This window comes from Agrobacterium burrii (assembly GCF_017313405.1).
Taxonomy (GTDB): domain Bacteria; phylum Pseudomonadota; class Alphaproteobacteria; order Rhizobiales; family Rhizobiaceae; genus Agrobacterium; species Agrobacterium burrii.
This window is the reverse complement of sequence record NZ_JAFLNA010000014.1, coordinates 115,033-172,703: the sequence shown is the minus strand read 5'-3', so window position 1 is coordinate 172,703 and position 57,671 is coordinate 115,033. Positions and strand designations below refer to the sequence as shown.

Sequence of the window (57,671 nt, the reverse complement as noted above, 5' to 3'; positions counted from 1 at the left end):
CTATGCTTGGAGCCCAGATCAAGGCGCTGGTGGAACATATTGGCGGTCTCAGCATCCACCAGAGCCAGGTGGCGGTCGATGGCATCCTGCGTTTTGCCGCGGCCGCCTTTGCGGCCCCCGCAACGCGAGAAAGACGCGACAAGCGTTTCCTTTTCCAACGCGCATCTTCGAGCGCGCGACAAAGGCTGTCCGATCCCGACTTCGGTCCGGATGAGTTGGCGGCGGTCCTGGGGGTTTCCCGGTCGAAACTGTTCCGTCTGTTCGAACCGCATGGTGGCGTACAGCGCTGGATGCTCGTTGAACGGCTAAGAGGAAGCTTGCAGAGCATCATGCGATCGACGCCGGATCACAAGATCGCCGTCATCGCCCGTAACCACGGGTTTCGCAGCGAGGCGCACTTCAGCCGCGCGTTCCAGAAGCGATATCAGACCAGTCCGAGTTCCGTCCGAGCTCTCGCCAAGGATTCAGTGCGAATAGCCGCATATGAGACCTTGTTGAAGCAAGGCGGCGGAAACGGAGCAGCGATCGTCGAAGCCTGGCTCGCTTCCGCCCGCGTTTGATTCCGCCCAGCCGCATCAGCTCCTGACACGACGATTGCTCCCTGCCGGCCGAGCCGACCATCGCTGATCGGAATTCGTCATTCGGCACGCCGGGCACGATGACCCTACGTCTCATCTTGATGACTGAACGTCCCAATATGCGCGGCAACCTCGCTCGGGGCAGTGACAGTGCGAGCGACATCGCAGACAGATGTTTTCGGTTTTGGATTCAGGCCTTCTGGCTGGCCATGGGGGGCGGCAAGAATGAGCAATGGGGAGGCACGGATATGTCGGACGTGGCAGTTCAGACGCAGCAGATTACCGATACGGAGCACCCCGCGCACTGGCCGTCGTATCTTGGCAGGGCACTCAGCAAGGCATGGGCTCTGGTAACGCCGGCCGACCCGCGCGAACAAGAGCCGGACGGTCTGGAAGTGCTCGATATGCTCGGCGGCTGGGAAGGCTCCGACGCCAGGCGGCGCAGCATCAGCTAGCACCCTGCCAGTCAACTTGCCCGCAACGGCAGGCAGGCAAATGAAAATTCCATTGATCAGGATTGACCGGCCCAGGACGTTTTTCGCGTTCAGGGCGCAGGCAGATTGTCACCTCAAAGCCTGACGCTCTCAGGTCTTCGGACACATTGGCAACCACCGAAACCCCTCGATCTCGACCCATCCGCGACGCTTCAGCCTGCTGAACCCAGCAACACGGCTTCAAGGCCAATTTCAACATGAGATTCGAATGCGCATCAGTTCATTACCATTTCCAACGACAAGCCCTGCCGATGAAGCTTCCACTATGCGCCCGCCCCGCTTCGGGCGTCTGCGGCTCCAGACGTTGCGGGGTTCGACGACGCTGTGCGGGTTCGTCTCCGCCGGTGTTTACTCTGTGTTGGCGGTAACGGCGCTGGGTTTGGCTGCGCAGCCGGCTCTTGCGCAATGCGCTCCGACAGCGGGCGGCTTCGCCTGCTCCGGAGCCAATATAACGGGGCAAGACATCGACGCCGACGATACCACTGTCACGACGGCCCCTGGCTTCAGAGTCGATACGACGGCGCCGGGCGAACACGCCCTCTCCATTCAGGGGTTCGGCCATATCAGCTACATCGACGGCAATGGGGCGGCCCTCACGGCGGGCTCGGGTCAAATTGGTCTGAACATCCAGGCGAATGGCGATAACGGCGCAACTCCGGGCGCAATAACGGTCGTGACTGGTGGGGCCGTCACCGGCGGTGACTCAGGTATCGTGGCCATCAACTATGGCACCGGCACGACCTCCGTTACCGCGACAGGCCAGGTGACCGGGACCGATAGCAGCGGCATCTACACCGAGAATGCCATCACGGCGAGCGACCTGACGGTGAACGCCGCAGGCGTCACCGGCGGCGACACCGGGATTATCGCAGCCAACAACGGCACTGGTGCGACCAGCGTTACCGCAACGGGTCTGGTAACAGGGATCGGTCTCAATGGCATCTGGGTCCAAAACGCCAACACTGCAACCGACCTGACGGTAAGCGCCGCAGCCGTCAACGGCAATGTCGATGGTATTTATGCCCACAATGACGGCACAGGCGCGACCAGCGTAACAGCGACAGGCCAGGTGAGCGGGACCAATGGCAACGGCTTTAACGTCGAGAACGCCGCCACGGCGACCGATCTGACGGTGAACGCCGCAGGCGTCACCGGCGGCGACACCGGCATTAACGCCGCCAATAACGGCACTGGCGCGACCTCCGTCACCGCAACAGGTCAGGTGTCCGGCATCGGTCTCAACGGCATCTGGGTCCAGAACGCCACCACTGCAACCGACTTGACGGTAAGTGCCGCGGGCGTCACCGGCAATGCCGACGGTATTTACCTCTACAACGACGGTACAGGTGCGACGAGCGTTACCGCGACGGGCCAGGTAACCGGCACCAATGGCATCGGCATCAACGCCTGGAACGCCACCACGGCGACCGATCTGACTGTCAACGCTGCGCGTGCTACCGGCCGCGACACGGGCATTCTCGCCTCTAACGGCGGCACCGGCGCGACCAGCGTCATCGCGACGGGTCTGATCACCGGGATCGAAGGGAACGGCGTCCAGGCCTATAACGGCGCTACCGCAGGCGGCCTCAATGTGAATGTCGTGGATGTCACGGCCGGATTGACCGGCATCTACGCCTGGAACCAGGGCGCCGGCACCACCGACGTGACCGCGACAGGACGGATCATCGCGAAACAGGGCTACGGCATCTTCGCCTTCAATGACGGCGGCACGACAACCGACGTGACGGTAAATGCCGCAGGTGTCACCGGCGTTCCAGCCGGTATTTACGCCATCAATGGCGGCTCCGGGACGACCAGCATCACCGCAGCTGGCCTCGTGACCGGGGCTACCGGGATCAGCGCCGTGACCGGCCCCGCCTCAGCCGACCTGACGGTGAAGGCCGCAGACCTCACGGCCGACAGCTTCGGCATCAACATCTCCAACTACGGCCGGGGGGCGACAACGATCACCACGTCCGGTCAGGTGACGGGGGCCGACGACACCGGCATCTATGCCTATAATCACCTCGCGACAACCGACATGACGGTCAATTCCGCAGGCGTCGCCGGCAGGCTGTATGGCATCAAGACAAGCAATAACGGCACCGGAGCGACCACCATCACGACCAGTGGGCTTGTGGAAGGCGGGGTCAGCGCCATCTCGGTCCAGTCCGGCGGCCAACCGATCGCCATCGTCACCAACGGGTTGGTACGCAATACCTCACGCGATTCGACACGACTTGCGATCGAGGCTTTCGGCGGCCCGGTGGCGCTGACCAATGCCGGCGGCATGATTGGCACGGTCGACTTCGGCGTGGGCGCCAATATCATGACCAACAACGCGGCCTGGAACACGGCGGGCGGCGAAAACCACTTCGGCGGCGGCACGCTGACCAACAGTGTCAATGACACAATTATCGGCGGTGGCAATGGCGCCGTGCCGGTGCAGACCCTGTTTGACAACCTCGGCAGTTTTGTCAATCACGGCACGCTCACCATGGCCAATGGCGTGGCTGGCGATGTCGTCAGCCAGACCGGCGGCAATGCACGGTTCGAAGCAGGATCGGTTCTGGTGATCGACGTCAATGCCCTGGGACAAGCGGACAAATTCATCACAACCGGAAGCGCGACGCTGGCCGGCGGCACGGTCGCAATCCCTCACATGGGTGGCGTCTATCTGCCGGATCGCCAGTGGACAATCCTCACTGCAAGCGGCGGTGTCAGCGGCACCTTCGCCCCGGTGTCCGAAGGTCTGCCCTATATCGACATGTCGCTCGGCTACGACGCCAGCAACGTCTATCTCAGTGCCGTCCGCAATGGCGTCGCCTTCTGCCTCACTGGCTTCAGCGGCAACGAATGCGCGGGCGCCAACGGCGTCGAATCGCTCGGTCAGGGCAACACGCTCTACGACCTTGTCATTTCGCAGACGAGCGCCGAGGCTGCGGCCGACGTCTTCAATCAGGTCTCGGGCGAAATCCACGCTTCGGCCAAGGGCATGCTGCTTGAAGACAGCCGCTTTGTCCGCAATGCCGCGGGCGATCGCCTGCGTGCTGCGTTCGGCGGCATCGGCGCTGCGCGCGCACCGGTGCTGGCCTATGGCGAGGGTGGGGCCGAACTCGTCGCGGCGGATACCGAACGCTTTGCCGTCTGGGGCAATAGTTTCGGCTCGTGGGGCGGCACAGGCGGCGACGGCAATGCCGCCGCGTTCGACCGCTCCATCAGCGGATTTTTGCTGGGTGGTGATGTCCTGGTCGACGATGCATGGCGTGCAGGTCTTATGACCGGCTTCAGCCACTCGTCCTTCGATGTCGACAACCTCGCATCTTCCGGCAACGCCACCAGCTACTCTTTCGGTGCCTATGGCGGCGGCCAATGGGGCGCGGTGTCGTTACGCGCGGGTGCCGCCTACAGCTGGAACAGCATCGAGACCCGCCGCGCGGTGGCGATCCCTGGCCTGTCCGAAGTGCTGTCGGCCGACTATGACGGCGCCACGGCACAGATATTCGGCGAGGCCAGCTACCGCATCGACACGGCGGCAGCGACTTTCGAGCCTTTTGCCAGTCTCGCTTATGTCAATTTACGCACCGGCGGGTTCACCGAGACGGGTGGGGCGGCAGCCCTTTCACAGGCGGGTTCGAATGCCGATACCACCTTCACCGCGCTCGGTATCCGCGCCTCGGACGACTTCGCGCTCGGCAACATCAACGTGACTGCGCACGGCATGCTGGCCTGGCGTCATGCGTTCGGCGAAGTGACACCGTTGTCGACCGGAGCCTTTTCCGGCGGCAACACCTTCACCATCGCCGGCGTGCCGATCGCAAGGGATGCCGCGGTGCTCGAGGCCGGCCTCGACTTCGATATTGCGCCCATGGCAAAGCTCGGCGTCTCCTATACCGGGCAGTTCGGCTCGGGCGTTTCCGACAATGGCGCCAGGCTGGATCTCAACGTCAGGTTCTGAACCGCCCGCGCCCGCGATTTGCCGGCCGAGTACAAGGCCTGCCCATCGAAGCAAGCTGCGGCTTCCGCCAGGAAACCGCAGCTTGCCGTTCGCCGGCAGGTTCGTTTTCCGCTGCGCCGGAAACACCCGAAACTCAGCAGGATGGCCTGAGTAACGAACGGAATGCTGAACGCAGAAATCGACCGGCAATCAAATGCAGATCGTTTCCGACCTTGAAAGATTGCGCGAGAGGTTTGGCGGACAGGCAACGCTTTCTTGCGCATCAGGCCATTGGCCGACAATGAAAACGGCGTACCAGAGGAAACAGCCTGATCCTACGGGCCGCCCAAAAAGGCCAATCGGTTAAACACCGTGTACTGGGATTCCGAGACCATCAAAGCGGTAAAGACAAGCACGATGACCGGAGGAAGGAGGATGGCGTAGATCAAGGCCAGCCTTTCCCACGCCATGTGCATGAAAACCGCAACGATCAGCCCCGCCTTCAGGGCCATGAACAGAAGGATCAGAGCCCATCTGGCATAACTCTGGATGCCAAGGTAATCGACGAGGTAAGAGAAGCTGCTGAGGACGAAAAGTAGCCCCCAGACCACCAGATAAAGTCTTATCGAATGCTGTTGTCCCGAATGCGCCTGCTCTTGTGCCATGATGTCATCCTCACCGCAGATAGAAGCCTCACCACAGATAGAAGAATGCAAAAATGAATACCCAGACCAGATCCACGAAGTGCCAGTAAAGCCCGGTTATCTCTACGATCTCGTATTGGCCCTTACGGCTGGTGAAAAATCCTCGCCTTTCCTGATCGAAGTCCCCCCGCCATACCTTGCGCGCCATGATGAGAAGGAACAGCACGCCGATTGAAACATGGGTGCCGTGAAAGCCCGTGATCATGAAGAAAGACGAGCCGAATTGCGCGGCACCGAACGGGTTCTCCCAGGGGCGAACCCCTTCCCGGATCAGTTTGGTCCATTCGAATACCTGCATTGCCACGAATGTCGCGCCCAGCGCCGCCGTCGCAACCATCAGCGCGGCGGTTTTGCGGCGATCGCGGCGATATCCGAAGTTGACGGCCATGGCCATCGTGCCGCTGCTGCTGATGAGAACGAAGGTCATGATGGCGATCAGGATCAGCGGTACGTCCTTGCCCGCGATCGTCAGGGCGAAAACCTCGCTCGGATTGGGCCAGGCCACGGTGGTCGACATCCGCGCCGTCATATAGGCCACGAGAAAACAGCCGAAAATGAAGGTGTCGCTCAGGAGGAATATCCACATCATCGCCTTGCCCCACGAGACGTTTTTGAACGCCCGCTGGTCCGATGAGAGATCGGCGGCAACGCCGCGCAGTCCCGTCACCTGGCGGTGGGGATCATGTGCCGGTCTTTCCATGGATGTGGTCATCATCGAACCTCCTCAGCTGACCAGTTGACGGCAGAGATCGACGAAACTGTTCGCCCAGCCGGCAAACAGCGCAAAAAGGACGAGCCAGACGATAAACATGAAGTGCCAATAGATGGCGCAGAGACCCACGCTCAGACGAATTCTCGCTACAGGGCCGATCCGGGCGCGGATTGTGGTGCGTCCAAGCACGAGAAGCCCGCCCAATATATGCAGGCCATGCAATCCTGATATCATGTAGAAAAAGCTGTTCGAGGGGTTATCCGCCAGCACATAACCCGCAGACGCCAGCTGCCGCCACGCCAGAACCTGCCCGGCAACGAAGAGGACAGCCATGACGAAAGCCGCCGCAAGCGCCGTGTTCAGCATGTCGCGGCGGTCCCTCTGGGCTTCTGTTTTCGCCCATTGCAGCGCGACGCTGCTGGCGGCAAGGGCCGCAGTGTTCACCCATAACAGCCGCGGCATGGGAATACCCCACCAGTCCGCGCCGCCCATGCGGCCGAGATAGGCGCTGATGAGCAATGTGAACAATGCGCCGACGACGGCAAGAAAAATCCCGAGCCCGAGTTTTGCGATTGTTTCCGATGAGCCCCGCATCCCCGGCGCATCGCCTGCCAGACCCTGTTCCAGCCAGGGCTTCGAGGTGAGCCGCTGGCTTGCCATCCACCAGCCGATGATGCCGGCGATACCGGCCATGAAAATGAGAATGGCGCTCATGACAACGCCCTCTCGGACGGCCCGGCCACAGCCGGCTGGTTTTGCGGCAGGAAATCCTGCGCCGCTCCGGGCACGCTGTAATCATAGGGCCAGCGATAGACGACCGGCAGCTCCCTGCCCCAGTTTCCGTGAACCGGCGGCGTTTGCGGCGTCTGCCATTCCAGTGTCGTTGCCCGCCACGGATTACCGCCCGCCGGTTTGCCCCAGCGAAGGCTCCAGGCGAGATTGAACAGGAACAGCAGCTGCGCCGCACCGACGATCAGCGCCGCGACGGTGATGAACATGTTCAGCGTATGTGCCGATGGTGGAATGAATGCGGTTTCGCCCAGTTCGTAATAACGGCGCGGCACGCCCATCAGGCCGAGATAATGCATCGGGAAAAAGATGGCATAGGCGCCGAGAAAGGTAATCCAGAAGTGGATATGCCCCATCGCCGCATTGAGCATGCGACCGGTGACTTTCGGATACCAATGGTGGATCGCGCCGAAGACCACCATGATGGGTGCGACCCCCATGACCATATGGAAATGAGCGACGACGAACATCGTATCGGAAAGCGGCACATCAACGACGACATTGCCGAGGAAGAGACCCGTCAATCCGCCATTGAGGAATGTCACGATGAAGGCGAGCGCAAACAGCATCGGCAAATTCAGATGGATATCGCCGCGCCAGAGCGTCAGCACCCAATTATAGACCTTGATCGCCGTCGGCACGGCGATGATCAGCGTCGTGGTGGCGAAAAAGAACCCGAAATTCGGGTTCATGCCGCTGACATACATATGATGCGCCCAGACGACGAAGCTGAGCGCCGCGATGATGACGATCGCCCAGACCATCATCCGGTAACCGAAGATGTTCTTGCGGGCATGGGTGCTGATCAGATCCGAGACGATGCCGAAGGCGGGAAGTGCGACGATATAGACTTCCGGATGGCCGAAGAACCAGAACAGATGCTGGAACAGGATGGGACTGCCGCCCCCCTGCTTTGACTGTTCGCCCATCTCGACGATGGCGGGCATGAAGAAACTCGTGCCGAGCAGCCGGTCGAACAACATCATGACGGCGGCAACGAAGAGCGCCGGAAAGGCGAGCAGCGCCATGACGGTTGCGGTGAATATGCCCCATATCGTCAGGGGCATGCGCATCAGCGTCATGCCGCGCGTGCGCCCCTGCAGTACGGTGACGACATAATTCAGCCCGCCGAGCGTGAAGCCGATGATGAAAAGGATCAGCGAAGACAGCATCAGGATGATGCCCCAGTCGCGCCCGCCCGGCGTTCCCGACAGCAGAGCCTGCGGCGGATAGAGCGTCCAGCCGGCACCCGTCGGCCCGCCCGGCGCAAAGAAGCCGGCGACCAGCACCAGGACGGCGCAGAAATAGAGCCAGTAGCTCAACATGTTCGCATAGGGGAACACCATATCGCGGGCGCCGAGCATCAGGGGGATGAGATAATTGCCGAAACCGCCGAGAAACAGCGCGGTGAGCAGGTAGATCACCATGATCATGCCGTGCATGGTGATGAACTGATAATAATGCTCGGCGTCGATGAAGGAGAAGTAACCGGGAAAACCGAGTTGCAGGCGCATCAGCCAGGACAGCACCAGCGCGACCATGCCGATCGATACGGCGGTCAGGAAATACTGAATGGCGATGATCTTGGCATCCTGGCTGAAGACATATTTCGTCCACCAGCTTTTCGGATGATAAAGCTCCACATCCTCGACTTCAGCGGGTTGGATGACCTCTCCCGCGCCGGATCCAATCTCGACCATGCTGCATCCTCCCTGTTTCGTCCGGTGACGCTGACCTCACTGCCGATCACTCCGCCGATGCCACCGATTTTGCGAAGGTCGGCTGCTGTTGCAGCCAGGCCTGATAATCGGTCTCGTTATCGACGACGACGGTGCCGCGCATCTGCGGATGGCCGACGCCGCACAGTTCCGCGCAGAGAACCTCGAAGGTTCCCGTCCGTGTCGGCGTAAACCAGTAATAGGTGACCGTACCGGGGATCATGTCCATCTTGGCCCGGAATTCCGGCACGTAGAAATCATGCGCGACGTCGATCGAACGCAGCAGCATCTTGACCGGCCTGCCGGCGGGCAAATGCAACTCGCCGCCTTCAACGATGACATCGTCCATTCCGGCGGGATCCTGCCTGTTGAGGCCGAGCGGATTGTCGCCTGCGACATCGCGCGTGTTTACCCGCCCCAGCCGTCCGTCCGCTCCGGGCAGCCGGAAACTCCATTGCCATTGCTGGGCAAAGACTTCGACCTCGGCGGCGCCATCAGGGACCGTGACGAACTGTTTCCAGACGAAGAGGCCCGGCAGCAGCATTGCGGCCACCCCGATGCCGGTTCCCCCCGCCAGCCACCATTCCAGCCGCTTGTTTTCGGGCTGATACGCCGCCTGATTTCCGGCCCGGTGCCGGAAGCGGAGAACGCAATAGGCTATGAACAACACGACGGCTGCGAACACAAAACCGGTGATCCAGAAGGTGATGGTGATCGTATTGTCGATGTAGCTCCAGTTCGAAGCGATCGGCGTCCACCACCACGGGCTGAGCAGATGGAACGCGATCGATCCCACCACCAGCAGAACAAGAACCACGACGACAGCCATTGCCTCCTCCCAGACCCGGCCACGACTATTTCCACGCTCCAATTTGCTATTTGGAGTATTGCTTCAGATAGGCGATGAGATTGGTGATATCGGTATCGTCTTTCAGCCCGGCAAAAGCCATTTTCGTGCCCTTCACCTTCGCTTTGGGGTCAGGCAGATAATCGCGAAGCGACGTCTCGTTCCATACCAGGCCGGCCTTGCCCGCCTCCTGCATTGCCGGGGAATAGGCGAAGTTCGGATGCGTGCCGGCCGTCCTGCCAAACAGACCGTTCAGCGATGGCCCGACCTTGTTCTGGTCGGTTTCGGCTACATGGCAGATGGCGCATTTTTTGAAAACGATGGCCCCTGCGGCCGGGTCGCCTTCCTGGGCGCGCGCGTCAAGCGGAATGGTAATGACGAAAAGCAGACAGATCGGAAGAAAACGATACAACATGGCATCCTCACGCTCTCCATCGCCATCCCGGCCGGAACGGCTGCCACCAGGCAGGCCGCAACGACAGGGAAGTGATCTACAGGCAGATTTCCTTTGTGAATTCAGGGCATACGGCTTGGATAAACGGGAACGATCAGTTTTCGATAGAGATGCCAGGTCGCATGTCCGAGGACCGGCATGATGACCGCGAGGCCGACGAAGACAGGGATGGTGCCAACGACGAGCAGCGCCGCGACAATTAGTCCCCAAAGTGCAACCGGTACGGGATTGGCAAGTGTGGCGCGTATGCTCGCATCCACGGCCGCGACCGCGCCGACATCTCGATCCAGGAGCAGCGGGAAGGCCACCACCGTCGTCGCCAGCACAATGACGGCGAAAACGAAACCTGCCAGGTTCCCCCAGATGATGAGGGAGAGACCCTGCGGAGTCGTCAGGACGTCCGACAGAAACGTCGAGAGCGAGATCGGACCGGTTGCGTCGAAAGTCGAGGTATAGAGGTTTTGCGCAACAATCAGCCAGACGATGAAAAGCGCAAACAGCATAAGGCCGACAGCGATGATCGACGGCAACGCCGGAGAGTGACGAACCTCCAGCGCATGACGCCATGAGCTATCCAGCCCCTGCTCGCGCCGTCGACTGATTTCATAAAGACCGATGGCCGCGATCGGACCGATCAGCGCAAAACCGGACATCAAGGGATAGACCAGCGGCAACAGATTGGCGCCGGAACTCCACATGACCAGAAAGACACCCGCGATCGGATACATCAGACAGAGAAAGACATAATGGGACGGCTTCTCCTTGAAGTCAGCAAGTCCCAACCGCAATGCATCGACAATATCCGCGATACCAATCTTACGGACCTCCGGGCGCGCAAATTCACCGCGTGCACCGGCCATGACATGGAATGCCGTCATAGCACTTCTCCTCCTGCGCCATGATCCGGCTGGCAGTATAGGAACGCCCGGTGATCCTGTTATCCGCGCGTCAAACCGCAACCGGCTGACTTGTATTTTATCAAATCCTGCCACCCTTGTCGCCTATTCTTTAATTTGGGGAAATTAGATCCTCAGCGAGGCATCGCTCCACTACCGTTTCAAACATATGTCGCAGGATATCGCTCTGCCGGAACCGGCCATGGCGATTCTTCGAGAAGCTGGAGTGATCAGGCACCTTGCCGTTCAGTCCGAGGCGGCAGAACCAGCGATAGGCGAGGTTGAGATGGACCTCTTCACACAGCCGCCGCTCCGAACGAATCCCCATTGCGTAACCGACAATCAGCATCTGCATCATCAGTTCAGGATCGACCGAGGGACGGCCAGTGCTGCTATAGAAAGGCTTCAACTGCTTCCGAACTCTATCGAGTTCGAGATGACGGTCTATCCCGCGCAAAAGGTGCTCGGCGGGGACGTGATCATCAATGCAGAAGTCATAAAAGAGCTGCGCCGGAGCTGCCTGATATCCCATCATCGCTCAATCCTCCGCAAATCAATACGACGATTGAATCAGGGCTTTCCTGCATAAGCAATGCGAATTCCTTGGCAATCCGGCATCACCGAACGATCTTCAGCTCCATCGGGTCCGCTGTCATCCGTTCACACTTAAGTCCTACGCGCCCCAGAGAGGCCGAGATATCGACGCCGCAAAGGCATAGGTCGAGGTCGTGCCAATCTTTGCCAACAGACCAATTTACAAAAGGATTTTTGTCTCGCCATACGAGGCCATCCATTCCGACAAGCGTCGCCAACTCGCGCGGCGTCTCGTAAATTGTTTCGCCATCCACAACCGAGTTACACACATCAGCCTCCTGGAATGGCATTACGATATCTCGGCGGGCGGTTCGTGTCACTGCCGCTGAATTTCTACGAGGACAGATGAGATGCTCACCACCAATAGTTTTTCAACAGTATCGGCCGAAAGCAGACATCGCTCACGCCAAGCTCAGAGAGCAATGAAGGACATGTCGTGAGTACTTATGACCGGAGGGGCCAGTCACACATGCGGAAGACATTACGGCGTCTTGGTGGACCCAATTCGGAACGTCATAATGACAAGATCAACAGGTTGTTGCTTTCGAAACCGTGCTATTGCTTGACTTGTTATTTTCACTAGTTCAGAGGATTACCCAATCATCCGGTCCCTGGATTTCTTGTCTACGATCAGCCGAGCCAAGTTTACTTTCCCACCGGATTCGAAGATGATCGCAAACAACGACCCGGACGATCACGCGATCAGGACATTGCCGCGGTTAGAGCGGTATTCACCGCCATCGCTGATGAAATCGTGGGCGCGGAGGGCCAACTGCAGGCTATTGTCCTAGACCATGCAGGGCCTGACGTCTGGGGTGGCCTCATGGGTGTCACGCTCGCCGCTGAGTGGCGTGGCGACGAGGCGCAAGTTCCGCAGAGTTGGCTCACAGATAGAAATGCATGATCCGACGACAATCGCAATGATGGTCTGTTCGGACGGACACCGTAGGCGTCACCTGCGGATAACGCGAATGAGGATCAGGAATTGAACGTCATTACAGGAACAGGATTTGCCGCTGCTGCCCTGCTTTTTTCGAGCTCTGCCGCCTTTGCCGCGCCGACATATCTCAGCTGTGAATTCGCAACTTCGAAGGGAACCCCACAGGTGTTCAATTTCGCTCTCGACGAAGCCGCCGGGACATTTGGAGTTTATGTCCCGGCTTCTGGAAGCCAGAGAATGGAGAAAGGCACCTTTGCCGGTGGTAAGGCGAGCCTGAATGAAGGCCCGGTGGCATGGGAGATCGACATCGCCAAGGGTTCAGTCATTCGTGACAAGCGCATGGTTGGCGAGAAGGACAGCGGAACCTGCAAGACGATCTCGCACGCGCAGAGCGGCTTTGAAGAGTAATTGCCGCTCTGGACAAGAGGCCAGTATCGAGACCTCTGCACAGGGAGCTGACGGCCCGGCGCATCTATAGCGCCTTGGCGAAGCGCTCCAGTTTGCCCAGCGTTTGCTGACCCAGCTCCACGGCGCCGAAACCCTTCGCTTGCTGGAACTCGGCTTCCGTGCTGAACACCATGCCCAGCACAACTTTCGTCGCGCCATCCTGATCTTCGAAGGAAGCCCAGGCATCGGCATGTTTCGGCCCGTTTTCGCCCCACAGCAGCGTATAGGCGATCCTCTCTTCGGACCGGACCTCGACATAACGATGATGGTTCGGGAAGACTGTGCCGTCTGGGCCGATCATGTCAAAGACCCATTCGCCGCCGGTTCGCAGGTCAATTCTTTTCGTGCGGCAGGAGAACCCGTCAGGACCCCACCATTGCGGCAGCGTCTTCTCGTTCATCCAGGCTTTCCAGACGATGTCTCGCGGCACCTTTATCACTCGCTCCAGAACCATGGTTCGCCCGGCCACACTGGCGAGATTGTTGAGACCGGCGCTGAAACCCTGTTGATAACCATCCCGCATATCCTCTGCCAGCGAGGAAAGCTGTACCGTTACGGTCAAGCGGCTACGCTCTTCCGCAGCCTGAAAATCGGCAGTGACCAGCGCTGCCGACTGGGTTACGCCGCCGGAGGAAACCACCTCGTAATTCACGCTGCGGTGAGCCGGCTGCAACTCCAGCCAGCCGCATTCACAGCGAATATCCGGCTGGCCGGCGACCTTGCAGAGCGACACTTCGCGACCGCCCAGCCTGCTATCCGCCTCCAGGAATTCCACGGTGACCGCCGGCGTCGGAGAAGCCCACACCGCCCGGGCGGCGGGTGACAGCCAGACCTGCCAGAGCGCCGATAGCGGAACGGCAATTTCCCGTTCGAAGCTCAACGTCGCGAAACGGTCTTGTGTCAGATGCGGTTCAGCGCGTGCGCCTTCCTGACCCGGTTTCGTCGTCATTCGGAATCCTCCTTCATGGCCTGCATTGCAAATGCCTCCAACCGGTCAAGCCGGCTCTCCCACATGGCGCGCTGCTCATCGAGCCACGTGCGCACCGGCTCCAGCGCTTCCGGTACGATCGCACAGGTGCGCACTCGCCCATCCTTGGAGGTGATGATCAGCCCCGCCTCCTCCAGCACGGAAAGGTGCCGCATAACCGTGGGCAGACGCAGCCCCGTGGGAGCGGACAGCTCCATGACCGGTGCCGGGCCTCCGCCGAGCCGCGCCAGAATTGCCCGCCGCGTCGGATCGGCAAGAGCCTGGAAGATCAGTGATAACTCCGGATGATGCTTAGTCATGTTGCTAACTATCACGGTCCATCGTGGTGGCACAAGGAAAACTTAGCATATCAACTAAGTTTTCATGGGTGGAGTGATCCTGAGAATGAAACGGCGAGGCTTCGGCGGCTGATGATTTTTCCGTCGACCGCGAAATGGATCGTTTCAGGCTTGATAAATCTATGGACTATGCAACCACTCACACCGATAGGCGAGGATCGGCTCGGCAAATCCTTCCAGTCTGCAACTATCACCATGCACGAGGACATCAGTGCTCCCATATTCCTGAGCATTTTACAGATCTACTAACCCATAAGGGCGTCATCTGCGTTTCAGCTACCAAAGGGATAGTACATCGCCAACTTAGGAGCAGTGGCCACTCCGTATCGTGCCCTCCCTAGTCCTTACGACCAGCTTGCCGCCTGTTTTCACCTCGCCAAGAATGCTTCTTCAGGGGCGGACATTTGGCGGGAGAAAAAGCGTGAGGATGATCTTCCTGAACAGATATGGTTTCCCCGACCAGTCGGCGACAAGCCGGATGATCTCGTCGCTGGCCATTTCGATGGCGCAGCGCGGAATGAATGTGACTGTTGTTGCAAGTCGCGAAATACACAATCATCCCGGCAGCGTGTTGCCGGCAACCGAGACCGTTCGGGGTGTACAGATCCGACGGCTCGCGAGCGGCCGCTTCGGTCGGCACAGCCTCATGCGCCGGAGCATTGATTATCTTCTTTTTCAGGTGCTGGCATTCGCCTGGCTTCTGCGCAACGTTCGGGTGACGGATACGGTTATTGTCTGCACCGATCCTCCGCTCCTCTCCGTTACGAGCAGCATCGCGATCCGCCTCAAGGGCGCTCTCATGGTGAACTGGATCATGGATCTGTTTCCCGAGACGGCGATCGAGCTTGGATTTTTCAGGAAACGGGCACGGTGGCTTGCGCCATGGCTGACGCGGGCGCGCAACTGGTCTCTGCGGTCGCCCGGCATGGTTGTCTGCCCTACCGACAAGATGGCAGAATTCCTCTTTGCGCGAGGCCTTGCAAAGGATCGCGTCAGTGTCCTGCATCACTGGTCGGATGGGGAGGAAATCTATCCTGTCTTGCGCCAAGACAACAGCCTGCGGAAGGCGTGGGGACTACAGGATGTGTTTGTCGTTGGCTATTCGGGAAACTTCGGGCGGGCGCATGAGTTCGGCACGATGCTGGCGGCGGCGAAACGTCTCGAGCACCGGCCGGATATTCGGTTCCTCCTCATTGGCGGCGGACATCAGCACGCGGCTGTGAAGAGTGCCGTTCAGGATCTCGGTCTGCAGAACGTCATCTTCAAGCCGCTGCAACCCGTTGAGAACCTTGCTGAAAGCCTGAGCGTTGCGGATGTGCATCTGGTTTCGCTGCTGCCGGAGCTGGAACATTGCATCATTCCAAGCAAATTCTATGGCATCCTGGCGGCCGGGCGGCCGACGATCTTTGTCGGCGATGCGGATGGAGAGGTGCCGCGCGTTCTCAGAGCCAAGGGATGCGGCAGCAACGTCGAAATCGGCGAGACCGATAAGCTTTCCGGCATCATCGAAGAGCTTTGCGACGACCCGGATGCCTGCAAAGCAATGGGTGATGCGGCAAGGCGGCTGCTTTGTACCGATTATTCCCGAGAAAAGGCGGCGGATGCCTGGGCGGCGCTGATGGCCGGGCTACAGACTGTCGAGCCTTCCAGGCCCCCTATCGCTCAAGGTATCTCGCCATGAAAGACAAAGTCGTCGTCAGCCAGCTCGGCGCCCGCATGCATTATGCCGTGCCGAGGATATTCGCATCCGCCGGCCGCCTTGCGCATTTTTACACTGACATATGCGCCACGAAGGGCTGGCCCCGGATCGTCAATTCATTTCCAGCCACCCTTTATCCCGCACCTGTCAAACGGCTGGCCGGCCGGATGCCCAAAGGCGTGCCGACAGCGCTGACGACGGTGTTTTCCGGCTTTGGCCTCCGTTCCGTGCTGCGCCACATGCGCACGAAAGACGTTGTCGAGGAAACCTCCCACGCGATCTGGGCCGGGTCGGTTTTTTCCGAAATGGTTGCCCGGCGCGGCTTCCATGGCGCAGCCGGGCTATACGCCTTCAGCGGCGACGCACTGGAACAGATGCGGGCGGCAAAACAGCAGGGCCTGTGGACCGCAGTGGAGCAGATGATCGCGCCGCGCGATGTCGTCGAAAGGCTTTTGGATCAGGAAATGACGCGGTTTCCGGCATGGGCCGGGCCTGTGCGGGATAATCCGCATGCGCGTCTATTCGCCGATCGGGAGAAAGCCGAGTGGCGTCTGGCGGATGTCATCGTCTGTCCGTCGGAATTTGTCCGCAGACACGTCGTCGCCTGCGGCGGGCCGGAAGACCGGTGTGTCGTCGTGCCCTATGGAGTCAATGCCACGGCTGCCATCGACAGACCAGCGCGCATGCCGGGGCCGATCAGGGTTCTGACCGTGGGTGAAGTCGGGCTGCGCAAGGGATCGCCCTATGTCGTGGAAGCCGCCAGATTGATGGACGGTGCCGCCCGTTTCCGGATGGCGGGCCGCGTTCGCCTGCCCGATGACGTCAGGCAGGAGATTTCGCAATGGGTCGAGCTGAGGGGTATCGTTCCGCGCTCGCAGATTGCCGAGGAGTTTCTGTGGGCGGATGTCTTCCTGCTGCCGTCGCTCTGCGAAGGGTCTGCGACTGCCGTCTATGAAGCGCTGGCAGCGGGCCTGCCGGTCATTACGACCGAAAACACCGGCAGCGTGGTTCGCGATGGCATAGAAGGTTTCATCGTTCCCGTCTGCGATCCGCAAGCGATCGCGACTGCGGTGCGGGCGCTCGCCGACAATCCCGAACTGCGGCGGAGCATGTCCGCCAATGCACTGCTGCGCGCGGCCGAACATACCGTGGAGGCTTATGGCGAGCGGCTTCTTGCCGCCCTGTCCGGGCCGCATCTGTCGGATTCCTCCGGCCTTTGCCAGACGGACAACGCGCGGTACGGGGGGAACAGCCAGCTATGAAGATTATCCACGTCATCGCTTCGATTGATCCCAAGCATGGCGGGTTGCAGGCCGTTGCCATGCGCCTCGCCGCTGCACAGGCAGGGCTCGGCCTCGATGTGAATATCGTCAGCTATGGCGACGCCGCCATCGAGGCACAGGTCAAGGACATCGGTCGCAGCATACCGCATTTCGAAAATATCCACTGGCATCTGCTGCCGCCGGCCGGGAGGCTGGAGACGCTGTTCTGCTTCAGGGGTCGGCGCATGCTGAAAGCCTTGCTGAAAGACGCCTCCTTCATGCATATTCACGGCGTATGGGAGCCATTTCTGCTCTACGCGTCCAAGCTGGCCCGCGCTGCAGGCGTCCCCTACTGCATTTGCCCGGCCGGCATGCTGGATCACTGGAGCCTTGGGCAGCGATCGTGGAAAAAGAAAATCGCCCTGATGCTCTGTTATCGCAGGATGCTGAACGAGGCTGCTTTCCTGCATCTGCTGAACGTCGATGAGATGGCGGCCGTCGAGCCGCTGAATTTCCAGGCACGCAATCTGATAATACCAAACGGGGTTTTCGCCGAGGAATTCGATCCCCTGCCGGCCCGAGGACATTTCAAGCAGAAAATCGCCCTGGCGCATGGCAGGCGTTACATTCTGTTCCTGTCCCGCCTGCACATCAAAAAGGGTATCGACATTCTCGCCTCGGCCTTCGCGGCTATCTGTGAAACCTATGTCGACGTCGATCTCGTCGTTGCAGGTCCACCCGGTGGAGCAGAGGGCCACTTTATGCACCTGGTCAAAAAACTGAACATCCGGGACCGGGTGTTTATGGTCGGGGCCATTTACGGCGAAGCAAAGCTCGAAGCCATGGTCGATGCCGACTGCTTCTGCCTGCCAAGCCGGCAGGAGGGTTTCAGCATGGCGATCACCGAAGCACTCGCCTGCGGTACGCCTGTGGTGATCACCGACCAGTGCCACTTTCCTGAAGTTGGTTCTGCTGACGCCGGGCTTATCGTCGCGGTTGATGCGGCCGAGGTTGCCAAGGCCCTGGCAAGCGTTCTCGCCAACCCGGCCAAATCGAGAACGATGGGCGAAAACGGCCGCCGGCTTGTGCTGGAGAGATTCACCTGGCCAGCCATCGCCCATGCCACGCTGGAGGGTTATCGGCTGAGCGCGCCGGAAGCTGCCGCTTCCTGACGGCGCGAGCCGACGGGCCTTGCCGGGTTGCCGACATAGATCGTCCACGGCTCCAGAGACTTTGCGGTAACGGCGCGTGCACCGAGCACTGCCCCTTTGCCGATGACGACACCGGGACCGACGAAGGCTTCCGCAGCCACCCAGGCGTCCTCCTCGATCACCACCGGCCGCGTCACGAGGGGAAAAGCGCTGTCCTGAACGTCATGCGACCCGGTGCACAGATGAGCACGTTGCGAGACCGAGGCATATTGACGGATGGTGATCATGTCGACGTTGTAGCAGATCACGCCGGGTCCGAGAGATGTATGACGCTCCATGACGAGATGCCCCGGCCACCACACTATCGCCCCGGAATGCACCATCGCGGTGGCATGCAGGCGCGCGCCGAAACTGCGCAGGAGAAAATTGCGCCAGCGCCGCATCGGCGGCGGCGTCCAGCTGGCGAGAAGCCGCCAGACGATCATCCATCCCAGCCGTTTCAACCGGAAATGCAAGGCAAAGGTCGGACCGCCGAAACGCGGCAGCGGCGTCGTCGCATGCTGAAAGCCGGGATCGTCATATCGTGAGCGCATCGCCTACCCTCCGGCCTGAGACGTCAAAGATGGTATTTCGTACCGACGCTGCTGCTCGCGCGCGGGTATGACGGCAAATGCCAGCGCCGGCGCTGCAAACATCAGCATATGCACCCAGACCATCAGAACCCAGTCGGTCTGATGCGATACGGCGTGCATGGAAGGTACGATCGACAACAGATAGGTGAATTGCGCCGCAAACTCGCCCATGTTCGCGGTCACCCAGATCCGGCGCACCAGATAGGCGAGCAGGAAAAATTTGAACGCACCCAGATACCAGAAGGACCCGAACGCATCCGCCATCCCGGTCTCCGTGGTGCCGAGGACGGGATTGTAGTCGCGCGATTGGACCGGGACAGGCAGCATGAAGGATTGCTTGACCTCCACGCCCACCAGCTGCGCGGGCACGAAGTTGAACACCAGCCTGTTCCAATGGAACTTGCCGTAGTCGAATTGCAGCGTGCTTGCGGTGTCGTCGATCCGCATGATCGCATTGCGCATCTCGTCGCCGCCATCCCGGAACACCTTTTCAAGATTACCGACGAAATCTATCTTCTTGATGTCATCCCAGACGGGCGCGTCGTTGGCCTTGGTGATGGCGCGGTAGTCGCCCATGCTGTTCATCGACAGTGTGCCGAGGAAAAGCGCAAGGATGACGAGAATGCGCGGGATCGTCCACCCCTTGTAAAACCACCATGCCAGCGCGAACATCATGATGAGTTCCACCGCTTCGGCGCGCTTTCCCGTTATCACGATGCGATCCAGATAAAAGACGAGATCGAACGCGAGGACGACCAGCGCCAGCCAGGAAAATCGTCGTGCAAGGCAGAGCACTGCAATGGCCAGACCATAACTCAACAGCCGCGAAAAGAAGATGTACATGACCGGAACACCGGTCATCTGCACCGCAATGGTCAACTCCCCCGGCAAACGGCTCAGCTTGAAATAGAAGTAGGCCCCGGCGACCGAGAGAACGGCAGCGACGAGCAGCAGACGTGTTTCATCGAAATCGATCCGGAAGAATGCAAAGGGTTTTGTCGTTCGGCTCCATCCCCACCAGCACATGAAAAGGCACAGCATCATGAACAGCGCGGCTCTGGCAAACGCGCCTTCCGGCAGGAATCTTTCTGACGCGAGGCCCGGAACCTGCGGCAGGATGAAACTGAACGTGATGACGCCCGTCAAAAACGGGAACTCGTAAATTCGCTCCCGGCGCATCATTCCCCAACAAATGAGCAGGACAACACCACCGAAAAGGCAGAAAACCAGAAGCGTGTTCATGAAGCGATCCCTGCCTGAACCGGAGGCAAATCCCGCACGAAACTGCTTCTGAGGTCGTAAAAGAGCGTTTTGGCGTACTCCTTGAAAACCTGAACACCATCGGCGTCCACGGCAAGCCGCCACAGCGGCACGGTCCTGTGCGCAGGAAGGGAAATCCACTCGATTTGAGGCATCACAAACCGGAAGCGCTTTACCGCACGCCGTGAATGAAACCAGCTCGTGACCAGAATGGCGCGCCTTGCTGCCATTCCAGTTAATATCGGCTCTGCGAAGGTCGCGTTTTCCCAGGTGCTGAGCGAAAGACATTCTTTTGAAATGGCTGCGACATTGACCCCCAACTGCACCAGCATGTCTCGAATGAAGTCGCAATCCCCGTAGCCGACAACCAGAACGAGAGGCGCCCGTCCCTCATGCCAGAGTTTTGCCGCCTGAGCCGCTCTAGGAGGCCCGTTACCGCCCAGAACCACGATGACATCGGCCTGCGCCGGGGGATCCTCCACAACAAGGAGAGATCCTGCCGAAACCAGTGCCAGTCCGTAGAGGCCGATTGCACTCAAGATGATAGCACCGAGGCAAATCGAACTCCGTTTCGACAGCCAGTTGTTTTTGATGTTGCGCGACAGGCGCGAACGCCAGGGCCGCCCTTTCGAAACGGCCTTTGCGGGAATTCGCGGTCCGGGCCACGGCGATTTCATGATGCGATTACTCTTCATTCGGCGATTGTATCGCTCTTGGCTCCGACGCGGCGTTGGCAACGACGGGCAGACGCACTACCTCGCGGTAGACGTCGATATTGCCCCTGTGAAGCAGGATTTTCGAGAGAGAGCCTGTCGCGGCAAGGACGAATATGGTGTGGAGGGCAATCGGCACGAGAAGGCCTGCGGCCATTATTTCCGCCGGGATGCCGGCTTTTATCCCGGCAAAACCGATGCTTCCGCAAATGAAGGAAATGACGATCAGCGTGTTAGTTGCCGCTGCCGGCGTGAGACCGTAGTCGAGAAGCAGATGATGAAAGTGCCAGCGATCGGCCGACATTGGACTGCGACCGTGCAGGATGCGACGGACAATCAGGCTGAGCGTATCGGTGATCGGCAGAATGACGATCCAGAGTAAAGCCGGAAAGGATACCGCACTGCTTCTGGTTGCCAGCAGGATGATCACGTAGGCTATCGTTGCGCCGAGCGCAGTGCTGCCCGCATCACCGAGAAATATGCTCGCCCTTGCACGCCATGGGCCGCGCATATTGAAGACCAGAAAAGCGCAGAGGCATACGGAGAGTGCCTGAAGCGGCGGGATGATGTCGCCGACGCCTGCGAAAATCGCCACAACCATCAGCCAGATCAACGCGACGCCGGCGGTACCACCCGCAAGCCCGTCCACGCCATCCAGCATGTTCCACGAATTCACCAGCCCGGTGACGAAGAGAACACCGATGACGAAAAAAAGCGGCAGGAACAATTCCGAATGCTGCGTGAAAAGCACGCCGACAGAAAGGGAGCCGATATTGGCGCCGCCCACCAGCGCAATCGCCATTGCCAGTTGCATTAAAAGGCGGCCTGCTGCCGGTAGCGGCCTGCGATCGTCGACGACGCCCATCAGCAGGATGACCGCCAGCCCGAGCCAGAAGTTCATGCCGAGAGCCGCGCTCCACCCGCCAACAAAGGCGGCAACGGCGAAGGCGGAAAAAATTGCAATGCCGCCGCAAAGCGGAACGGCTCCGGTGTGGCGTTTGCGGATTGAATCGGGGCGATCCACAAGCTGAAACGCAATGGTCAGGCGCCTGAGAAGGACAATGAGAGATACGCACAGGATGAAGGTAGCGATGGTGTTGAAGAGTATCCCCGACATGTCTGATCCCCACGCTATGAACCTTGGCGGCCCACTTGCAACGATAGTCGCCTCATGACGATCCTAAAAAACACCGGCCCTGAGGGGTATGCGGGCAAAAGGCGTGTGGAATCCACCAAAGGGAGAGGGTGTCGCCATTAACATCTACCCTGCCTACTCCCAGACCGGATCAACCATCGAAAGAGCTAGGGCCACGACCTTGACTGCCGGTGACAACGAATGAACGACTCGGCAGCCAACAACATCTGGGGGCGATCATTTCCGAGCGGAGATAACGGCGATCCAATCCTGAAAGCCAGAGGCATTCGCCGATGCAGGGACGGTGACGTTGCGAACGCCGCTGTGGCCAAGACGCTCGATCGGTTCGATGTAAAGTCCGTTAGACGGATCGTACCAGCGAAGGGTTTTCTCGCCGGCTGCGAGACTGTCGAGATCGATGGCAACGGAAGGCGTGTCGAGATAGATCAAGGCGAACGCGCCATCCCTGTCGCGCGCCGCGAATGCGCCCCCATCGCTTTTCAGCAGGCTTCCCTGATCCGGCACGAGCTTCCACCACGCCAGTTGACTGAAAAGCGCTGCCAGATGGGTGATGCTTTGAGCGCCACGGCTGTTGAGCGACTCCTGCCAGCTGTCCTTTGCGTCATAAAGCCCGGCGGCGGAAAAATGCCAGACCGGATTGTTGCCGTAGAGCTGACCACTCGCTCCCGACAGCATGGCGCCATAGGCAATAAGACGAACCTGACGTTCCCTGACATTGTTTTCGCCTTCATAGGCGCTTTCAATCAGGAAAAAAGGCCGTCTCGGTCCAGATCGATAACGATCCAGCACCGCCGTCGCGACATTGTGATACGTATAAACTGAATCAATATCGAGCCAGGAAGCATCCCGCCAAAAATCGCTCGTCAAGGTGTCGGGATTGCCATGGAAGGTCTGCAACGCAGAAGGATTGGTTTCCGCGATCCCCATGGCAACAGCCGTGACCAGGTTACGATCGGGCGGATCATAATCCCCGCCCTGCACCCAGACGATATTCGGGTACTTCGCAAAACGTTGTCCGACATAGCGTCCATAGGCCCGAAGCTTTTCCGGCCCGGCCGCGACCATGTCCTGATACCATCCTTCCGGCCCACCGCGCGCACCCATATAGGCCGGGCAGAGAAGCACCAGCAGGTTGCGACTGGCGGCTGCCTTTATGACCGCTTCCGCCCTGTCGAAATAGGCCTCGTTCGGTCGATCGAATGGAGCGCCGACAAAAGGTTTTTCGTCGTAGAAGTTTGCCGGCGCCTTGCGGGAGAACTGATGCTCGATCAACGATACAAGCACGGTGTTGAAGCCCTGCCGCTTTCGGGTTTCCAGATAAAATTCCGCATCGGGGATGGAGGTATCGCCAATCAGCGACCAGGCACTGTCCCCGATAACAAGGAACGGCAGACCCTTGCTGTCCTCGAGATATCGACCATCCTGCGCTGTTCGCAGCGGAAACGCGGTCTCCTGTGCCATACAGGTCGAAAACATGCATAGCCAAAGAAGCAAGACGCTGCACAGATGTCCAAGTCGCCGCTGATCGTCGATCATCGCTTCAGAGCCGTTCACGAACGACGCGGAGCCAGTTTTTCAATGGCAATGGCAAATAGGTTCTAAAGCCCGGCCTCAACCCGGCGGGAATGGACCAGTCCTCCATCCTCAGCACTGTTGACAGGCCTGGACGGTCGTTCAGTGTCCCGGTGATGACTTCGTTATAGCGTGCGGCCATCCGCTCGATGCTGAAGCGGTTCAGGACCATTTCCTTTCCCGCAATCGACATTCGCTCGAGAAGGTCGCGATCGGCATGCAGGCGTGCGATTGCGTTGGCCGCCGCCGTATAATTGCCGATGGGGAACAGGAAGCCGTTTCGGCCCGTCTCGACGATCGTGTCAGTCACCCCGCGGATATGCGACACGACCGGGACGCAGCCGCCGGCCATTGCCTCGATCATCGTCATGCCAAGCCCCTCGAAGCGGGACGGCATGATGAGAACATCGTGACTGGCCATGATGACGGGTATGTCGGAAAGCTGGACGGCTCCTGCATAACTGACGCGACCGCCGTGGCCGGCCAATCTTCGCTGGAGTTTGCCCATGTCCGGCCCATCTCCGACGATCGTCAGGCGCACCGCCTCGGGCAACGCATCCAGTATTTCCCGCAGCCACATCACGCCCTTCGACGCGTCTTCAATGCGCCCGACGAAGAGAGCCTTGAGTTCCGGCCCCCGGTTGAGGCGTCGAACCGCCTGACTGCGGAACGCATCGCTGTCCACCGCATTCGGGATTGCGTAGGTGCGATCCTTCGAAAAACCGTTGCGCGCGACCAGATCGGCACGGCACCGCTCCGACACGCCGATCGTCACATGGGCATAGTCGCGGACCGCACGCGCGGCCGCGTATGTTCCAGGCGAGATATTATGGACGACGAGAATACGCAGAATGCCTTCGGGGAGATAACGCGCGATATTCGTCTGCAACTTATCGCCAAGGACATTGACGATCACGCCGTCGAACCCGCCGTCTTCGATCGCCGCCGCCATCTGCCCTGCGCAATCACGTTCGCTGAGATTGACGGGCATGCGCAGCAGTTGACCGAATGCCTTCTCACCCTGCAGATCGACAGGCAGCCCGTATGTTTCCTTGCACACGCCGAGCCATCGAACGTCTATGCCATAGGCGGTGAGGCCTTTGCGAAGATGTTTGAAGACGGAATAGGTGCCGCCGATATGGGGAAGCACAAAATAGGCAAGCTTCATGGGACACTCTCGCTCCTGCACCCCACAACCATACCGCAATGGATCGACGGCGGATGGTTCAAGCGGCGGCTAACGCGCCATACTAGAAAGCCACGGAATGACAGGCAGCTGCATCTTAGGCTTAGCTGTATCTTCCTTTGAGAGGTGTGCTTCGGTCAGACTATTCGTTTGGCGTAAGGCCCAACCCGAATGTCGGTGTGGGGTCGTCCTGATCCAGCAGATATCAATGCCATATCGAGCGTGTCGGCGTGCTGCGATTGGAAAATAAATGAGGATCACTCTCCTTGGACAATTTGGCTCTGGCAATTCGGGCAATGACGGATCGCTGGAAGCCATGCTCCTCTATCTGCGCAGGATGAGGCCCGATGCCGATCTGTTGTGTATCTGCGCAAGTCCGACCGTCGTCAGCGCGAAGTTCAATATTCGTTCGATGGGCGTTGGGGGGCCTCCCCTGACGAATGCGTGGATGAGGCAACTGGACAAGATGCTCGGCAAGGTGCCGCGACGCTTGCAGCTACTGCTCAGTTCCCTGTTTCATTTCGACAAAGCCGACCTGATGATCATACCGGGGACCGGCATCCTCGATGATTTTCAGGAAAAATGGTTCGGCTGGCCTTTTGTCGTGTTTTGCTGGTGTCTCGTCGCACGCCTTCGTAACACGCGGATCGCTTTCGTCAGCATCGGCGCCGGTCCGATGAAAAGCCGTCTCAGCCGCTGGTTCCTGCGCTCCGCCGCACAGATGGCCTCCTATCGATCCTACCGGGACGATTTTTCGCTCAACTATATGAAAATGATCGGTGTTGATGTGTCGCGAGACCATCGTTACCCCGATATCGCCTTTGATCTTCCTGTTCCTGTGCCACACCGGGAGAGCTCCGCCGACGGCGTCATGAGAATAGGCGTCGGCGTCATGGACTATCGCGGCTGGCGTCACAACGATCCCGAGGCCGCCCAGATTTACAAAGCCTATATCCACAAGCTCTCACGGCTCGTGAGCTGGTTGATCGGTGAAGGCCATCGCATCACGCTTTTGATGGGCGACGTTACGGATAAGGTCGCCTGTGCGGATCTGATGTTTCTGCTGACGGATATGCTCTCCAGGGATGAGATGTCGCAGATCGAGATCAGCTCGGCCGCAACGCTGCGCGATATCATGCAACAGATGGCGGCAATCGACCTTGCGGTGGTGTCGCGATATCATGGCCTCGTCTGCTCTCTGAAGCTCGGAAATCCGACGATATCAATAGGTTATGCCCGCAAGTTCAACGACCTTATGAGTGATTTCGATCAGGAGAAATTTGCCCGGCACATCGACACGTTCGAAGTCGAGGACGTCATCGAACTGGTGAAGGAGATACTCGCTGGAGACGGGGCGGTGAGGCTGCGGATTGCCCATGCCAATGAATGCTTCAAGCGCCAGCTCTCCGAGCAGGAGGCGCTGCTTGGCCGGGAATTTCTCTCAACGGATGGCGTCGCAACACCACAGAGCGTTACGCCTTAGGCACAGCCTGTGCCGCTACCTAATGCTTTCGACGTAACACCGAGGCTCTGTAACACCCGATGGGAGTAGACCCCACGCTGCCGCATGTCCGTCAACGAACATTGTCCAAATAGCCTACACCAACGGATCCGGCCTCCATCCCAACGGTCAGATTCCAAGGTTGAAGTCCCCACTCTAGATTTGACGCTACCGTCGACAATCGGCGATGCTGTCGGAGCCCTTCGATGCACAAAGTCCGCCGCGCCTTTTTCATGGCCTTGCTGGAACAACACCTCGGAATTGTGATCAATTTAGCTCTGATCGCGGTGGTATCGAGACTGCTCTCGCCTGCGGAAGTCGGCTTTGCCGTTATCGGCTACGGGGTGACATCGGTGATCTTCGCCTTTCGCGAATTCGTTTCTTCCGATTTCCTCATTCAGCTCGATGTCGTTGAACGCGATGACATCAACACGTCGCTGACACTGTTGCTCCTTGTCAGCGGCGTTCTCGGGATCGTTCTTTATCTGTGCGGACCGTATCTGGCGATTTTCTACCACCAGCCCGGCCTCCAGCACTATCTTATCCTCGCAATTGCCGCCGTCATCGCCGAAAGCCTGGGCATGCCGGCGTTTTCCATGCTGCGTCGCCAGTTGGCCTTCGGCACGATCGCGCGCGTCCGAACCATCGGCCTCGTCGTTATGGCTGTTGTGACGATCGTTGCCGCCAGACATGGGTGGGGCTTCGTCAGTTTCGCTCTCGGCCTTCTGGCTGGCAACAGCGTCGCCAGCGCTCTTGCCACCTATGCCGATCCGGCCCAGCGTGCAGCCCGGCTTTCCCTCAAGTCGTGGCGGCGTATGGCCGAATTCGGCCGTTACAGGGGGGCTGCCACCATCGTCGACAAACTGTATGAGTCCCTGCCGCAGCTGGTGCTCGGCTTTGCCATGACACCGACAGCAGTCGCGATCTACAATCGCGCCAATACCGTCTGCTCCATTCCCGATCGCATTTTCCTCTCGGCAATCTTTTCCTTTGCCTTTCCGGCACTCGCCGCCGAAGTTCGCGAGGGTGGAGACGTCCGCAGGTCATACCTGCGCGCCCTCAGTTACATCACCGTGCTGTATTGGCCGTCGCTGATCATGGTCGCGATACTGGCCGATCCCATCGTGCGCCTTGCACTTGGAGACCAATGGCTTGCCGCCGTACCAATCACCCGGATCCTCGCGCTTGCGTCGCTCTTCTGGTTTCCGATGGTGCTGACAACGCCGCTGCTGATCGCGCTCAACGCCAACCGGGAAGCTTTCCTCGGCAACTTCGTCTGCCGCAGCGTCTCGGCAATCGTGCTCTGCTCTGCCAGCTTCTTCGGCCTGACTGCCGTAGCGCTCAGCCAGTTCGTGACACTGCCCTTCCAGATGCTCGTCGCTTTCTATCTGGTCAGACGCCATGCGCACTTCAAACTACCCGAACTTTTCGCAGCCATCGGGCCGAGTGCCGCCGTGACCCTTGCCGCGATTGCGGGGCCGCTCGCCATATCCGCCTGGATGGGCTTCCGCTTCGATTATTCCCTCGCCCAGGCTGGCGGTGCCGTCCTTCTGTCGGTGACCGGCTGGGCCGCCTGCCTGTTTCTTCTGCGTCACCCCCTCGTCAGCGAGATACGGTCGACGCTCGATGCTTTCGCCGGGCGTCTGCGCAGGAGCGGCAAACCTCCTGCACAGGCTTCCATTTCCGACACCGTCGTTTCCGCAGCGGCCGAGCCATGAGCAGCGTCGATATCGTCATCCCCAACTACAATTACGGTCGCTTTCTTAAGGGATGCGTCGAAAGCGTCCTTGCCCAGAACATCCCGGACATGCGTATCCTCATCATCGACAATGCCTCCACAGACGACAGTGTTGCGATCACCCGATCTCTCGCCGCAGCCAATCCCCGTATCGAAACGAGCCTGCGCCCAAGAAACCTCGGCGGTCATGCGTCTTTCAACGAGGGCATCGATTGGGCTCGAGCGGACTATTTCGCCATCATCTGCGCCGACGATCTACTGTCGCCCGGTGCTCTGGCACGCGCAATACAGGCGCTCGACAATCACCCCGGCGCGCACATGGCCTTCGGCCGCACCGCCTTCTTCCGTGACGACGCCGAAATAACATCAAGCCTTCGCAGCGATGCCAATGGCATGCAGCTTCATCGCGGCATCGACTTCATCGCCAACATTTGCGCGACGGGACGCAGCCCGGTGCCAGGGCCACTTGCGGTGACGAGAACGCACGTTCAGCAACATGCCGGTCATTACCGGCCCGCACTGCGCCATACCGACGATGTCGAGATGTGGATGCGGCTCGCGGTCCTCGGCGACATCGTCGAACTTGACGCCGTGCAGAATTTCACCCGCATCCACGGCGCCAACCAATCAGCCATCCTTGATAATGTGCTCGCGTGGAACAGCGAAATCGAAGCCGCGCTCGAAAGCTTCTTCGGCAAAGAAGGGGCGTTGCTGGACAATGCCCAAACCCTGCTCCGGCGCGGGCGCGCCAGCCTGAGCGACCGCGCATATTGGTGCGCGCTTTCCAATCTGGTCCGGCGTCGCCCCGGCGCGGGCGCCCTTCTCGCACAGGCTTTCCGCCTACGACCCGCTTCAGCGTTTCTACCACCGGTAAGCTATCTCGTCCGCCGACCTGATGCGCTTCACCGCATTCGCGAAGCAATCGCCCGGCGATAGTTTCGATGATGAAGGCCTATTCTTCGGCATTCAGCACAAGCCGCAACAATGCCGGCAACGAAGCAGATTTCGTTCGTCGCATGATCGAGGCGCGATGGTTCTCGACAGTGCGCTGACTGAGCTTCAAATCGGCTGCAATATTCTTGTTGGCCTGCCCCTGAACAATCCGGTCAAGGATCTGCCGTTGCTTGCGAGTGAGCTTTGCCAATATCGCCCGAGCCGTTTCATGCCGCTCTTCACGCTCGTTCACATCACGCGATCGATCGAGCGCAGACTGCACACTCCGATAGAGTTCCTGATAAGAAATCGGTTTCTCGATGAAATCGGCCGCTCCGTATCGCATCGCATCGACTGCCATACGCACATCGCTGCGACCGGTGATCACGATGACCGGAAACCGATGCTGTCTTTCTTTCAGCAAACGCAGCAACTCCATGCCGACCATGCCGGGCAGATAGGCATCGACAAGCAGACAACCTGATCTGTCGGGCTTGTAATCTGCAAGATAGGCTTCGGCCGAAGCATAGGTTGAGACCGTCCAACCCTCGCTTTCGAAAAGAGCCCGCAAGTTGTCCCTGATGTCTTGCTGGTCGTCGATGACTTCGATGAGCCTGCCCGTCGTCGGCTCCATGTCTTCGGGCTCGCTTGTGTGCTCCGCCCTCTCGACGGTTTGGCGAACGACCATGGTCTCGACCACCTGCACGACGTCCCTGAGTTTTGCCGGCTTGTGCAGATACGGTATGTCGTGCTGCGCAAAAGCCTTCAGGGACTTGATTGAAATGTCGCCCGTGAGAATGAGGGCTGGAACATTTCGGCGGAGTGCCTGGCGGATATCCTCGATAGCCGCGATACCATCCCCGCCGGTAAGGAGATTGTAGTCTGCGAGAATGACGTCCGGCCTGAACTGCAATCCGCCAACAATCGCGAGCGCTTCGGCGGCCGTTGAGGTCGCAGCGACCACATATCCAGTCTGCTCGAGACCCTTTTTGAGAAGATCGCGCATGCCGTTTTCATCTTCGATGATCAAAATCGACGCAGACGACAGGGAGGCCGGTTGACGCAGGTGACCACCCACGGATGCCGGCAGTGACGCAAGCGGTTCACCTGCCGGTGCCTGATCGATCTCGATCATGAATGCCGACCCTTTGTGCAATCGCGACCGCACTGCTACCCTCAGTCCGAGAAGTTCGCTGAGCCGCTTGACGATCGACAATCCCAGCCCCAAACCTCGGTCTTGCGCTCCAACCGGCGCATCGAGTTGGCGGTATTCCTGGAAGATATCATCGATACGGTTTTCTGGAATGCCCATGCCGGTGTCCCGCACTTCGAACCGAACCTTCGTACCGCGCCGCCGGCAGCCGACCAGAATTTTACCGCTTGTCGTATACTTCACCGCATTGGACAGAAGATTGCGAACGATCTGCTCGAACAGCCGTGGATCGGTGCGCACGGCGAGGCTGGATGGCACGACATGGAGTTGCAGCCCGGCAGCGCGAGCGGAATAGTGAAATTCCTTGAAGAGCCGCCCCAGAAGATCGCCTATCGCAAAGCTCACGATCTGAGGTTCCACCATCCCCGCTTCGATCTGGTTGATGTCGAGAATGGAGTTGAGTATTCCCAACATCGAGGACAGCGTCTCCTCCATCCTCTGAACGAAAGTGCGCGCCTCCCCTTCGCCCACGCTCCTCTCCAAAAGCCCCTGCAAAAGCTTCAACGTTTGCAGCGGTTGACGCAGATCGTGGCTTGCCGCAGACAGGAATTGCGACTTGGCCTCGGTCGCCCGCTCGGCGGATTTCTTTGCAGCTTCCCTGCTCTCGGCAACCTGTTTCTGGGCGCTTACATCGATGAAGGTGATGACGACCCCGTCGACGGTATTGCTGTCGTCGCGATAAGGGTTGACCCGGCGGACATACCAGCGACCGTCAGGCCCTTCTATCTCCCTGTCGATTGTATCGCCACCGCGCAGAGCCGTCATCGCATCGAGTTGAAGCGTATTGTCCCCGGTAAAACCGCCAAGGTCCGACAGGGGGCGGCCGACATCGGACGATATGATGTTGCATACCGACCGGGTGGCCGGTGTGAAAAACCGTACAAGAAGACTGGAATCCAGAAAAAGCGTCGGGACATCGGTACTATACAAGACGTTTTGCAAATCGTTGGACACTGCACGCTGACGTTCCAGTGCTTCGTGGAGCTGGCTGTTGAGGGCCGTCAGCTCTTCATTGAGGGATTGCAGTTCCTCTTTTGACGTTGCCGGTTCCTCACTCGTTGAGGGCAAAGAGGGAGTGCCGATATTTCCACCTTGGACTGCGCCGGGATCAAGATCACCGGAAACAGGAGCTCCAACGCGCTGCGATCCGGACATCGAACCGGTATCTCCCTCGTAAGTAGAAGGAACCTCGTTACTATCCTCGCCGCGTTCCGCCATATTCACTCTCGTTAAAATTGACGCGCATTCCAAATAGAGATCAACCCTTGCAAAACGTCAGGCGCAGAAGGGGCAACGACGTCTTGAAAGCAGCCATCACGGCCTTGAGATCATTCGTCAGGGATAAATATTTCACCAAGCCCCGTCATCGACGGGGTAGGTTTGTGCACTTGTCGCAAGGCGCAACTTCAAAATGCGAACAACACTCATAAGTTGTTGACATTGCAAACAAAAGCACGAATGGCCGATGATAAGTCAATCCAGCCGCGATTATAATTCATCCAATATAGTTAGAGCCTGCTCACGAAAAGTGACGATGACCGGACAGAAATTCCATTTCGCCATTCGCGCGTGCAGATTGACATGTTCACGTCATGCTAGATTGAACACCACCTCGAAATCACAATCAAAAGTGAGTAATTTCCGAACCTTTTCCACGCGGGATGCTCCATTGTAGGATTGAGGGACGGAAATTCGGGTCGTGCAACGTCTTCTGCTTTCTGGCCAATATTAAATTACAAAAATCCAGACCGCAAAACAGCACATCGCTTCCGGAGTTCCTGTTGATGACGACGTTTCGGGTTGGATCACCTAAACCTCAGTTGTGCCGGCTCGTAAAAAGAAACTTCAGTTGCGTCTCTGCCAAGCCAGGCAGTTCCGCAAAGTATTTTTTAGCGCGGATAGGACATAACATGCTGACATCAGTTCCCAACAACGGGCATAGCCAATTCTCATCGAATTTCCATGTGGTTGCGCGTTCGAAAGCTGCCGAAACTTCCGTCAAAAAACTGGCGATCATCGACGACCGCACGCTCGACCGTGAGTGTCTGGCTCAGAGCCTGATCGCATACGGCCTTGATATGGAAGTCGAGTTGTTTTCATCACTCGACGACTGGAGACATGCCCCGGACGGCCATCATAGCGGCATCCTGGTCAATGTCGGTCGCAGCGATTTTTGCGATGACGTATCCCTTCATGAATTACGGGAGTTCATTGCCGATTTCCCTTATCTGCCGGTCGTCATTCTTGCGGAAAACCGCGATCTGCGTCAGGTCATGAGGGCCTTTGAAGTGGGGGTGCGGGGATACATCTCCTCGTCGATAGGATTGGCAGTGTGCGTCGGCGCCATCTCCCTTGCATTGGCGGGCGGCGCTTTCGTATCAGCTGAAAATATCAGCGATCTCAGGCAGTTACTCGTGGTTGCCGAAGACAAGGAACGTCAACGAACGGAAATGTTCACCCAGCGTGAGGTCGATGTCATCAACGCCTTGACGCAAGGCAAGCCGAACAAGATCATCGCTTATGAACTCAACCTTCGCGAAAGCACCGTAAAGGTCCATATTCGCAACATCATGAAGAAGGTGGGCGCCAAAAACAGAACGGAAGTGATCTTTAAAATATCCGATCTCTTCAAAAACTAGCATCAGGTGTCGTGTGCAGTGAACCTGTTATAAATTTATAATTGCTTGCGGGTGTCGGGCCCCGCACGATGCAACCGTATTGAAGCGATTATCACAAGAATTTTGTGCATCCCTCTTAAGCCTTTCGGCTAGCATTCCACGCATAAAGACGGGGTAACGGCCATTGAGCCGGATACGGTACTCTCAGGTCATCGACCATATGGACCCGGGATTGCGCCATGCAAACTTTCGTCGAAAATTTCGAAAACTCGGATCGACTTCGCCAGCACTCCCGCAACATCATACCGGGCGGTGCGCATACCTATGCAAAGGGTGACGACCAGTACCCTGTTCTGTCTCCCGGCTTCATTGACAAGGGATATGGCTGCCACGTCTGGGATGTCGACGGCAACGAATATATCGAATACGGCATGGGCAATCGGGCTGTTGGCCTTGGCCATGCCTATGCCGACGTCGTAGAGGCGGCACGTGCGGAACTATACCGCGGCTGCAATTTCACGCGGCCGTCAAAGATCGAGGTGGAGTGCGCATCGACCTTTCTTGATACGATCCAGACAGCCGACATGGTCAAATTCTGCAAGAACGGTTCCGATGCGACATCCGCCGCGATACGACTTGCGCGGGCCGTTACCGGTCGCGACCTGATCGCGCGCTGCAGCGACCACCCGTTTTTCTCCACCGACGACTGGTTCATCGGCACAACCGAGATGAATGCGGGCATTCCCGAGGCGATCCAGAAACTGATTCTTGGTTTCAGCTACAATGATCTGAACAGTGCGCGCAGTCTGTTTGAGCGCTTTCCGGGCCGCATAGCCGCCTTCATCATGGAGCCGTCGCGCGGTGATCCACCTCGGGACCAGTTTCTTCACAAACTTCAGAAGCTTTGCCACGAAAACGGTGCGCTTTTCATTCTCGACGAAATGATCACCGGCTTCCGCTGGGATGCGGGTGGAGGGCAAAAGACATACGATATCGTCCCCGATCTTTCCTGCTTCGGCAAGGCGCTTGGGAATGGCTTTTCGATTTCCGCCCTTGCCGGCAAACGTGAATTCATGGAACGAGGCGGCATCGATCAAACCGATGCCCCCCGCGTCTTCCTGCTTTCGACGACGCATGGTGCGGAAACGCATGCGATGGCGGCGGCAATCGCAACCATGAAGGTTTACACGCGCGAACCCGTGGTCCCACATCTGGTCCGCCAGGGAAATGCGCTGCGTGCCGCCATCAGCCAGATCGCAATTGCGCATGGGCTTGATGCCTACTTCGGCATACAGGGCCATTCCGCCTGCCTCAGCTACTTCACGCTCGACCAGACTGGAAAGCCGTCTCAGGCTTTTCGCTCGCTCTTTCTGCAGGAAACCATTCGCCGCGGCATTCTCGCACCGTCTCTCGTCGTCAGCTACACACATCAGGACGAGGATATAGCCAAAACGCTTGACGCCATTGATGAGGCACTGGTGGTCTACCGCAAGGCGCTGGAACATGGCGTCGAAAAATTCCTGACAGGGCGTCCATCCGCGGTCGTCTTCCGACGTTTTAATGGCGGCGCGCAGCATCAGGCCAGCCATGATCTGGCCATGGCCGGCATGCCGCAATTACCGGAAAGCATCCGAAAGCCTTAGCCGACCGTGGCACCTATACCGTTCGCATGATCGCTACAGCCGCTTTGCCCGCTGCATCGGTCTCGCCCGAAAAGATACGCTCGTTGCGATAGAAAATAGATTTTGGAGGGGAAGTTTCATGCACGTTCTGGTCACCGGACATCGCGGATATATCGGCTCCGTCATGGTCCCCATCCTGCGCAAGGCGGGCCACGAAGTACACGGCTATGACACTGAATTCTACCATCGCTGCGCTTATGTTCCAGGCGGCCCCTTGCCGCAGGTACCTGGCGTCTGCAAGGACATCCGCGATGTTACGCCTGCGGATATGGAAGGTTTCGACGCCGTCATTCATCTTGCGGCGCTGTCAAACGATCCGCTGAGCAATCTCAATCCGGAAATCACCTATGAGATCAACTATCGCGGCAGCGTTCGGGCAGCGCAGGCGGCCAAGCAGGCAGGCGTCAAGCGTTTCATCTTCGCCTCCTCATGCAGCAACTACGGTGCCGCTGGCGAGGGACTGGTCAACGAAACGGCAGAGCTGAAGCCGGTATCGGCCTATGGCACATCCAAGGTATTGGCGGAGCGCGAGATCGCAAGTCTCGCCAGCCCCGGCTTCTCACCGGTCTATATGCGTCCGGCGACGGCATATGGCCTTTCGCCGATGCTGCGTTTCGATATCGTCCTCAACAACCTGACAGCCTGGGCGGTGACGGAGGGACTGATCCTCCTGAAATCCGACGGATCGCCATGGCGTCCAATCGTTCACATCGAGGATATTTCGCGCGCTTTTCTGGCCGCGCTCGAAGCGCCGACCGATGTCGTCCACAATCAGGCTTTCAACGTCGGGCAGGACGCGCACAACTATCAGATCAGGGAGATCGCCGAAATCGTCGCCCTCACCGTGCCCGGATGCCGGCTGCAATATGCGAGCGACGCGAGCCCCGATACCCGTTCCTACCGCGTCGATTTCGGCAAGATCGCCCGTGCGCTTCCGGCATTCAAACCGACATGGACGGCGGCAGCCGGTGCCGAGCAACTCTATAGGGCCTATAAGAGCGCCGGCCTGACGATGGCGGAATTCGAGGGACCGCACTATCAGCGGATCGGCCAACTCCAGAAGCTGATCGGTGACAAGGATATCGACCTCAACCTGCGTCGCCCCATGGCCGCGCCACGCTACAGTGCCGATATTGCGACATCGGCTTGAACGGAGGCTCGGATGGGCAAGATGGAGCCTGGCGCCACGCTGACAGGCGATGCGTGGCGAGAGGCAGGTATCGGCCAGACCATTCATGATCTGGCCTCCCGCCTCTTTCCGATCTGTCGCAGCATCACCGGTAAAGGTGTGCGCGACACGATCGCGATCCTTAAAGACTATATCGATATCGAGCAGCGCGCCATCCCGAGCGGAACGCGGGTTTTCGACTGGACGGTGCCGCAGGAATGGATCGTCCGGGACGCCTATGTGAAGAACGCAGCGGGACGCAAGGTCATCGACTTTCAGAGCTCGAACCTGCATCTCATGAACTACAGCATCCCTCAACGTCGCGTCATGCCACTGGCTGAACTGCAGGCACATATCTATACCTTGCCGACACAACCCGATCTCATTCCGTACAAAACAGCCTATTACACGGATGCCTGGGGCTTTTGCATGACGCATCATGCGTTCCTCAAGCTCGAGGACGGCGACTATGAAGTCGTCATCGACACCGAAAAGACGTCAGGCAATCTGTTTTACGGAGAATATCTGCATGTCGGACGAAGTACTAAGGAAGTGCTTCTCTTCGCGCATATCTGTCATCCATCGCTCGCAAACGACAATTGTTCCGGCCTTGCAGTGCTGACGTGTCTTGCGGCCGGTCTGAAAAGCCGATCCACATATTACAGCTACAGGTTCGTCTTCGCACCCGGAACGATCGGCTCCCTGTCATGGCTTGCGCAGAACGAAGAAGATATCTCGAACATCGCACACGGTCTTGTGGTTTCATGCATTGGCGACGGGGGCGGACCGAACTACAAGCGCAGCCGCAGGGGAGATGCGCTGATCGACCGGATCGCTGCCTGCACGCGCTGCGGTGAGGACAAAAAACATCTTGAGATCGCCGACTTCAGTCCCTACGGCTATGATGAGCGCCAATTCTGTTCGCCGGGCTTCAATCTACCGGTCGGACTGCTGCAAAGAAGCGCTTTCGGAACCTTTCCCGAATATCACACCTCGGCCGACAATCTCGACTTCATCCGGCCCGAACACCTCTACTCATCCTTCTGGATGATCATGGACATGATCGATGCTCTCGAAGACAATTGGACGCCGTTGAACCTCAAGCCCAAGGGTGAACCACAGCTCGGAAAATACGGGCTTTTCCCTGCGATCGGCGGCCATAAGACCAATGATGGCCGCACCATGGCCTATCTATGGATCCTCAACCTCGCCGATGGAAACAACTCGCTGCTTGATATCGCCGAAAGGTCGAAAATGCCATTTGTCGATATTGCGAGCGCTGCCGGCAAGCTGCTTGAAGCGGGCCTTGTCTCGAACCTCGGTTTCCTGACGCGTTAGAACTTCAATGCCAAGCCGGCCAACCCAAGTCTTTTTCCGACATGACGGAAGGTGGCGCGGGCCATTCTACACTGATTGCGGGCTCGTCATGGCGGATCCCCGCGGCACTTTCTTGCGCATAGGGCACCGAAATCAAATAGGACACGGCAACGTCGTCACTGAGCGACTGGAAACCGTGCGCAAAACCCTCGGGAATATAGAACTGCGCGCCATTGTCGGCCGACAATATCGTCCCAACCCATTGCAGATAGGTCGGCGAGTCGCGACGCAGATCGACGGCGACATCCCATATTGCCCCTTTGACGCAGGAAACCAGCTTTGTCTCCTGATGCGGAGGTCGCTGGAAATGCAGGCCTCGCACGGTGTGTTTCAGTTTTGACAGGGAAAGGCTGTGCTGCGCGAAATCAGACACCAGCCCTTTGGTCTCAAATTCACGCTTGCAGAACGTTCTCGCAAAAGAGCCGCGACTATCCCGGACAGGCACCGTCTTAACGACCCAAAGCCCTTCGATTTTCGTCTTCTCAAACAGCATTCGGCGCTCCTGAAGCAACCCCTCACAGGCAAGAATTCCCCGCCATTTTTAGCGGCGAAGGAATACATCCATAGGCAGAACCATAGCTTGAAGGCGGGTTGTCAAATAAGTCACCCTTTCGGTCGCCAAAGCCAGCAGCTGGAGGCGCATTTTAGCGAATACTCATATCAACCTACGGCTTATGGATGACGTTTTCGTGCCGAATGCAGTATCGTCACTCACCCCGATCCATAGTATTTTTTCCAGTTAATAAAAGAATTTTCTCAAATTCACTCAAAGACACTGCGATGAAATCAGGGGCGTCCGATGAATAATGAGGCAGTTTTTTCCGCAAGGTTGAGCTCTACGCAACACGTGGGGCTTTGCCGCCTTTGCAGCGCGCCATTGGTGCATACCTTCGTCGATCTTGGCATGTCTCCACCCTGCGAAAGCTTCGTGGCAGCCGATGCAGCCAACGACGTCGAGCCATTTTATCCGCTGCATGCATTCGTTTGCGACGAATGCTTCCTGGTCCAGCTTCAGGAGTATGTTGCGCCAGAGAACATTTTCACGGAATACGCTTACTTTTCCTCGTTCTCGGACAGTTGGGTCGCACACGCAAAACGGTATTGCGACATGGTCATCGAGCGCTTTTCGCTTGGCCAGTCAAGTTTCGTTGTCGAGCTTGCCAGCAACGACGGTTACCTGCTGCAGCATTTCCTTGCTAGCAACATCCCGATGCTCGGAATTGAACCGGCGGTCAACGTCGCAAAGGTGGCGATCGGGAAAGGCATTCCGACACTGACGGAATTTTTCAACGAGGCTCTAGCAACCAATATGGCGGCCAGGGGACAAAAAGCCGATCTCATCATCGGTAATAATGTCCTCGCCCAGGTGCCTGATATCAACGATTTCGTTGCTGGCATGAAAGCGCTGCTCAAGCCGGATGGCGTCATCACACTTGAATTCCCGCATATCGAAAAGCTCATCGAGGAAAACCAGTTCGACACAATCTATCACGAACACTTTTCCTACTTCTCGTTGCTGACCATCGAAAAAATGGCCCGCCGTCATGGGCTCAAGGTTTTCGATGTCGAAGAGATCCCCACACATGGCGGTTCGCTGCGAGTGTTTTTCTCACACGAAGACAGCAAGTTTTCGCGTGAAGCCCGCGTGGACAATCTCCTCGCACGGGAGCGCGGCGCCAGGCTCGACCAGATCGAGACCTATACCGCCTTCTCCGAAGCCGTGCGCCAGACCAAGCGAAACCTCCTGTCTTTCCTCATCCGCCTCAAGGAGATGCGCAAATCGATCTGCGCTTATGGCGCACCGGGAAAAGGCAATACGCTGCTGAATTATTGCGGCATCGGCACGGATTTCATCGATTTTGCAGTCGACCGCAATCCTTACAAACACGGCCGCCTCACGCCGGGAATGCATATTCCGATCCGGCCCGTCAGCGAAATAGAGCGCATGAAGCCGGACTACGTTCTCATTCTCCCCTGGAACCTGAAGCATGAGATCGTTGCACAAATGAACGACATCAGAAACTGGGGCGGGAAATTCATCGTTCCAATTCCCGACATATCCATCATTGATCCGAAGGAGTTGGTACAATGAAGGTCGTCTTGTTCTGCGGCGGCAGGGGTACGCGCATCAGGGAATATTCCGAAAGCGTCCCGAAACCGCTGATCCCGCTCGGGTCTCAACCGATCATGCGGCATGTCATGCAATATTACGCCCGTTTCGGGCATGAGGACTTCATCCTCTGCCTCGGCTACAAGGCGCATGTCATAAAAGAGTTCTTCCTGAACAGCCGGCCGGAAAGCTATGCCGATTGCGTCATATCAAGCCCCGGACGTGTGGAGTTGCTCGAGGAACTGCCGAGGGATTGGCGCGTATCCCTGATCGATACCGGGATATGGCGCAATATAGGCGAGCGTCTCTGGGCTGTGCGTCATCATCTCAAAGGCGAGAAAATGTTCCTCGCCAATTATAGCGACGGCCTGACCGACGTCGATCTCGACGACATGATTGCCCAGTTCGAAAAGAGCGACAAGCTCGCCTGCTTCCTGGCTGTCAGACCACCCCTCACCTACCACCTGGCGGAGATCGACGAGAACGGAAGGGTCCGGGAATTTCGATCATCGGAAACATCGGATATGTGGATCAACGGCGGCTATTTCCTGATGCGACCGGAAATTTTCGAGTACATGCGCGAGGGCGAAGAACTCGTGCTGGAACCGTTTTCCCGGTTGATAGCCGAAGACAAACTGATGGCCTACAAACATGAGGGCTTCTGGCGCTCAATGGATACGCTGCGCGACTGGCAGACGTTGGAAGCGATGGTCGAGCGTGGTGACATGCCATGGATTGGAGACGATGCGTCAATGGCACGCAGATCGTCAGAACCAAAGCTGCTGCCATGAAAAACATGTCCCTTGCCTCCGCCGGTGATCGCCTGTCTATCCTTTGTCTTGGAGCTCACTCCGACGATATCGAGATTGGCGTCGGAGGCACGGTCCTCAGCCTGCTTTCAAAAGGCGTGCTGCTGGATGTCTATTGGTGCGTTCTCAGCGCCGGCAACGAACGCGCGCTGGAGGCACGCAGTTCCGCCGAGGCTTTTCTGGCAAAAGCGGCATCCTATTCCATTGAGCTTGCCTCATTTCAGGACAGCTACTTTCCCGCGCAGAGCCGCGAGATCAAGTCGTGGTTGCTGACATTGCGCGACAAAGTCAGCCCCGACATCATCTTCACGCATAGTCGTGAGGATGCGCATCAGGATCACCGCGAAATCAACAAGCTCACATCCAACATCTTTAGAAATCACCTGATTTTGGAATACGAAATCCCCAAATGGGACGGCGATTTCAGCAGGCGAAATGCCTATGTGCCGTTGAGCGAAGACGCGATGAACATGAAGGTCGAGCTACTGTTGCAGCACTTCGGAACACAGAGATCCAAGGACTGGTTCGACGCGGATACCTTTCGGGGTCTGGCGCGGCTGCGGGGAATGGAATGCCGTGCGCCTACACGTTTTGCGGAAGCCTTTACCGTCAGAAAGCTGACCTTCGCCTGACAGATAAGAAATCGACGTTTTCCTGGAATTAAAAGAAACCAAAAATAATACAGGGGGCATTTTCGTCATGATCCAGAACCACATCTCCGAGAACCCGTCGGAAGGCGCACCGCATCCGCAGGCCGAAACGAATACGGCCGGCTACATCGGCATCATCGATCGTCGCATGCTGGAGCGGGAATGCCTTGCCCATAGTCTCAACTATCAATATGCGGACAGGCGCATTCTGACCTTCTCCAATCTCGGCGAATGGCAACAGGCACGCGCGGAAATCGGCATGCCTGCGGCAGTTCTGGTCAGTGCCTTGCCCGCGCCGTCGGCAGAGACGAACCGCGAGCTAGCAGAGATTGTCGCTGCCGTGTCGCCAGCCGCCGTCGTCGTGCTCTCCGACGATCAGGATATCAATACCATCCTCGATACGATCGCTCTTGGCGTGCGCGGCTATATATCGAGTTCCGTCAGCGTCGATGTCTGCGTTCAGGCGATCAGCCTTGCAATTGCGGGCGGCCGTTTCATACCGGCAAGCAGCGTCATGAACATGAAAAGCCTGTTCGGCCTGACGGCACATGCGACCACACCGCCGATGAAATTTACAAGCCGTCAATCGGCTATCGCGGAGGCCCTGCGGTGCGGCAAGGCGAACAAGGATATCGCTCTGGAACTGAACCTCTGCGAAAGCACCATCAAGGTCCATATCCGCAATATCATGAAGAAGCTTGGGGCAACCAACCGCACGGAAGTTGCCTGCAAGATCGGTGACATGGCGTAAGGGCGTTAAGCCCGCACCATTCACCGACCGCTACCGAACGCGCCGCTGAGAGCAGGAACAGTCATGATCCAGTCTTCATCATCTGCGAGTGAACAGGAAGGTATTTCCCGCTTCATATCCATCCTGCGGGAGCGGCGCAAAGCCGTCTTCATCTGCTTTCTCGCCAGTTTCACAATCGCGGCAATCGGCTACGCGCGAACCCCGATCCGATACAAGGCCGAAGCGACGCTTGCGCTTGACGTCCGCAAGCTTCAGGCACTCCCCACCGAATCGGTTGTCTCGCCGCTGCCGCAGGAAAGCCCGGTGCTGCGAACCGAACTCGATATCATCGGCTCGAGGTCCATGGCCGAACGGGTTCTCGTCATTCTGCAGAAAGATCGCCTGCTCGAAGGGCGGCAAGCCAAATCCGACCCGGCGAACACCGACGCGATCGTGCTTGGCAACGACGCCGAGACATCGAAAATGATCGATACCCTCATGACCAACGTTCGTGTGATGAATGATGGCCGGTCGTATACCATTTACATTTCCTATTATGCCGGCGATCCGGCGCTTGCCGCGAAAGTCGCCAACGCTTTTGGGGAAGCCTATATCGACTATCAGATCGACCTCCAGACGACGGCAACCCGGCGTGTCAGCACATGGCTCGGGGAGCGGCTCGTCAGTCTGCGGACAGAACTCGAGGAGTCCGAACGCCAGGCCTCGCAATTTCGCGAAAAATCCGGGTTGATAGACACTGGCGGCCTTCCCCTGCAATCGCAGCGTCTTGCAAGTCTGAATGTCGAGCTGACAACGCTACAGGCCAAGCTGGTAGGGTCGCGCGCGCGCCTGGCGACAGCGCTTGAACTGCAAAAAAGCGGCAATGGGCTCGGGATAACCGAAGTTCTGGCCTCACCAACGATCCAGCTTTTAAGGGCCGAGCAGGCAAGGGTCATTCGAGCCATCGCGCAGATCGACGAAAGCGGCGCCGTGATGAGCCCGGAGCGTCCGCAATTATCCTCCCAGCTCAGTTCACTCAACAAGCAGATCGATTCAGAAATAGCGCAGATCATCTCCGCCTTGCGCAATGAGATCGAGGTCACCGAAAAACAGCGGCAGGAGGTCGAAGCCAGCCTTAACGACGTGCAACGCGCCGTTTCCACGACGGATATGGCAATGGTTCAATCCGGGCAACTTGACCGGGAAGCGGCAGCGAACCGCTCGATCTACGAGACATATCTGGCACGCTACAAGCAGACGATCGAACAGGACGGTATCGCCACTGCCGAGGCACGGATCATATCGAGCGCCATGCCGTCCCGCAAGCCGACCAGCCCTGATGCGGGTTTGTGGGCCTTGGCTGCGCTTCTTCTCGGTTGCAGCACCGGTTTGGCGGCGGCTTTCATCCTGAATTTTACCGACCGCTCCGTTGGCTCCATCACGTCTCTCCAGCAGAAAACCGGACTTAACGTCATCGGGCGCATCCCACGCATTTCCTTTGGGGAGTTTGAGAACAAGCCCGGGAAATTCAGCAGCGGCGCGGCGGATTTCTACAGCGCGTTTGCCGACCTTCAGACCTACATCCAGTTGGCGGAGAGCAAGGCCAAGGTGATCGCCTTCACCTCTTCGGCCGATGGCGAAGGCAAGACGTTCGTGATTGCCAACCTTGCCAGATCGCTTGCGATGAGCGGCGTGAAGCTGCTGCTGATCGATGCCAATCTGCGGAATCCGGCTCTCGGATCGGAATTCAATGTTGGATCGGCGTCGCATGTCGCCCAGGCGGTCAACCGTGAGGTGTCGCTGGATGACATCATCCAGCACGATCAGGATTCCGGGGTTGACATCATCATCGCCGAGAAAAGCGACCTGCCGCCAAATCTTCTTCTTGGAAGCAAGCGCTTCGCCGGCCTGATTGCAGAGGCGAGGCAGCGATATGAACTGGTACTGATCGATGCCCCATCCGTTGCGCATGACCTCGACCTGTTGCGGATCGCCACTTTGTCGGACGCCGTCTCTTTCGTGGTCCGGCAGGATGCCGCCGATGGCACGGCTATGAAAAACGCCGTCATCAAGCTGCGGGTGGCGGGCCGGCCGATCACCGGCATCGTCCTCAACGGCATACGGCGTCAAAGAACGCGTCGAACTCCAGTCTGGCCGAGCATTTTCCGGAACTGGAATACTCATTTCAAGCCGCAGAAACGCGCGCCCACGGTGCGCCCACCGGCTGTCGTCCATAGTGAGAGGTGAGACATGCGCTTCGTGACAAGGCCCAACGGCTTTTCCCTGATGATCGCCAGTACGACCTTTCTGTCTTTGGCCGTCTGCCAGCTACCGGCCGCTGCAGATGGAACCAACTACAAGGTCGCGACCGGCGACGTCTTGACGATCTCCGTCTACGGCGATCCGGGCCTGACCGGCCTCTTTCCTGTCAGTGCGGATGGAACGATCGGTTATCCGCTTCTTGGCAACGTCAACGTGGTCGATCAGACGGTGAACGAAATCGGTGCGCAGATCAGCCGCGACCTGGCAAGCCATGTGGCAAACCGCTCCGTCGCCGTCGCGGTCAAGGAATATGCTCCGATCTTCGTTGTCGGCGACGTCCAGAAGCCGGGAAAATATGAATACCGTCCCGGCATGATCGTGCTTGAACTCTTCGCACTCGGCGGGGGATTGCGCGAGTCGAATGCGCAGAGGGATACCTCGGGCATACAGCTGATCGCGGCCCAGCAAGAATATGAAGACATGTCGATGCAACTGCTGTCGCAGGACATCCGGCGTGTTCGGCTGGAAGCGGAACTAAACGACACCGAATTCAACTATAAGGGCGACGACATCGGACTTGTCCGGGATCGCGCCGCCTTGGAGAAGATCGTCGCATCTGAAACAGGTCTGTTTCGCCTTCGCCTGTCGGCGCAGCAGGACGAAAAGACCAACCTCGAAGTCCAGCGGCAGAACTTCATTCAGGAAATAGACACGCTTGAGAAAAGCAACGTCATGCGCAACCAGCAACTCGAATTGCTCGACATGGATGTCAACGCGTCGAAGGAACTTGTCACGCGCGGTGCAGCCTCCGAATCCGCCCTCCGAGAGCGCAAGCGCGAACTGCTATCCATGAACCAGCAGGTGCTGGAATCGACATCGTTCCTGGCACGCGCGCAGCAAAACAAGAGCGAGGTGGAGCGTCGTATTCTGGAGTTGAAAAGCAAAAGGCACAATGATGCTGCGACCGAACTGCGGGAGACGTCCCTCGACATCATGCGCCTGAAGAAAAAACTGGCCTTCAGCCTTCAATCCATGGCCGAGATCGGCTCGACGGCGCGGCGGGTTTCCAGCCTCGAGGACATGATCGAAACCAAGTTCTTCATCGTGCGTCAGGTCGCAGGCGCCCATAGCGAAATAGCGGCCGACGAGCATACGCAAGTTCGGGCGGGAGACGTCGTCCGCGTCCGCCTGTCGGTATCCGGCAAAGACCCGGTTTCGGCAGCGCTCGTCGCAGGAAGCGTTAACTAAAAAGGGTTTGCCGGCGTTCCGATCGGTAGGCTCCCGATTTCCTCCAGAGAGCAGAAGCAATCGGCACAAGTGTCTGGGAGGCGGAGATGGAATCTGCGATCATTCCGGTTGGTTATCACATGGTCAGGCAGGACGCCGTCATCATCGTGAACGGAGAAAGAGGGCTGCAGCCCGTCCATGTGACGCAGGATGCCCTGAACGACATTCAGTCCCCACCGCAATGCGATGCGCAACGTCTGGCGCAATTCGCCGACGTGTTTGCAATGATAGGGGCATCCAAAATCGAGAAGGGAATGTTTGCATTCGATGGACAGATCTGGATCACGGCAAGCGACGTCCGGACCTGGCTCAATTTGACGGCAAAAAATGGACCGGCTAGATGAGTTTTATCAAACTCTAACGCCTTTATCGTTTTGTCGTTACCAAAAGCGCGAAATTTGTCAGACAGCATATGCATGGATGGGCATCCTACCGCTTATAGCCAAATTGAATCGACACGATAAAAGCGTTTTCTAGAGGTACCCGCCGCCCCCTGATACTTTGGTGGGTCGCCGGTCACCGGGCTCACCTGGTAACCGGGAGGGCTCGCTCGTTGAACCGGGCGAGCCTATTTGCATCTCGCACTAACCGTCGCCAACGCCGCGCAAATCCTGCCGCATCGACGGCTTCTGATTGAGATTTGCAAGAATATCAGCTGAACCGAACGAACCACAGATCGCTCGCCACTCATGGAGTAACGAACGATCCGTCGGGTCCCTCGCCTGCAATGGAAACCTCCGAGCCTCAATCTGAATGGCCCATGGTATCGCATGACCTCGATGTATCGAGCCATAGTCGTCACTTTCCGGCAACAGGTCAATTCACCGCAGATACGTCATTAGGGGTAATTTGCCCCAATTTTTCCGGGAATAGACCCGTTTAATAAGATGTTGGCCTTGCAGCATTGGACGACGATTTAACGGTGTTGGCCGTTGGCCCCACGTTTCCTGTTGCAAAACCGCTCCATGTCGAGCCGACATTTGCCCAGCTATTCTCCGGATGCATCGTCACGAAACCCGAACTTTGGACCGGCCCTGGCGGTCCTCGGGTAAAATGATTGTCATAGAGCACCGTATTGATCCGCCGTGAGCGTTCGGCCGGTCCGGCCTTGAAGCTGCCGTCATGCGTCCACATGAGTTTGTAGGCATCAACGAAGCCGTAGCGGACATTGGTGAAGGTGTTTCCATCGAAGACAGTCCCATTATAGTCGGCACCGGGATGGTTCCAGGTTTCATATTCGACGCCGATATAGGCGATATCGGTGAACCTGTTCCTGCGATAAATATTTCCCAGACCACCCCAGATGCCGGCAACGCCGGTATCCGCGAATGTCGTGCCGACATAGAGGCCGCTGTTGCTGCGGGTCACGCTGTTGTTGGAATATTGCAGGAAATACGGGCTAAGGCCCCGCGTTGAGTCCAGCGCAACCGTCATCATGCCGTGTCGCATCCGGGAAATGCGGTTGCTGTCGACCACCACGTCGTAGACATTGCCGTAGAGGAGAACGGCGGTGGAATCGGAATCATGCTCGGCATAGCTTCCCCTGCCCTCGAACGTATTATCGTATATGACGGCCTGCGATGCGGTCGCCGCCAGAGCAAACCGGCTGGTTCGATCGGGAACGACATTCCAGGCTTGTTCGAGCAGAACGGCAGAACCATCCGTCGACGCGATGTGACGGTGCTGTCCGGCACCGCGTCCGCCCACGATAACGAGATCGCGCCCGCCCGGCACTGCGTCTCCTAAATCCGACAGGGAGCTGAAGGTAACCGCGGTCGACGAAGCGCCGACGAAATCATTTTTAAGCTTGCTCCCGACGATCTCGAAACAGATTTGTTCGCCCTTATTGCAATCGACCTTGGTGCAGTCGTGAGGCGCGGCATTTCTTGAGATGTTTTTCTCGAAATAGAGGTTTCGCATGCTGCCGAAATGCGCCTGGCCAACAAAAAAACGTCCGATGCCATGGCCGTCGTCGCGCCTTTCATCCGCGTTCGTCAGCTCGTTGCCGGTCATGGCAAAATCGCGCCCACCCCACAGGGCGACGACGGACTCGCCGTAGCCCGTCATTCGGAAACGATTATCGGAGAAAAACACCTGCCGGCTCGCGCCGTAGAAGGATCCGTTTTCGATCAGCTCGGACGCATGGACAAAAAGCCCTTCCGTGTCCTGCGCATCGAAGGCCGGCACGCCCCAGGCGTCGATGCGCACGGAATCCAGACGGGTGTTTTTGGTATTGCGCAAAGCAAGAAGAGGTTTACCGGCAATGTTGCGGTTGGCATTGAGGGTCAGTTTCTCGAGCCGGGTGTCGTCACCATCAACGACAACCATGCTCTGATCAATCCTGCGGTTGAGCCTGATTTCCGTGTTGTCAGCCCCTTGCCCGATCCATGCCACATTGCCGGGCGCAGTGAGAGGCTTTGTCACGAGATAGATGCCGGCGGGGAAATACAAAACCGATGGCGCTGTTGCAGCCGCAGCGTCGATTGCGCGCAAAATCGCGGCGGTATCGTCGGTCATGCCATCGCCCGTTGCACCGAACTGGCGGGCGTCGATGCGCTTTTTATCCTGCGCCGCCCATGGTGATTGTGACAGGACGTCAAGTGCAAGCGGACCGCTCCAGCCGAAGCGGCCGCCATGGGTATTGTGAGCCCACACTTCATACTTGCCCGGAGGCAGAGCCGGCACCTTGAAATCGACCTTGAAGGGGTTGACGGAGATTGCCGGAACATACCAGCCGACGGCACCGGCTGGCTTGATATAGAGATAAGACTGGCTGGTCCCATTGAACCGCGAAAGGTTGCGGCCATAGACCGAGACGACCGCTCCCGGCGCTGCGGCATCAGGCCCGATCCACCAGCTTTCGGTGCGATTGATCGCAAAGCTGCGTCCATAGACATCACCCCGCTGGGGCCTGACCAGGTAGGTGGACCATGAGGCAAGCGTCGTTGGCAACAGCAGCGTCACCGCCGTCGCATCAGCCGTCAGCGGTGCGACCGCCGTCACCACGCCCTGCGTGGCGCCGGGGGCTTGCGAAAAGATTTGAAAACCCGTTCGTCCATCGAGATCGACGCCGGTCATCGACACAACCTCGCCAGCGCCCGCCGTTCTCGAAATCTCCGCGATTGCCGGCCCCTCGCCGCCGACCTCTGTCCAAGGCGGATTGAAGGCATCCGCATCAACAGGCAATCGTGGTTCCGGAACGGGTATCGGGAAACCGAACTGGCGTGGATCAGGCTGACTGCCTGGCTCTTGCCCTCCCTGCACCGCCGGTTGCGCCACGACACCCGAAAATGCGAAACCCGACAATGGCAAACCTGACAATGCGAGCACAAGCACGACAGGGAAAATCCATGATGTCCGGGAATTTGACGATCTCATCTTGCGCAATCTCCGCAGACGAACGCAGGCTGGGCTCAATTCCTGCGGGTGGAACCGGCATCAGCAAGGACGCGGACCCGTCTCCAGCAATAGCGCCTGCATGCCACATGAGGACCTATTACACGGCTTGTCGTACCATATCCGGTTGCAGCGACTTCGGCTGCCGCCACCACTCATACAAATCCTGAATTCCGTATCTGAGTTCCACCGTCGAGGTCCAGCCAAGCGCGTTTAGCCGCGAGCAGTCGAGCAGCTTTCTGGGAGCGCCATCAGGCTTGCTGGTGTCGAAAACGATCTGCCCGTCATAGCCGACGATGCCTGCAATCAGATGGGCGAGATTGCGGATGGATATCTCCCGTCCCGAGCCGATATTGAGCAGCGGGAAATGCGCCGATGATTTCATTAGGAAACAGCAGGCATCCGCCAGATCGTCCACATGGAGAAATTCACGCAGAGGACTGCCCGTACCCCATAGGACAACCTTGTTCTGACCGCTGATTTTCGCTTCATGCATTCGCCTGATCATCGCGGGAATGACGTGCGAGCTTTGCGGATCGAAATTGTCATTCAGGCCGTAGATGTTGGTCGGCATGACGGAGATGCAATTCAGGCCGTACTGACTGGCATAAAACTGGGAAAGCTTGAGCGACGCGATCTTGGCAATCGCGTAGGCCTCGTTGGTCGGCTCCAGCGGACCTGTTAGAAGGGCATTTTCCGTGATGGGTTGTGCCGCGAATTTCGGATAGATGCAGCTCGATCCCATCCAGAGAAGCTTTTCGACACCGATATCGGCAGCCGATTTCATGATGTTCATCGAAATGAGGGTGTTGGTGTAAAGAAAGTCGGCCGGATAGGCTGCATTTGAGGCGATGCCTCCGACCTTGGCGGCGGCGACAAAAATAACCTCCGGCCTTGCCGCCGCCATCCATTGCTCCGTCTCATATTGTCGGGTCAGGTCAAGCTCGCTGCGCGAGACTGTGAGGATTTTGCAATTCTCACGCTGCAGCCGTCGCACAAGTGCCGAGCCGACCATTCCCGTATGGCCGGCAACCCAGACGCGCTTGCCCTTCAAGCTGAACGCGATGTCTTTCGATTTATGCGACGAATTCATTTCTTCCCTCTTCCAGCATCACGAGGCGAAGATCCGCTTCGACCATTTCATGAACAAGGTCGTTAAAGGACGTTGAATGGCTCCAGTTTAGTTTTCTGCGTGCCTTGCTGGAGTCACCGAGAAGAAAATCCACTTCTGCCGGACGAAAATATCTCGGATCGATTTCGATGATCGTATTTCCGGTTTTGGCATCGTATCCCACTTCGTCACGGCCATCGCCGTGCCACTCGATGCTCCTGCCAACCACGCCGAAAGCAAGCTCGACGAATTCCCGCACCGTATGTGCCTCGCCGGTCGCGAGCACATAGTCCTCGGGTATTTCCTGCTGCACGATGCGCCACATGCCGTCGACATAATCGCGCGCATGCCCCCAGTCCCTCTTTGCATCGAGATTGCCAAGACGCAGCTTGCCCATGAGACCGCGTTCGATGGCCGCAACGCCGCGCGTGATTTTCCGCGTCACGAATGTCTCCCCGCGAATGGGGCTCTCATGGTTGAAGAGAATGCCGTTCGATGCGTGAAAGCCGTAACTTTCCCGGTAATTGACCGTCATCCAGTAGGCGTAGAGCTTTGCCGCAGCATAGGGGCTTCTCGGATAGAACGGCGTACCCTCGTGCTGAGCAACGGTGCCCATCCCCCCGAACAGCTCCGATGTGGACGCCTGGTAGAACCGGCAACGATCGCCCAAGTTCAAAATGCGCATGGCTTCCAGCAGTCTCAGCGTACCAAGCGCATCCGCATTTGCCGTATATTCCGGCGTCTCGAAGCTGACCTGGACATGGCTCTGGGCGCCGAGATTATAAATCTCGTCGGGCTGGACCTCTTGAATGACCCGGCACAGGTTCGTGGCATCCGTCAGGTCACCGAAGTGCAGACGAAAGCGAAGGTCTTCCTCGAAGGGATCTTGATAAAGATGATCGATCCGGCCGGTATTGAAGGAGGAAGACCGCCTTTTCAGGCCGTGAACGATATATCCCTTGGCAAGCAGCAATTCACTCAGATAAGCGCCGTCCTGTCCGGTGACGCCGATGATCAAGGCTCTCTTGTCTACCATCCACCACATCTCCCAGCGGTTCAGGCCCCGGCTGGCGCCTCCATAGAAGGTATAACGACGCCCTGCGGGTCGGCAGCATACCAAAAGGGAGAGGACGGCAGGTCAGAACTGGCCGATTCACCGTCCACCACGTCGACATCTGCCTTTAAGAGGAGGCAGGGTGAGTATCCCCACTCCCGCCTTAAGCCTTTTGGTCGAGTTGCAGGTCGCGCGCACCGTGCCAGACTTCGCAAATACAACGCCGGGTCGCGCACGATCTTTACGACGGCAGGAAGCGCGAGACGAGATCATCTAAGATTCATGGAGGCGGATTGGATGGGTACGTTCGCGACGACTTACGAAAAAACGCAGAACTTCAACTGGCTGACGCGCTTTCTGCATGCGGGCCGCTATCGAAAGCTACTTGAGGTCCTCGAAACGGTGCAGAAGGATGTCGGTAATCGGAAGGTCAGAATACTGGATATCGGCTGCGGGCCTGGAACTGCGGTCGGGCATATTCTGGAGAAATTCGACGTTGACTATGTGGGCATCGACTACGATCCGACCTTCATCGAGGCCGCGCGCAATTGTTACAGCAAATACGAAAACTGTCGTTTCATCGTCGGCGACGCCACCGACGAGCGCCTTTACGAAACGATCGAGGCCGACATCGTCATCGCGCTGGAAACGCTCGAACATATCCACCTCAACCGCACCGTCCGTGTCATCGAGCATGTCTGCGCGATCGTTCGCCCCCGGATTTTCCTGGTGACGGTGCCGGTCGAAGTCGGGCCAGCAGTATGGATCAAGAACTGGGGTTCGGCCCTCATGGGCTACAACCGGCAATCCGGCAACCTGAAAGAGACTTTTTGGGCAGGGTTATATCGGCTGGACCGGGTGCCCGCGCACCATACGTCCCATCAGGGCTTCGACTGGCGGTGTCTGGCGCAGGTGATCCGCGTCAACGCGCCCTTGCGCGAAATCCGTAGCCTGCCGTTTTCTTTCGTTCCACGCCTGCTCAGTCCGAACGTCGCGCTGATCGCCGAGCCGGTGAAATCGACAATCGATCTGGCAAATGACGACCCCGACGCATGGAAGATCAACCATGGCCAGACGGCCTGGAACCGCCCGCAAATTGTCGACGATGCCGATGTTGCGCGCCACGCCAAATCATCGAAAACATGGTCTATGCGCCTCAAAGGATTGCTGGGCATGACCCTCGCCGCAATGCCATTCGCCTGGCATCGCTGGTCTTACATTTCCATATCGCCAGGCGAACCGCACTCATCGCATTTCCTGCTGACGATCGACAAACACCTCCTGCGGCCTGACCAACCCTTTGAAGGCGACTTCATCATCCTTGCTGGGCAAGCCGTTGTTCAACGTATTTCCGAAGCCAGCTATCTGCTGATCTAGCGCATTTCCAGTAAAACTGCGTAGCGGGGCCATCAGATGTACCCGTCACCGCCGCTTGACTATGCGCCGAAGCATAGACCCCTTTCTGGCCTTGCGCGGGATAAGCTCGATATCACTGACAAGCTTTGCGCCACCTTCCCGGCGCTCCAGTGTGATCTTCCGGCTGTGAAATGCTTCCAGTTCGGCACGATGCGCCACGCTGATGATCGTGGCATCCGGTAGTTCGTCGATGACAGTCTGCATCATCTTGTCCTGACTTTTCTCATCCAGAGCGGCCGTCGCTTCGTCCATGACGATGATATCGGGGGCGTTGAGCAGCAGACGTGCGAAGGTTAGCCGTTGTTTTTCACCGCCTGACAATGTCTGGTCCCAGGGCGCCTCGTCTTCGATCTTGTCCTTGAGTTGGCCGAGACCGACCTTGTCGAGAGCGACGCCGATCTCTTCCGCCGTCCAGCTTTCCGCCGGTTGCGGATAAGAGACCGCGCGGCGCAGCGTGCCGGCTGGAATGTATGGCCGCTGCGGCAGCATGAACAGCTGACTGCCGGCGCGGAAATTCACGCTGCCACCGCCCCAGGGCCAGAGGCCGGAAATGGCACGCACCAGCGTGCTTTTGCCCGAACCGGATTCCCCTGATACCAATACGCGCTCGCCCGCGCCGATTTCCACATCCGTCTCTTTGACGACGGCGGTTCCATCGCCCAGGGACACGGAAACATCCTTGAGACTGAGCATGGTCTCGCCTTCGGTTTCACCGCGCACGATGCGGCCGAGAGTGTCGCTTTTTTCGGCCCGTTCAAGGCCATCAAGCGACATCATCAGCGAGGCGACACGTCGGGCGCAGGCGTTCCAGTCTGCCAGGCGCGGATAGTTATCGACCAGCCAGCCAAATGCGGACTGGACAATGGTGAAAGCGGAAGCCGCTTGCATGACCTCGCCGAGCGACATGCTGCCATCGAGAAACTTGGGCGCACAGAGCAGAAGCGGTACGACGGGCGCAATCAACATCGAACCATTGGAGACAACCGTGGTGCGCATATATTGCTGCGCCAGAAGACGCCACTGCCCGCGCACATTGGCGAACCTCTTGTCGAGATCACTCCGTTCCTCTTCTTCACCGCCAAGCAGGGCGATGCTCTCACCATTTTCCCTGACGCGCGTGAGCGTGTAGCGGAATTCCGCTTCGACCTGGTTCTTGACTTCGGAAACCTTGACGAAGTTTCGGGCAATGAAGGCTATGGAACTGGAGGTGATGATCGCATAGATGACGGCTGCAACCACAAGGAAGCCGGGAACCGTGATCCAAACACCGCCGATCGACAGCGTTAGCGCCCCGCCAATCGTCCACAAAACAACGATGAAGGTGGAAGCAGACACAAAGGCAGCGATGACACCCGAGACAAAATCGACCGGCGCCTCGGTGGCGATCCGCATATCCTCCGAGAGCCTCGCTTCCGGATTTTGGTGGTCGCCATCAATCAGGTTGAGCTGATAATAGCGACCGTTCGCAATCCATCTTCCCACGAGCGCCTTTGTCAGCCAGGAACGCCAGCGCCGCTGAATACGCATCCTGACATACACCTGGGATGTGACGATGAACACACTGCCCAAAACGATGGGCGGAAAGATGGATGCGAAAAAATAGACCGTCGAAGCGTCGCGTTTCTCGATTGCGTCAAAAATTCCGCGATTCCAGACGTTGATGCCATATTGGAAGGCGACATTGATGCCGATCATGGCCAAAAGCCCGAGCGAGAACGGCCATGCCAACCCATCGCCGCGGCGGCTCCAGAAACCTCGCGCGCTGATCCAGAAGCGCTTCAGCAGATATTTCCTGCGCGCTTCCTCCGCTTCCTCGGGCGTCAAGCCCGAAGCAGGTTCCATCTCCTCTGGCGGGAGAGGATCATCGGTATCAGGAGCATCCTTGACGGATGCGGTTTCGGTACCAGTTTCGTCGGCACCAACGACCGGTTTCGGTCTTGATTCATTGTCGATCATGGTCGCTTAACGAAGGATGACGTGAAAGGTTTCACGGCTTTGTGATGGGTCGTGAAATTTTCTTTTGCAGTTACGCAAGGCCGCTGAGAAGGTTCCAAAACGTCAACTTCGTGCTCGCTACCGAGACGCTGTAATGGTGGCGGCGGGCGTTATGCTGACGTGATCGAGACGCTCCTTCCACGACACATCGCCAAGGGGATCAGACATAGCCCGCGGCACAACCGATCATAACGATGATCGGCAGTATGTTAACTTCCCGTTTTGACGAGATGCCCTAAAATAAGCAGACTCTGATATTGGACCCGCCGCGCCCGGTTGTCATGGCTTGCGGCAAGCAGACGGCGCCATCATGCGACTTAGCACCATCACGAACCTGGCCTATGCCGTGACCCTCGTACTCACGACGGTGTCGGCGACCACATTCATTCTGTCAGCCAGAAGCGCTTCTCAAGAGCGAGTGGCCATCCAGGATCACCTCCAGTTGAATGATCTTGCCGAGGAACTGGCACTCGTTGCGGATGAGCGCACCGAAGAGGCGCGTCTTTACGTCATGCGGGGCGACGAGCAGCATCTGGCGAAATTCTACGTCGACGAAGATCAGGAAAGGCACCTCGAAAACACGCTGGATAAACTCTCCGCGCTCGGTGTTTCGCCGAAAGAGGCAGGATCATTTCAGGAGATACGCAAGAGCGCTGACGCACTGGACAAGATGGAGCGTGAGGCCATCAACCTCTATCGATCCGGCCGCCAGAACGACGCACAGCAGATCCTGTTTGGCGATGAGCATTATCGGCTGCATACGGGTCTCATGAACACGGTCGCGACCTTGAGAGAAGGTATCGCGGTCCGCTCACAGGCAACGGTTGACCAGGCCAAAAGCCGGAGCGATTTCTATGGATCGATCGCCAAGGCGATGCTTGCACTCACCGCCCTGATGTTTGTGGCCGTGCTTTACTTCGTCCTTACCAGACGTGTTGCCGCGCCGCTTATCCGGATGAGCAATATCGTTACGCGCCTTGCCAGACAGGACTACAGTATCGATGTGCCCGACGAAGGACGTCGTGACGAAATTGGAGACATGAACCAGGCCATCCGCATCTTCCGCAGCAACGGGCTTGAGCGGGACCGGCTCGACGCGGAGCACCGCAAGAACCAGCGCATAAAGGACCTGATCCTGCAAATGATGCATCGGATCCAGGCATGTCAGAATCAGGATGAATTGTCCGACGTCGTTTCGAAATTCATGCCGCAGATTTTCCCCACCATTGCCGGCCGCCTGCTTGTCATCAAGGAGCACAGTTCGGTTCTCCAATCGACGGGGCAATGGTCCAATCCTTCGTTTTCCGAGCCGGAGTTTTCGATCGACGATTGCTGGGCGCTCCGGCGCGGGCGTCCCCATGCCAGTAACCCTGATGGAGACGACGTCGCCTGCCATCATATCAAGGGGAATATCGGAACCGGCCTGTGTATACCGCTCACGGCATTGGGTGACACCGTCGGCCTGCTGTATCTTGAAATTCCGCAGGGTAACGAGACGCTGGAGACGGAGCGACTCTATCTGGAACTTCTCGCCGAGAATGTCGGCCTTGCCGTCGCAAATCTCCAGCTTCGGCAGCGACTGGTCGGCATGGCAAAACAGGACGCCCTGACCGGTCTCCTCAACCGCCGGTCTCTTGATGAGGAGCTGAACAGGCATATTGGGAAGCCAACCCAAAACCTAGCCTGCCTGATGCTCGACATAGACCATTTCAAGCGCTTCAACGACCGCTTTGGCCATGACGCCGGAGATGCGGTGATGCAATATGTCGCCCAAGTCCTTTCGGAAGCCATCGGTGGTCTAGGAGAACTGTTCCGTTTCGGCGGCGAGGAATTCACCGTGCTCATGCCGGCTGCGGGCATTGAAGATGCCATCAGGCTTGCGGAGAAACTGCGGTACGCCGTCGAGCGCGCACCTTTCACCTACCGCGGTCGCCTGCTTGACCCCATCACCATATCGATCGGCATTGCAACGTCACCGGGTGCGGGGACCGTGAGCAGCGTGTTGGAACGCGCGGACGCTGCGCTTCTAAACGCCAAGCAGACAGGCCGGAACAGGTGGGTGTCATCAGACGAACTGTAAATGGAAGAGCCTCCAACCCGTCAGGATGGAGGCTCTTGTCTAGTATACGAAACCGATCATTTCCGGTAGGCAAGCCCACCCCAAATCCGGCCTTCATCCCGATGTCGGCCACCATGAACGGCACCGATATAGGCCGCAGCAGATGACACAATGGCAGAAGCCGCCAGCAGGAATGCCGTCAGGATCCCTGCAACTCGCGCCTTTTCAGCTGCATCAGCGGCCTTTGTCTTGGCGTCGTCCAGTGCCTTCTGAGCCTGAGCCTTCAAGTCATCGATCTGCTTTTGAGCTTCGTCGACCTTCTTCTGTGCTTCCGTTCGCACGGCCTGAACGCGTTCAACGGTCTGGTTCACCCGTGCCTGCGCATCGGTCTGGCTGATGCCGGTGCGAGCCGCGATCTGATTGGTGAGCCAGGTTTTGTCTGCATCGGAAATCTCGCCGGTCGCCAGCAGGTTACCGAGAAGGCCGCTGATCTGACGTTGGAAATCGCCAGCGCCCTGTTCACCCTGCGGCTGGGTCGTCTGTGTGTCCGTTCGCAACAGGGTGTCGGTGAAGTAGTCGATCGGATTGGTCTTCAGGCCCTGCGGAAGCATCTGCTCGATGCTGGGCGCCGCTGCCTGACCCGCACCTTGCGCGATGCCGCCCGCCGCACTGCCGACCCCCGAAATCAGCCCACCGGCGACCTGACCGGCGCCTTGGACTGCGCCACCCACGGCCGAACCGGTTGCTTCAATGGCGGTTTGCGCCACGCTTCCCACGGCTTTTGCACCGCCGGACAGCACGCCCAGGGCCAGAAACGCGGAGACGACCGTTCCAATTCCCCAGACCACCAGACCATTGAGGCCATCACGAACAGTCAGTTCGTTTCGATCTGCCTGCCCGGCAGGACGGCGCATCCGGCCGGTGATGTAACCGCCCAGCATGTAAGAACCGACCATGGAGATGATAACGAACAGGGCGGTTATGATCAGCCAGATTGTGCTGACTTCGCCATCGTCCAACGAGATTGAACTCAGCCCCAATCCACCAGCAAATGCGGTGAGGACCGCCATGGCGCCGGACGCAATAAATGCGCCAGCAAAAATCGCAGGCCAATCGACATAGCTGCGATTGGTTTCAGTACCGATTGAATCAACCATCAGCGCAACCCCAGGAATGAGAGAATGAACAAGACGATTACGACGAGCCCGACTAGATAAATGATAGAGTTCATACGGTATCTCCTCCGAAAGGACGACGAGTCCTCCGCGTAGCGGTTGATTATATTCTGGTGACAGGTGCGAGCTGATTGCTCTGCAGATCAAACTCGCAGCGACTGAAAAAGTTTCACGACCGGTAAACCCGGATAAGAAAAACCCCGCCGAAGCGGGGTCTTGTGGCTACCAGCTTTGACGACCATACCAGTCGTCAACGTCCTTCCTGGTCCGGTCCTTTTCGTAACCGTAACGCTCCTGGAGCTTGCCTTCGAGCTGCTCGC

Annotated in this window: 46 protein-coding genes and 2 pseudogenes (2 of these 48 only partly in view); 24 read left to right on the top strand and 24 right to left on the bottom strand. The window is 58.1% G+C overall.

The genetic code is table 11. From position 1 onward, the window contains the following. From JZX89_RS22965 to JZX89_RS22955, 3 genes are all read left to right on the top strand, one after another. Positions 1–560, top strand: partial view of an AraC family transcriptional regulator gene (locus JZX89_RS22965; protein ID WP_369809595.1) — the 3' portion only. The gene continues 271 nt to the left of window position 1, outside the view; the window shows 560 of its 831 coding nt (coding positions 272–831); its start codon lies off the left edge, out of view; its stop codon occupies positions 558–560. A gap of 98 nt (positions 561–658) precedes the next feature. Then, entirely contained in the window at positions 659–1,033 is a 375-nt protein-coding gene (locus JZX89_RS22960) for a hypothetical protein (protein WP_207135403.1), read from the top strand. Between the two features lie 304 nt (positions 1,034–1,337). Next, entirely contained in the window at positions 1,338–5,030 is a 3,693-nt protein-coding gene (locus tag JZX89_RS22955) for an autotransporter domain-containing protein (RefSeq protein WP_207135402.1), read from the top strand. 314 nt (positions 5,031–5,344) lie between these two features. Here JZX89_RS22955 and JZX89_RS22950 read toward each other — a convergent pair whose 3' ends face one another. The 8 genes and pseudogenes from JZX89_RS22950 to JZX89_RS22915 form a co-directional block, all read right to left on the bottom strand. Beyond that, positions 5,345–5,674 carry a cytochrome C oxidase subunit IV family protein gene (locus tag JZX89_RS22950; protein ID WP_207135401.1) on the bottom strand — a complete coding sequence of 110 codons (330 nt, stop codon included), beginning with the start codon at positions 5,672–5,674 and terminating at the stop codon, positions 5,345–5,347. Positions 5,675–5,702: 28 nt separating this feature from the next. Further along, complete coding sequence (locus tag JZX89_RS22945) at positions 5,703–6,425, bottom strand: heme-copper oxidase subunit III family protein (RefSeq protein WP_207135422.1); 723 nt, start codon at positions 6,423–6,425, stop codon at positions 5,703–5,705. Between the two features lie 12 nt (positions 6,426–6,437). Next, the gene (locus JZX89_RS22940; RefSeq protein ID WP_207135400.1) at positions 6,438–7,139 is read right to left on the bottom strand and encodes a cytochrome c oxidase subunit 3; all 702 of its coding nucleotides are present in this window, start codon (positions 7,137–7,139) and stop codon (positions 6,438–6,440) included. Next, positions 7,136–8,914 (bottom strand): cytochrome c oxidase subunit I, encoded by a 1,779-nt coding sequence (locus JZX89_RS22935; protein ID WP_207135399.1) that lies wholly within the window; start codon positions 8,912–8,914, stop codon positions 7,136–7,138. Before JZX89_RS22935 ends, JZX89_RS22940 begins: the two co-directional genes overlap by 4 nt. 46 nt (positions 8,915–8,960) lie before the next feature. Then, positions 8,961–9,761, bottom strand: coding sequence for a cytochrome c oxidase subunit II (locus JZX89_RS22930; RefSeq protein WP_207135398.1), 801 nt, complete (start codon positions 9,759–9,761; stop codon positions 8,961–8,963). A 46-nt stretch (positions 9,762–9,807) separates the two neighbouring features. Then, on the bottom strand, positions 9,808–10,194 hold the full coding sequence (locus JZX89_RS22925) for a c-type cytochrome (RefSeq protein ID WP_207135397.1): 387 nt from the start codon (positions 10,192–10,194) through the stop codon (positions 9,808–9,810). Positions 10,195–10,295: 101 nt separating this feature from the next. Further along, positions 10,296–11,111: a DUF2189 domain-containing protein gene (locus JZX89_RS22920; RefSeq protein WP_207135396.1), complete on the bottom strand. Its 816-nt coding sequence runs from the start codon at positions 11,109–11,111 to the stop codon at positions 10,296–10,298. Between the two features lie 142 nt (positions 11,112–11,253). After that, positions 11,254–11,664, bottom strand: a pseudogene (locus tag JZX89_RS22915) (transposase); the annotation flags it as partial. Between the two features lie 666 nt (positions 11,665–12,330). Between JZX89_RS22915 and JZX89_RS22910 the strand changes: the two are divergent. Further along, a pseudogene (locus tag JZX89_RS22910) lies at positions 12,331–12,627 on the top strand (DUF3732 domain-containing protein); the annotation flags it as partial. Between the two features lie 273 nt (positions 12,628–12,900). After that, the gene (locus JZX89_RS22905) at positions 12,901–13,071 is read left to right on the top strand and encodes a hypothetical protein (RefSeq protein ID WP_188356144.1); all 171 of its coding nucleotides are present in this window, start codon (positions 12,901–12,903) and stop codon (positions 13,069–13,071) included. 64 nt (positions 13,072–13,135) lie between these two features. Here JZX89_RS22905 and JZX89_RS22900 read toward each other — a convergent pair whose 3' ends face one another. Both JZX89_RS22900 and JZX89_RS22895 read right to left on the bottom strand, forming a co-directional pair. After that, positions 13,136–14,059, bottom strand: coding sequence for an SRPBCC family protein (locus JZX89_RS22900; protein WP_207135395.1), 924 nt, complete (start codon positions 14,057–14,059; stop codon positions 13,136–13,138). Beyond that, positions 14,056–14,397, bottom strand: a complete 342-nt coding sequence (locus JZX89_RS22895; RefSeq protein ID WP_188356145.1) for an ArsR/SmtB family transcription factor — start codon at positions 14,395–14,397, stop codon at positions 14,056–14,058. Before JZX89_RS22895 ends, JZX89_RS22900 begins: the two co-directional genes overlap by 4 nt. Before the next feature lie 466 nt (positions 14,398–14,863). On the opposite strand from JZX89_RS22895, the gene JZX89_RS22890 reads away from it, so the two are divergent. Genes JZX89_RS22890 through JZX89_RS22880 form a run of 3 tightly spaced genes read left to right on the top strand, consistent with a single transcriptional unit; the run spans position 14,864 to position 18,569 of the window. Further along, positions 14,864–16,117 (top strand): glycosyltransferase family 4 protein, encoded by a 1,254-nt coding sequence (locus JZX89_RS22890; protein WP_207135421.1) that lies wholly within the window; start codon positions 14,864–14,866, stop codon positions 16,115–16,117. Then, positions 16,114–17,397 carry a glycosyltransferase family 4 protein gene (locus JZX89_RS22885; RefSeq protein WP_207135394.1) on the top strand — a complete coding sequence of 428 codons (1,284 nt, stop codon included), beginning with the start codon at positions 16,114–16,116 and terminating at the stop codon, positions 17,395–17,397. Before JZX89_RS22890 ends, JZX89_RS22885 begins: the two co-directional genes overlap by 4 nt. After that, entirely contained in the window at positions 17,394–18,569 is a 1,176-nt protein-coding gene (locus JZX89_RS22880) for a glycosyltransferase (RefSeq protein WP_207135393.1), read from the top strand. Before JZX89_RS22885 ends, JZX89_RS22880 begins: the two co-directional genes overlap by 4 nt. On the opposite strand, the gene JZX89_RS22875 is transcribed toward JZX89_RS22880, so the two are convergent. From JZX89_RS22875 to JZX89_RS22850, 6 genes are all read right to left on the bottom strand, one after another. Next, a complete protein-coding gene (locus JZX89_RS22875; RefSeq protein ID WP_207135392.1) occupies positions 18,533–19,141 on the bottom strand; it encodes an LbetaH domain-containing protein in 609 nt (202 codons plus the stop codon). The genes JZX89_RS22880 and JZX89_RS22875 overlap by 37 nt on opposite strands. A 3-nt stretch (positions 19,142–19,144) precedes the next feature. Next, positions 19,145–20,422, bottom strand: a complete 1,278-nt coding sequence (locus JZX89_RS22870; protein ID WP_207135391.1) for a hypothetical protein — start codon at positions 20,420–20,422, stop codon at positions 19,145–19,147. Continuing rightward, positions 20,419–21,117, bottom strand: coding sequence for a YdcF family protein (locus JZX89_RS22865; protein WP_207135390.1), 699 nt, complete (start codon positions 21,115–21,117; stop codon positions 20,419–20,421). Before JZX89_RS22865 ends, JZX89_RS22870 begins: the two co-directional genes overlap by 4 nt. A 7-nt stretch (positions 21,118–21,124) precedes the next feature. Beyond that, entirely contained in the window at positions 21,125–22,270 is a 1,146-nt protein-coding gene (locus JZX89_RS22860; RefSeq protein WP_207135389.1) for an MraY family glycosyltransferase, read from the bottom strand. 255 nt (positions 22,271–22,525) lie between these two features. Beyond that, positions 22,526–23,770 (bottom strand): glycoside hydrolase family 140 protein, encoded by a 1,245-nt coding sequence (locus JZX89_RS22855; protein WP_246746781.1) that lies wholly within the window; start codon positions 23,768–23,770, stop codon positions 22,526–22,528. A 79-nt stretch (positions 23,771–23,849) separates the two neighbouring features. Further along, positions 23,850–25,049: a glycosyltransferase family 4 protein gene (locus tag JZX89_RS22850; protein ID WP_207135388.1), complete on the bottom strand. Its 1,200-nt coding sequence runs from the start codon at positions 25,047–25,049 to the stop codon at positions 23,850–23,852. Between the two features lie 268 nt (positions 25,050–25,317). Here JZX89_RS22850 and JZX89_RS22845 point away from each other — a divergent pair, with 268 nt between their 5' ends. The 3 genes from JZX89_RS22845 (at position 25,318) to JZX89_RS22835 (ending at position 29,242) form a co-directional block, all read left to right on the top strand. Beyond that, positions 25,318–26,550, top strand: a complete 1,233-nt coding sequence (locus JZX89_RS22845) for a polysaccharide pyruvyl transferase family protein (protein ID WP_207135387.1) — start codon at positions 25,318–25,320, stop codon at positions 26,548–26,550. A gap of 224 nt (positions 26,551–26,774) precedes the next feature. Beyond that, complete coding sequence (locus JZX89_RS22840; protein ID WP_207135386.1) at positions 26,775–28,286, top strand: oligosaccharide flippase family protein; 1,512 nt, start codon at positions 26,775–26,777, stop codon at positions 28,284–28,286. Continuing rightward, positions 28,283–29,242, top strand: coding sequence for a glycosyltransferase family A protein (locus JZX89_RS22835; protein WP_207135385.1), 960 nt, complete (start codon positions 28,283–28,285; stop codon positions 29,240–29,242). The genes JZX89_RS22840 and JZX89_RS22835 overlap by 4 nt, the downstream gene beginning before the upstream one ends. Before the next feature lie 16 nt (positions 29,243–29,258). On the opposite strand, the gene JZX89_RS22830 is transcribed toward JZX89_RS22835, so the two are convergent. Continuing rightward, on the bottom strand, positions 29,259–31,670 hold the full coding sequence (locus JZX89_RS22830) for a response regulator (RefSeq protein ID WP_207135384.1): 2,412 nt from the start codon (positions 31,668–31,670) through the stop codon (positions 29,259–29,261). A 566-nt stretch (positions 31,671–32,236) separates the two neighbouring features. Here JZX89_RS22830 and JZX89_RS22825 point away from each other — a divergent pair. The 4 genes from JZX89_RS22825 to JZX89_RS22810 all read left to right on the top strand — a co-directional run bounded on the left by JZX89_RS22825 (position 32,237) and on the right by JZX89_RS22810 (position 37,258). Beyond that, a complete protein-coding gene (locus JZX89_RS22825) occupies positions 32,237–33,091 on the top strand; it encodes a LuxR C-terminal-related transcriptional regulator (RefSeq protein ID WP_246746780.1) in 855 nt (284 codons plus the stop codon). Positions 33,092–33,309: 218 nt separating this feature from the next. Continuing rightward, positions 33,310–34,713 (top strand): glutamate-1-semialdehyde 2,1-aminomutase, encoded by a 1,404-nt coding sequence (locus tag JZX89_RS22820; protein ID WP_207135383.1) that lies wholly within the window; start codon positions 33,310–33,312, stop codon positions 34,711–34,713. Between the two features lie 118 nt (positions 34,714–34,831). After that, entirely contained in the window at positions 34,832–35,902 is a 1,071-nt protein-coding gene (locus JZX89_RS22815) for an NAD-dependent epimerase/dehydratase family protein (RefSeq protein ID WP_207135382.1), read from the top strand. A 12-nt stretch (positions 35,903–35,914) separates the two neighbouring features. After that, positions 35,915–37,258 carry a DUF4910 domain-containing protein gene (locus JZX89_RS22810; RefSeq protein WP_207135381.1) on the top strand — a complete coding sequence of 448 codons (1,344 nt, stop codon included), beginning with the start codon at positions 35,915–35,917 and terminating at the stop codon, positions 37,256–37,258. A gap of 4 nt (positions 37,259–37,262) precedes the next feature. On the opposite strand, the gene rfbC is transcribed toward JZX89_RS22810, so the two are convergent. Continuing rightward, positions 37,263–37,790, bottom strand: coding sequence for a dTDP-4-dehydrorhamnose 3,5-epimerase (gene rfbC, locus JZX89_RS22805; RefSeq protein ID WP_207135380.1), 528 nt, complete (start codon positions 37,788–37,790; stop codon positions 37,263–37,265). A gap of 306 nt (positions 37,791–38,096) precedes the next feature. On the opposite strand from rfbC, the gene JZX89_RS22800 reads away from it, so the two are divergent. The 7 genes from JZX89_RS22800 to JZX89_RS22770 all read left to right on the top strand — a co-directional run bounded on the left by JZX89_RS22800 (position 38,097) and on the right by JZX89_RS22770 (position 45,489). Beyond that, on the top strand, positions 38,097–39,389 hold the full coding sequence (locus JZX89_RS22800) for a class I SAM-dependent methyltransferase (RefSeq protein ID WP_207135379.1): 1,293 nt from the start codon (positions 38,097–38,099) through the stop codon (positions 39,387–39,389). Then, a complete protein-coding gene (locus tag JZX89_RS22795) occupies positions 39,386–40,198 on the top strand; it encodes a glucose-1-phosphate cytidylyltransferase (RefSeq protein ID WP_174375204.1) in 813 nt (270 codons plus the stop codon). The genes JZX89_RS22800 and JZX89_RS22795 overlap by 4 nt, the downstream gene beginning before the upstream one ends. Continuing rightward, a complete protein-coding gene (locus tag JZX89_RS22790) occupies positions 40,195–40,848 on the top strand; it encodes a PIG-L deacetylase family protein (protein WP_188356131.1) in 654 nt (217 codons plus the stop codon). Before JZX89_RS22795 ends, JZX89_RS22790 begins: the two co-directional genes overlap by 4 nt. A gap of 67 nt (positions 40,849–40,915) precedes the next feature. Then, entirely contained in the window at positions 40,916–41,617 is a 702-nt protein-coding gene (locus tag JZX89_RS22785) for a helix-turn-helix transcriptional regulator (RefSeq protein ID WP_153516150.1), read from the top strand. 63 nt (positions 41,618–41,680) lie between these two features. Then, positions 41,681–43,843 (top strand): GumC family protein, encoded by a 2,163-nt coding sequence (locus JZX89_RS22780; protein WP_207135378.1) that lies wholly within the window; start codon positions 41,681–41,683, stop codon positions 43,841–43,843. A gap of 3 nt (positions 43,844–43,846) precedes the next feature. After that, positions 43,847–45,106 (top strand): polysaccharide biosynthesis/export family protein, encoded by a 1,260-nt coding sequence (locus tag JZX89_RS22775; protein ID WP_207135377.1) that lies wholly within the window; start codon positions 43,847–43,849, stop codon positions 45,104–45,106. Between the two features lie 86 nt (positions 45,107–45,192). Continuing rightward, a complete protein-coding gene (locus JZX89_RS22770; protein ID WP_207135376.1) occupies positions 45,193–45,489 on the top strand; it encodes a hypothetical protein in 297 nt (98 codons plus the stop codon). A gap of 535 nt (positions 45,490–46,024) precedes the next feature. On the opposite strand, the gene JZX89_RS22765 is transcribed toward JZX89_RS22770, so the two are convergent. The 3 genes from JZX89_RS22765 to gmd all read right to left on the bottom strand — a co-directional run bounded on the left by JZX89_RS22765 (position 46,025) and on the right by gmd (position 50,688). Then, the gene (locus JZX89_RS22765) at positions 46,025–48,523 is read right to left on the bottom strand and encodes a glycoside hydrolase family 28 protein (protein WP_246746779.1); all 2,499 of its coding nucleotides are present in this window, start codon (positions 48,521–48,523) and stop codon (positions 46,025–46,027) included. A 118-nt stretch (positions 48,524–48,641) separates the two neighbouring features. Then, positions 48,642–49,634: a GDP-L-fucose synthase family protein gene (locus JZX89_RS22760; protein WP_207135375.1), complete on the bottom strand. Its 993-nt coding sequence runs from the start codon at positions 49,632–49,634 to the stop codon at positions 48,642–48,644. Beyond that, entirely contained in the window at positions 49,618–50,688 is a 1,071-nt protein-coding gene (gene gmd, locus JZX89_RS22755; RefSeq protein WP_207135374.1) for a GDP-mannose 4,6-dehydratase, read from the bottom strand. The genes JZX89_RS22760 and gmd overlap by 17 nt, the downstream gene beginning before the upstream one ends. 315 nt (positions 50,689–51,003) lie before the next feature. On the opposite strand from gmd, the gene JZX89_RS22750 reads away from it, so the two are divergent. Further along, a complete protein-coding gene (locus JZX89_RS22750) occupies positions 51,004–52,083 on the top strand; it encodes a class I SAM-dependent methyltransferase (protein ID WP_207135373.1) in 1,080 nt (359 codons plus the stop codon). A gap of 45 nt (positions 52,084–52,128) precedes the next feature. On the opposite strand, the gene JZX89_RS22745 is transcribed toward JZX89_RS22750, so the two are convergent. Then, positions 52,129–54,078, bottom strand: coding sequence for an ABC transporter ATP-binding protein/permease (locus JZX89_RS22745; RefSeq protein WP_153516143.1), 1,950 nt, complete (start codon positions 54,076–54,078; stop codon positions 52,129–52,131). A gap of 349 nt (positions 54,079–54,427) precedes the next feature. Here JZX89_RS22745 and JZX89_RS22740 point away from each other — a divergent pair, with 349 nt between their 5' ends. Further along, positions 54,428–56,197, top strand: a complete 1,770-nt coding sequence (locus JZX89_RS22740) for a diguanylate cyclase (protein ID WP_207135372.1) — start codon at positions 54,428–54,430, stop codon at positions 56,195–56,197. Positions 56,198–56,253: 56 nt separating this feature from the next. On the opposite strand, the gene JZX89_RS22735 is transcribed toward JZX89_RS22740, so the two are convergent. Together JZX89_RS22735 and JZX89_RS22730 are read right to left on the bottom strand one after the other, a co-directional pair. Then, positions 56,254–57,333 carry a hypothetical protein gene (locus tag JZX89_RS22735; RefSeq protein WP_207135418.1) on the bottom strand — a complete coding sequence of 360 codons (1,080 nt, stop codon included), beginning with the start codon at positions 57,331–57,333 and terminating at the stop codon, positions 56,254–56,256. 240 nt (positions 57,334–57,573) lie between these two features. Next, positions 57,574–57,671, bottom strand: the 3' portion of a protein-coding gene (locus JZX89_RS22730; protein ID WP_153516141.1) for a CsbD family protein. 106 nt of this gene lie beyond the right edge of the window; 98 of the gene's 204 nt are visible here — the last part of the coding sequence; the start codon falls outside the window, past its right edge; it ends in the stop codon at positions 57,574–57,576.

What these genes read in the sequence shown, in the direction of transcription:
- JZX89_RS22960 (WP_207135403.1), top strand. Translation starts at nt 659, where the DNA reads ATGACCCTACGTCTCATCTTGATGACTGAACGTCCCAATATGCGCGGC.
- JZX89_RS22955 (WP_207135402.1), top strand. Translation starts at nt 1,338, where the DNA reads ATGCGCCCGCCCCGCTTCGGGCGTCTGCGGCTCCAGACGTTGCGGGGT.
- JZX89_RS22950 (WP_207135401.1), bottom strand. Translation starts at nt 5,674, where the DNA reads ATGGCACAAGAGCAGGCGCATTCGGGACAACAGCATTCGATAAGACTT.
- JZX89_RS22945 (WP_207135422.1), bottom strand. Translation starts at nt 6,425, where the DNA reads ATGACCACATCCATGGAAAGACCGGCACATGATCCCCACCGCCAGGTG.
- JZX89_RS22940 (WP_207135400.1), bottom strand. Translation starts at nt 7,139, where the DNA reads ATGAGCGCCATTCTCATTTTCATGGCCGGTATCGCCGGCATCATCGGC.
- JZX89_RS22935 (WP_207135399.1), bottom strand. Translation starts at nt 8,914, where the DNA reads ATGGTCGAGATTGGATCCGGCGCGGGAGAGGTCATCCAACCCGCTGAA.
- JZX89_RS22930 (WP_207135398.1), bottom strand. Translation starts at nt 9,761, where the DNA reads ATGGCTGTCGTCGTGGTTCTTGTTCTGCTGGTGGTGGGATCGATCGCG.
- JZX89_RS22925 (WP_207135397.1), bottom strand. Translation starts at nt 10,194, where the DNA reads ATGTTGTATCGTTTTCTTCCGATCTGTCTGCTTTTCGTCATTACCATT.
- JZX89_RS22920 (WP_207135396.1), bottom strand. Translation starts at nt 11,111, where the DNA reads ATGACGGCATTCCATGTCATGGCCGGTGCACGCGGTGAATTTGCGCGC.
- JZX89_RS22905 (WP_188356144.1), top strand. Translation starts at nt 12,901, where the DNA reads ATGGAGAAAGGCACCTTTGCCGGTGGTAAGGCGAGCCTGAATGAAGGC.
- JZX89_RS22900 (WP_207135395.1), bottom strand. Translation starts at nt 14,059, where the DNA reads ATGACGACGAAACCGGGTCAGGAAGGCGCACGCGCTGAACCGCATCTG.
- JZX89_RS22895 (WP_188356145.1), bottom strand. Translation starts at nt 14,397, where the DNA reads ATGACTAAGCATCATCCGGAGTTATCACTGATCTTCCAGGCTCTTGCC.
- JZX89_RS22890 (WP_207135421.1), top strand. Translation starts at nt 14,864, where the DNA reads ATGATCTTCCTGAACAGATATGGTTTCCCCGACCAGTCGGCGACAAGC.
- JZX89_RS22885 (WP_207135394.1), top strand. Translation starts at nt 16,114, where the DNA reads ATGAAAGACAAAGTCGTCGTCAGCCAGCTCGGCGCCCGCATGCATTAT.
- JZX89_RS22880 (WP_207135393.1), top strand. Translation starts at nt 17,394, where the DNA reads ATGAAGATTATCCACGTCATCGCTTCGATTGATCCCAAGCATGGCGGG.
- JZX89_RS22875 (WP_207135392.1), bottom strand. Translation starts at nt 19,141, where the DNA reads ATGCGCTCACGATATGACGATCCCGGCTTTCAGCATGCGACGACGCCG.
- JZX89_RS22870 (WP_207135391.1), bottom strand. Translation starts at nt 20,422, where the DNA reads ATGAACACGCTTCTGGTTTTCTGCCTTTTCGGTGGTGTTGTCCTGCTC.
- JZX89_RS22865 (WP_207135390.1), bottom strand. Translation starts at nt 21,117, where the DNA reads ATGAAATCGCCGTGGCCCGGACCGCGAATTCCCGCAAAGGCCGTTTCG.
- JZX89_RS22860 (WP_207135389.1), bottom strand. Translation starts at nt 22,270, where the DNA reads ATGTCGGGGATACTCTTCAACACCATCGCTACCTTCATCCTGTGCGTA.
- JZX89_RS22855 (WP_246746781.1), bottom strand. Translation starts at nt 23,770, where the DNA reads ATGGCACAGGAGACCGCGTTTCCGCTGCGAACAGCGCAGGATGGTCGA.
- JZX89_RS22850 (WP_207135388.1), bottom strand. Translation starts at nt 25,049, where the DNA reads ATGAAGCTTGCCTATTTTGTGCTTCCCCATATCGGCGGCACCTATTCC.
- JZX89_RS22845 (WP_207135387.1), top strand. Translation starts at nt 25,318, where the DNA reads ATGAGGATCACTCTCCTTGGACAATTTGGCTCTGGCAATTCGGGCAAT.
- JZX89_RS22840 (WP_207135386.1), top strand. Translation starts at nt 26,775, where the DNA reads ATGCACAAAGTCCGCCGCGCCTTTTTCATGGCCTTGCTGGAACAACAC.
- JZX89_RS22835 (WP_207135385.1), top strand. Translation starts at nt 28,283, where the DNA reads ATGAGCAGCGTCGATATCGTCATCCCCAACTACAATTACGGTCGCTTT.
- JZX89_RS22830 (WP_207135384.1), bottom strand. Translation starts at nt 31,670, where the DNA reads ATGGCGGAACGCGGCGAGGATAGTAACGAGGTTCCTTCTACTTACGAG.
- JZX89_RS22825 (WP_246746780.1), top strand. Translation starts at nt 32,237, where the DNA reads ATGACGACGTTTCGGGTTGGATCACCTAAACCTCAGTTGTGCCGGCTC.
- JZX89_RS22820 (WP_207135383.1), top strand. Translation starts at nt 33,310, where the DNA reads ATGCAAACTTTCGTCGAAAATTTCGAAAACTCGGATCGACTTCGCCAG.
- JZX89_RS22815 (WP_207135382.1), top strand. Translation starts at nt 34,832, where the DNA reads ATGCACGTTCTGGTCACCGGACATCGCGGATATATCGGCTCCGTCATG.
- JZX89_RS22810 (WP_207135381.1), top strand. Translation starts at nt 35,915, where the DNA reads ATGGGCAAGATGGAGCCTGGCGCCACGCTGACAGGCGATGCGTGGCGA.
- rfbC (WP_207135380.1), bottom strand. Translation starts at nt 37,790, where the DNA reads ATGCTGTTTGAGAAGACGAAAATCGAAGGGCTTTGGGTCGTTAAGACG.
- JZX89_RS22800 (WP_207135379.1), top strand. Translation starts at nt 38,097, where the DNA reads ATGAATAATGAGGCAGTTTTTTCCGCAAGGTTGAGCTCTACGCAACAC.
- JZX89_RS22795 (WP_174375204.1), top strand. Translation starts at nt 39,386, where the DNA reads ATGAAGGTCGTCTTGTTCTGCGGCGGCAGGGGTACGCGCATCAGGGAA.
- JZX89_RS22790 (WP_188356131.1), top strand. Translation starts at nt 40,195, where the DNA reads ATGAAAAACATGTCCCTTGCCTCCGCCGGTGATCGCCTGTCTATCCTT.
- JZX89_RS22785 (WP_153516150.1), top strand. Translation starts at nt 40,916, where the DNA reads ATGATCCAGAACCACATCTCCGAGAACCCGTCGGAAGGCGCACCGCAT.
- JZX89_RS22780 (WP_207135378.1), top strand. Translation starts at nt 41,681, where the DNA reads ATGATCCAGTCTTCATCATCTGCGAGTGAACAGGAAGGTATTTCCCGC.
- JZX89_RS22775 (WP_207135377.1), top strand. Translation starts at nt 43,847, where the DNA reads ATGCGCTTCGTGACAAGGCCCAACGGCTTTTCCCTGATGATCGCCAGT.
- JZX89_RS22770 (WP_207135376.1), top strand. Translation starts at nt 45,193, where the DNA reads ATGGAATCTGCGATCATTCCGGTTGGTTATCACATGGTCAGGCAGGAC.
- JZX89_RS22765 (WP_246746779.1), bottom strand. Translation starts at nt 48,523, where the DNA reads ATGAGATCGTCAAATTCCCGGACATCATGGATTTTCCCTGTCGTGCTT.
- JZX89_RS22760 (WP_207135375.1), bottom strand. Translation starts at nt 49,634, where the DNA reads ATGAATTCGTCGCATAAATCGAAAGACATCGCGTTCAGCTTGAAGGGC.
- gmd (WP_207135374.1), bottom strand. Translation starts at nt 50,688, where the DNA reads ATGGTAGACAAGAGAGCCTTGATCATCGGCGTCACCGGACAGGACGGC.
- JZX89_RS22750 (WP_207135373.1), top strand. Translation starts at nt 51,004, where the DNA reads ATGGGTACGTTCGCGACGACTTACGAAAAAACGCAGAACTTCAACTGG.
- JZX89_RS22745 (WP_153516143.1), bottom strand. Translation starts at nt 54,078, where the DNA reads ATGATCGACAATGAATCAAGACCGAAACCGGTCGTTGGTGCCGACGAA.
- JZX89_RS22740 (WP_207135372.1), top strand. Translation starts at nt 54,428, where the DNA reads ATGCGACTTAGCACCATCACGAACCTGGCCTATGCCGTGACCCTCGTA.
- JZX89_RS22735 (WP_207135418.1), bottom strand. Translation starts at nt 57,333, where the DNA reads ATGGTTGATTCAATCGGTACTGAAACCAATCGCAGCTATGTCGATTGG.